We start from the raw sequence: 43,917 nt of genomic DNA, 5'->3' as shown, positions 1-43,917 counted from the left end.
CGTCGGCTCCGGCTGGAACATGTACGCCACCGTATTCAGTGATACCGCTCGATCTGTTGAGGTGAGTGCCGTGGGGCCCACACCAGCCGCTCCGTACGAGGACCCGGAGCCGACCGACGATTCGCCCCAGGGGCCCGAGCTCTCCTCCACAGACGATCCGCGGACCATATCGGTGATGGATGATTACTCGAGCTACAATTTTCACTGGTATGTGCCCTCATTCGAGCTGGTGGCCCCACAAGCGGCCGCACCGGAGGCGAACAGCCCCTTCCGCTACTCCTACGTCGTGTCAGGACACGATGACGACGGAGAGCCGGTCATCACCGCGACGATCACGATTACGGCTCGGCCCGTGATGACGGAAGCCATCCGCGACCAGATCATCAACTACGACTCGGAGGTGCCCCTCGATCCGGACAAGTGTCTGCCGGTAGGGCTCGAGCAAGTCCGCGCGCAGCTGGTCATCCCGTACCGCGAGGCTGAGACCGGTGCCGCCGCGTCAGGCACCGTTGCCGCCGCCCCGGCGACACCTGAAGGCGGCATCTACACGTTTGTCTTCACCGTCAGCGGAAACCTCGCCAGAGCTGCCTACGGCAGCCTCTCCCGCCCGGGATACCAGCAGGTGCCGCCGCGGCTTCTGGTGAACTTCTCCTTCCTTGCGCACGAGTACGGAGACCACGACTCCCTGGCGCAGCAATTCGCCACGGGAGTGCTCGAACCCTCCGTACAGCTCCTGTCGGATCCGCTCCTGGCCATCCCCGCCCGCAGCGACGGCAGCATGGCATATTCCCCTGTATCGGTCACCCAGAGCCAGAGCCTGGAAGTCGTCATCCCCTGCGCGGACTTCGGCAAGCTCTACGTCGACGCCACCGACCCCGCCCATGAGAACCCGATCGGCTGCCAGGACACGATGGCCCTCGGAAAGATCCCCGACAAGCTCTACACGCCTCTTGAGGCCCTGGCCACCGACGACTATCAGGTGTTCGCAGCGCAGGGCAGGCCGAACGTCTATCTGGTGCTGCCGCGTCGCTACCGCGTCGGACGAGCAGCTCCCGGCCACCCGGGGGTACCCGACTGGAGCCCACTCATCATGTGGATCCAGATGTTCGATGCCACGCAGGACATCGCCCAGCCGTGCCGCCTTCAGGCCAACCTCCAGCCAGACATCGGAAATGCCGAATTGACCGCCGTGAAGACCGCGCTGGCCGACCGCACAGCCCACCCCACCCTGTTGCTGCCCACGAGCTTCGGTTCCGGGGTCACGGGGTTCACTGTCACCGGATGGAACAACCCCACCTCCGGACAGATCAACGCCACGCGCGTCGGCGACACCATTCAGGTCGGCACCGCTATGAGCTACGCCGACGCGGTGGTCTTCAACGAGCTGCTGGGCGCCGCTGCCCCAGAGGGGCGTCTGGTAGGCAACGCCACGTTCACTCTCAGCGACAACAGTGCTCTCGGTCCCATCGAGTTGTACCTCGATGTCACTCGCCTGGCCGGCCCATGGCCCGACGGCCCCGTTCTCGCCCGATCCTCAGGGGCAGCGGTCACGGTGGAGAATCATGCCGAGAGCGAAGTCACCGTCACACGGATCTTCGGCAACCTGCCAGACGGCTCCAGCCGCTTGGTCGCCGACGGCCTGGACGTCACTCTTCCCGCCGGCGGATCGGCCGACATCTCGGCCGACGCCCCTTCCGGCACCCAGCTGACAGCCAGCTACTCGCTGGCCGACGCCACCCCGGCTGCCGTGGCCCAAGCACACATCTACGTCGAGGATCTGCACACATCCATCATCGTCAACAACGATGCCCACCTGGACAAGGCCGGCATCACCGGCGTCGACATCCACGCCCGATTGGACGGAGAGGAGCAGCCGCACACCTTCACCATCACGGCGGAGACGCAGGTGGTCCACTGCGATCTGGTGCAACCGCTGGGCAGTACCTCCAAAGCCGATGTCAGCCTGCTCCATCTCCAGGCCACCGTTCACAAGGCGGGTCAGCCGGACACGGAGACTGGCGATTACCTTGCGGACCTCCACAAAGGCGTCCTCTACCAGCTCTCGGACGTGCTGGCCACTGCGTGACACGCGTTCCACGTCATCGACGCCGCAGAGAATGCCCGCGAGCGGTTCGGCCTCCGTGGGCTCGCCCTGGGACAGCTCGCCTTCGGCGAGTGCGAGGGCGCCCCAGCACCTTGCTCTGCCCAAGAGCGTGCCCCCACCGGAAGCCGTCGATGCCCTCGTCGCCTTCGCCACCCAGGACGAGGCGATCGACCTCGCCGACGCGGCGTGGGGCTGGTATCTGTTCGACCAGGCGGAAGCCGCCTTCCGACGCGCACTGGACCACCCCGAGCCCGATCGCCGCGACTACGCCCTGAGCATGCTGTCCTACGTGCTCGCGGCCCGGCACGGGCACGCGTCGGCTCTGCGATTCACTTCCGAGGAAGCACAAGAGCGTTCCCTGCGCCTTGGTCCGGAACACCCGGACACCCTGAAAGCCACGATGCTGATCGCCTGGCACACCCATCACAGCGGTGATACGCGGGCTGCCATCGTCCTGTCGGAGCGGACACTGGCGACAGCCAGACGGGTCTGTGGGGATCCCTCCTTTCCCGTGCTGAAGATCCGTCGGGACCTCGCCTGCTTCCGGGAGGCGCTGGACCCGGCCTCTGCTGCGGAGGACTTCCGGCGACTCGCGCTCGCCTACTCGGAATTCGCGGGCGCGGCCTACCGCTGGACGCTCAACTGCCGGGCCGGCCACGCTGAGGCTCTCGAAAAGTCGGGGAACGGCGAGATGGCCCGCGCATTGCTGCATGAGCTGCTGAACGACCCGGACATCCTGGCGGAAAGCCAACTGCGCCGAGGCATTCAGGCCAGACAGGCGGACACCGCAGCCCGAGCCGGTGATTTCACGACAGCCATCGCTCTTTGGCGGGACCTGCTCTCGGAGGCCGAGCAGGACCACGGTCTGACCTGTGGTCAGCACCTCTACCTGCGCTCAGAACTGGCCAGCTGCACCGGTCGCGCGGGCGACCCGGAAGAGGCGGTACGCCTTCTGCGAGAGGTCGTCGACGAGCGGACCCGCATCAACACCGAGTGGGACTCCGACGCCATCAGATTCCGCCGTCGTCTGGCCACCTGGACCGGAATGGCCGGCCGCCCCGCCGATGCCCTCTGCCAACTCCGAGAGCTCGTCGGGATCAGCACCCGCGTGCGGGGCGCAACCGATTCCGTCACACTGAACTGCCGCAGCCGCGCCGCACATTGGGCTGCGGTCGGGGGCGACATACCTGACGCTGTCGAGCAGTTGGAATCGGTCCTGACCGACTTCGAACAGTCGCTGGGGCCGGAGCACGAATTCACTGCTGAGTGCCGCGAACGCCTGGCCCACTGGCGAACTCTGCTGCACTGAAAGGTTATTGGCATGAGCCCAATGGTTCATGCGTCGCCCTGCTGAAAGCCGTTCCACCGTCCCGGCTGCTCCGCCGTTCCGCCGTCGGCCCGGCACGGGACTCCTGCTGCGGCAAAGGCCTCGACGATGCCGTGTCACGGGCGGCGCGGACGTGGTGGGCAGCGCCCGCCATGGCCGGTGATGCCCATAGCTGCCCGCCGCATCGTGGATCTCGTGCTCATCGAGGACGACGTCTACCTGGACAACCTCCCGGAGGAGGCCGAGGTCTCCACCGGAGTTCCGGTGGTCGAGGTGGCGAGGATGCTGGACGAGCCCGTCGGCGACAAGGAGTTCAGGGGCGGTGACGTCATACCGGTGGAGCAGGCCAAAGTGGAGCAGGCCAAAGAGGGGCCCCCACCGGATGCTCAGCGGTCGCGCCCTCGACGGCGCCGTCGGCCTCGCCGGGACCGTCGTCGACCCGTCCGATCCGCTGCAGTTCCGGAGGGAGGCTCCGGCCCCGCCCGGTACTCCTACGTCGAGGCGGGCGCGTGGGCGGAGCGGAGCACGAGCAGGGTGATCTCGCTGGGGGCGAAGACGCGGAACGGCGGCCCCCAGAAGCCGGTGCCGCGGCTGGTGTAGAGAAGCGTGCGGGCGCCGTGGTGGCTGAGGCCGGCGAGGGCGGGCTGGTCGAGGCGGACCAGGTGGTGGAAGGGCCAGATCTGGCCCCCGTGGGTGTGGCCGGAGAGCTGGAGGTCGATGCCGGCGGCTGCTGCCCGGTCGATGAACTGGGGCTGGTGTGCGAGGAGCAGGACGGGCAGGTCGGGGTCGGCGCCGTTCAGGGCTCCGGGGAGGTGGGCGCGGTGGCCCGCCAGGCCGGAGGACTCGGCGGTGACGTCGTCCACGCCGGCCACCACGAGAGTGTCGCCACCGCGTTCGAGCAGCAGATGACGGTTGCGCAGCGGCTCCCAGCCGAGTTCGTCCATCAGGTCGACCCAGCCCTGGGCCTCGCTGTAGTACTCGTGGTTGCCGGTGACGTAGACCCGGGCCCGGGTGGCCCGCACGGTGCCGAGCGGGACGGCCTGGGCGCGGCGGCGTTCGGCGGTGCCGTCCGCGATGTCGCCGGTGTGGCAGACCAGGTCGGCTTCCAGGGTGTTCACCGTCTCGCACACCCGCGCCGACCAGCGGGCGCGGTCGAGCGGGCCGTAGTGGGTGTCGGTGATGAGGGCGACGCGGAGGCCGTCCAACCCGGCGCCCAGCCGCGGGAGCGGCACGTCGAGCCGGCGCACGCGTGGCACGCGGCGGGCCTCGGCGTACCCCCAGACGAGCAGGACGGCGGTCACGCCGAGGACGGCCCACGTGACGATCCTGGCCCGCCCCTGACCGTCCTCGACGCCGGCCACGGTCAGGGCGAGCCGCAGCAGGACGCCGAGCAGAACGGACCAGGTGAACAGAACCCAACTGATGCCCAGCAGGGTGTCACCGACGATCGCGGCCCGGTCCTGTTGCCGTCGGCCGTGGCCGCGCACCATGGCGAGCGGCATACCGATGAGACCGAGGGCGAAGAGGACGGTGCCGACCAGCGTGACGGGCAGCGACCAGTGCTGGCCGGTGTACAGGAGCGCCCAGCAGGGCACGGTCCACAGCAGGACGGGGGCGATCAGGGGGAGGTAGCGCATCAGACGGTGCAGTCGGCTCTGCCGCGCCGCTTGCGCTTCATCGTCGGCGGGTCGGGTGTCGTTGGTGTCGGTCACGTTTCCCCTCCCTGACCAGGCTGTCGTCCCGCGCACTCTATCCGGTTGCCCTTGAGGCGGCCGGACCGGCGTTCACGCAGGGACGCCGTCCCGTTGGGGCGAAAAGTCTCTCCGCGGGATCGCAGGACTCCACCGTAACCACCTGCCACGGCACGCACCCGCCACGGCCTGGGCCGCCATCGGGGCGCCGTCCGAGTGGCGGCAGTCTGTGTTCCGCTTCTTGACGCGTCCCTAACAACTTGAGTATGGTCCCCGAAATTCGAGCTACTGAAACGATTCAAAAACCTGGAGACCTGGAGATGCCGTGCTCCGCAAACGCTCGTTCCTGTCCGGTCTCCTCAGAGGCTTCGTCATATGCGCGGTGGTCGCAGGAGTGACGGTCCTGCCGGACTCGGCGTCCCCCGCGACCGCCGCGGCGCCGGACGCGCCGTTCGCCGTACGGGCTCTGACCACCAACGGCCGGGTGAACCCGCTGGGCATCAGCGGAGAGGACCCGGTCTTCGGCTGGCAGTCGGCCTCGGCCCGCCGGGCGACGTCGCAGAAGGCCTACGAGATCCAGGTCGGGCGCACGCCGAGGTCTGCCGACGTGTGGTCCTCTGGCCGGGTGGCCTCCGACCGCCAGCTCGACGTCAGGTACGGCGGTCCCGGCCTCGAGGCGGCCACGCGCTATTACTGGCGCGTTCGGGCCTGGGACGACAGGGGAGCCGCGACCCGGTGGAGCGCGGACGCGTACTTCGAGACCGGTCTGCTGCACGCCGGCGACTGGGACGGCGCCCAGTGGGTCACGCGCGCGGCGGCTCCGAGCGAGCTGGACAAGTGGACCGACTACACGGCCACGGTCCGGTTCAAGCTCGACAGCGCGGCGTTCGGCATGTTCCTGCGCGCCCCGGACGGGAACAACGGCTACATGTGGCAGTTCAACGTCACGGGTCCGACCCCGACGCTGAGACTGCACAAGCAGGTCAACGGCAGCTACTCGGTTGTTCGGGAGGTGGATCTCGCGCCGTACGGATTCACCGACGCGGGCCTGCTCACCGGCCGGCACACCGTCCGCTACGACGTGGCGGGCGGCACCATCAGCACGATCCTCGACGGCGAACCGGTCAACACCTTCACCGACTCCACGTTCACGAAGGGCTACATCGGCTTCCGCACGCACGCGTGCTGCGGTGAACGCGGCACGGTCTACGACGCCGTCGTGACCGGTGCCGACGGCCGGCCGCTGCTGAACACCGACTTCGCCTCCGGACGCAACCCGTTCACCGGCGGGGACATCGTCGACTCCGCCCTGGTGGTGTCCGGCACCACGGACGCCCTGTACGCCCCCGCGGCCCGTCCGCTGCCCTTGTTGCGCAAGGACTTCGCCACCGTGGCCGGCAAGAAGGTCGCCTCCGCACGGGTCTACGCCTCGGCGCTGGGGATCTATCAGCTGGAGCTCAACGGCGAGCGGGTCGGCGACCAGGTACTCGCCCCGGGCTGGACGGACTACCGCAAGCGCATCCAGTCCCAGACCTATGACGTGACCGAGTTGCTCGACGACGGCGACAACGCGATCGGCGCTTCCCTGGCGGACGGCTGGTGGGCCGGCAAGGTCGGGATCGGCTGGAGCCGTCAGTACGGCGACACCCCCGCTCTGGTGGCCAAGATACGCATCGCCTACACCGACGGCTCCGTCCAGTGGGTCGCGACGGACGGTTCCTGGAAGGCTTCCGAGGGGCCCTACGCAAAGGCCGACCTGCAGGACGGCGAGACCTACGACGCCCGGCTGGAGCCGTCGGGCTGGAGCCGGCCGGGATTCGACGACGCGAAGTGGGCACCCGCCACGAGCCTGGAGTCGCGCACCGCCCTGCTGGTCCCGCAGAGCGACGAGCCGGTGCGCCGGACCCAGGTGCTCAAGGCCCGGAAGACGACCGAGCCCACCCCCGGTGCCTACGTCTACGACCTCGGCCAGAACATGGTCGGCGTGTCGCGGCTGACCCTCACCGGCTCCGCCGGCCGGACCGTCAGGATCCGCTACGCGGAGGTGCTCAACAAGGACGGCACCCTCTACACCGACAACTTCCGCACGGCCAAGGTCACCGACCGCTACACGTTCGCCGCGTCCGGAACGGTGACGTACGAGCCCACGTTCACCCAGCACGGGTTCCGCTACATCGAGATCACCGGGGTGACCGCGCCTCCCGCGCTCTCCGACGTCAAGGGCGTCGTATGGGGATCCGACCTCGCCGCCACCGGCACTCTGAAGACCTCGGACGGCATGCTCGACCAACTGGTGAGCAACATCTCCTGGAGCCAGCGAGGCAACTTCCTCTCCGTTCCCACCGACACGCCCGCCCGCGACGAGCGCCTGGGCTGGACGGGAGACATCAGCCTGTTCGCGCCGACGGCCAACTATCTGGTCGACACCCGTGCCTTCCTGTCCCACTGGATGGCTGACGTACGCAACTCCCAGTACCCCGACGGTGACCTGCCCGCGGTCGTACCGTCCCCACAGGGGCAGTTCGGCGACAGCGGCGTCGGCTGGGACGACGTGATGATCACCGTGCCTTACCACGTGTGGCACTCCTACGGCGACACCCGCATCCTGCGCGAGAACTACCCCGCCATGCGGAAGTTCTTCCAGTTCGTGCGCGACAGCGCCGGACCGGACCTGCTGGAGCCCGGCCGCACCACCTTCTTCACCAATGACTGGCTGAACCTCGACGACCCGACCGAACAGGGCATCCTGGGCACCGCCTACTACGCCGAGGACGCCCGCATGATGGCCGAGGTCGCCAAGGCCCTCGGGGACGAGGCGGCCGCCGCCGACTACCGCAAGCTCTCCGCCGACGTCCGCGCCGCCTTCACCGAGGCCTACGTCGCAGCCGACGGCGTCGTGAAGGGCGACTCGCAGACGGGGTACGCGATGGCCCTCGCCATGGACCTCGTCGCGGACCCCGCGCTGGTGGCGAAGGTCGGCGAGAAGTTCACGGCCAAACTGGCGCTCACCGACCACCACCTGCGCACCGGATTCATCGGCACTCCGCTGCTGCTGCCCGCGTTGAGCAGGATCGGGCGGGACGACCTGGCGTACAAGATGCTGCTGCACAAGGACTACCCGTCGTGGGGCTACGAGGTCGTCAGCGGCGCCACCACCATGTGGGAGCGCTGGAACTCGATCATGCCGGACGGCAGCTTCGGCCCGGTCGAGATGAACTCCTTCAACCACTACGCCTACGGCGCCGTCGGCGACTGGATGTTCCGGAACATCGGCGGCCTCTCCGCGATCGAGCCCGGCTACAAGCGCTCCCGGATCGCGCCGGCGCCCGGCGGAAGCCTGACGGAGGGCTCCGGAAGCCTCAGGACCGTCTACGGCCTTCTGTCGTCGCATTGGAACACCGAGGACGGCGCCTTCGCTCTGAAGGTGACGGTTCCGGTCAACACGGTCGCGGAGGTCCACGTGCCGTCCGGGAACCGTTGGGCGGTCACCGAAGGCGGCCGGCCGGCCCTCGGCGCCAGGGGAGTCCGGTTCCTCCGGATGGAGGGCGGGGCCGCCGTCTTCGAGGTCGGATCGGGGTCCTACAGCTTCCGCGTCGACAGCGTTCCCGGCGGCCTGGGCCGGACAAGGGCACGGTGAAAACCCGGGCGAGGCCACGCTCGTGAGCCCGCCCACGAGGGTGCGTACCGTCCGTGCGTCGTGGACCCGGAATTTTAAGGGGGTGGGTGACGCGAAGTAGGGGGTGTGTGCGGTGGCGGGGCGAAGGCGTTGCCCCGTCCAATGGATGGGGACGGACCGCTCTCTTCTGAAGCCCCTCCGGGGCAGGGTGGGCGAGAGGCCGCAGGGCTCGCGGTTCCAGCGGTCTCGCGGGCAGGCGCCGCCGCGTCCGGCACGGGGATCCGGGGGACCGGTGGGAGTCGCGGCCCGGTGGGGCGCGGAGTTCGGCCGTGCCGCTTGCCCGGTCGGCGCGGGAGCCTCCGTGACCGCCCGTGAACCGAAACCGAAGGGACACACCCGAGCATGGCGACGAACTCCGACAAGTGGATCAGGCGTTACCACCCCGCCCCGGACGCCCCGACCCGCCTGGTCTGCTTTCCGCACGCCGGTGGCTCCGCGACGTTCTACCACCCTGTCTCACGTGCGCTGTCGCCCGAGATCGACGTGGTGGCGGTGCAGTATCCGGGACGCCAGGAGCGCCGTACGGAACCTCTCGTGAGCAGCATCGAGGAACTGGCGGACCTCGTCGTGGTGGAGCTCGAGCCCTGGGCCGACCGGCCGTTGACGTTCTTCGGGCACAGCATGGGTGCGTCGTTGGCCTATGAGGTGGCGCTGCGGCTGGAAACCAGGGGAACGACGTTGCTCGGTCTCTTCGCCTCCGGACGCCGGGCGCCCTCCCGGTGGCGGGACGAGCGTGTGCACCAGGCCGGCGAGGAGGAGTTCCTCGCGGAACTGCGCACCCTCAACGGCACGGATCCGGCCGTCCTGGAGGACGAGGAGATCCTGCGGATGATTCTCCCCGCGGTGCGCAGCGACTACCGCGCCGCGGAGACCTACCGCCCGGAGCCGGGGCGGGTGGGCTGCCCCGTGGTCGTCATGTTCGGGAACGACGATCCGAAGGTGACCGAGGAGGAGGCCCGCGCCTGGGCCGAGCACACGACGGAGGAAGCCGCTTTTCACCTTTACGACGGCGGGCACTTCTACCTCAATTCCCACGCGCAGCAGGTTATTCAGGAGATCCGGCGGTTCGTCGCGGAACGCGGACCCGTGACAGCGAAGTGAAGTGCCGCAACTCGTCAGGCGTGCAGGTGACTTGTCGGTCGAACATCCCCGGAACCCCCGGAACGGGAGGAGCGGCGAGGACCAGCGTTCGCGTTTCGGCGAGGAGTTATGGCATGTGATTTCAGGATCGGTACTTCACGGCGAAGCCGTACCGGGCAGTAGTGAACGGAACCCCCGAGAGGGAACCGGTCCCCTGTCATTCGAGGCTTTCCGTGGGTGGGGCGGTCACCGCTGGTGATCGCCCTGTGCCATGCCACCCCGCGCCACCCGTGCCACCCGGGCGCCGGTCGCGGCGCACTTCCTCGGCCGCGCGCCGGCTCTCGGCGAGCCGAGGGCCGGACCGGCGGGAAGCCGGCGGACTCCGCATGCGTCCAGCGGACGTGACCACGGCCCGGCCCGGCCACCACGGCTCACCTCGCCGTCCACGGCCCGCCCCGCCCACCCTCACCGGGGCAGTTCTCCGCACCTCGATCGGCCCTCGCCTTGCCTACCGGCCCGTGGCGCGACAGCTCGGACGGCCGGACCCCACGGCTTCCGGCGACCCCGCCACCGCCGCTCCCGGGTTTGACGCGGAGTGACCGTCGAACGCGAAACCCGGGCGACATTGAACCTTGTTCATTTGTTTATCCCGGTCGCGACCCGACGTTGTGCACAGGGGTCGCCGAGGGAGGTCTTCGGTGCCATCTGCTGTGGCGGCGAGGGCATGTGCGCTTGCCCCAAAGTTTTTCCGCACGGTTCCCTTCGGAACAGACGCCGCCCGTCTGCCGCTGTCCGAAAAGACTCCTGTCTGAAATGCGACACCCCGGAAAGGGTTGTCGGCCGGGTTAGCGTGGCAACTGAAACTGTGTGAACGGCTTTCAGGGAAGATGCATGAGCTCCTTATGTGATGTCCGCTCCGACGGGGCGGAATGGCGGCAGTCCACAAGTGACGCAGCGGACGGCGCGACCCGGGAGCTGCCGCGGGACGGCTCTTCGGTTCCGGTCCCCACGTGGCACGGGGAACCGTGCTGATGGAACGTGAGGAGCAACTCGCGCGCGTCCGAGCCTGGTTGGCCCTCCCGCGGCTGGCCGTCGGGCAGGTGGTCCTGCTGGAGGGGACCGTGGGAGCGGGCAAGACGGAGTTCCTGCGCGAGGTGGCACAGTGCGCCCAGGCCACCGAGGCCATCGTCCTGAACGCCGTCTGTTCCGCCGAGGAGCGGGATCTGCCGTTCGGGGCGCTCAGCCAGCTCTTCGACAGTCCGGCGCTTCCCATGGAACTTCGCAGACGCATCTCCCCGGTGCTGCGCGGGCTCATGGGGTCGACCCGGGCCGAGAGCATGCACGAGGCCGTGGAGCGCAACAGGGCCGAGATCCTGTACGACCTCTTCCTGCCCCTCACCGAACTGGCCGCCACGACACCCGTCGTGGTATGCGTGGACGACATCGACCACATGGACGTGCCGTCACAGCAGTCCCTGCTGTATCTGGTCCGCCGACTGAGCTCGGCGCCGCTGCTGATGGTGCTCACCGAACTGGCCGAGTCGAGCGGGACCCACTCGCCGTTCCATGCCGAACTTCTGCGCCATGGCTCCGTCGGGACCGTACGGCTGGCCCCGCTCTCCCCCGAGGCCGTGCGCACCCTGATCGGCCGGCGGCTGGGGGCGGAAGCGGCCCGGGAGCTGAGCGACGACTTCATCGCCTACAGCGGTGGCAACCCGCGGCTGCTCGACGCCCTGATCCACGACGAGCGGCTCGGCGGGGAGGCCCGGCAACAGGGATACGGACGCGCGCTGCTGAACTGCCTGCACCGCAGTCAACCCGACACGCTGCGGGTGGCACGCGCCATGGCGGTCTACGGCGACGAGGCCTCCTCCGACGAACTCGGAGCACTGGTCGACGCGGACCCGGGCACCGTCGAGCGGGCGCTGCGCACCATGACCGAGGCCGGGCTCCTGAGGGACGGCCGGTTCCGGCACGTGCTGGCCGCGCGCACCGTGCTGGACGACCTGCCCGCCGCGGACCGTGCACAACTGCACCACCGGGCGGCGCGACTGCTCTACAACCAGGGCGCCGCGGTGGCCGACACCGCCCATCACCTGGCCGAAGCCGGTCAGGTCCCGGAGCCCTGGGCGCTGCGCGTGCTGCTCGAGGCGTCTTCGGAGGCGCTGCTGCACGGTGCGGTGCAACGTGCTCTGCGGTACCTGAACTCGGCCCAGGGGGCGTGCACGAACGAGCGGGACCGGTGGGCGGTCCGGGCCCGGCTCGCTCAGGCCGAATGGCAGCTCAACCCCTCGGCATCGCTGCGGCACCTGATCGCGCTCACCGAGGCTGTCCGCAGCGACCAGCTGGATCCCCAGGAGACGATGCTGCTCGTGCGACAACTGCTGTGGCTGCACCGCACACAGGAGGCCGCCGACATCCTTTCGCTGCTCCGCAAACGGGCGGCCCGTCTGCCGTCCGCGGGGATCGCGCCCCCGCCCGGCACGCCGATGCAGCCCGCCGAGCTGCACGACCTGGAGGTATGGCTGGCCTGTACGTATCCGCCGCTCGCGGGACGGGTGCAGAGCGGGCCCGTGACCACCGGTCCCGAGGGCGCGCCCGCGACCCGGGGCCGGGCCTTCTGGCTGCAGTCGATCGGCGCGCTCTCCGGCGGCCTCGTCCGCAGGCGCAGCGGGGAGATGCAGGAGTGGGCCTCGCACGTCCTCGGTCAGCTCGACCTCAACCACACCGCTCCCTGGGCCGAGGAGGCGACTCTGCTCGCGTTGCTGTCGCTGGTCTACAGCGGCCGGCTGAGCGATGCGGCCAATCGGTGCCAGAGCCTGGACGAGCGCCGCAACGGGCGCCCCTCCCCGATGTGGCAGGGCATCCTGGACGCCGCCGACGCGGAGATCCGGCTGCGGCAGGGCGATCTCAGGGAAGCGGTGAAACGCGGCGGGTCGGCCCTGGAGCATGTGTCCGTCCAGGGCTGGGGCACCGCCGCCGGCCTGCCGCTGGGCACCCTGATCCTGGCCCACACCCGCATGGGGGAGCTCGACGAGGCCACGGCGCTCGTCACCCGTGGCGTACCCGACGAGATGTTCCAGAGCCGGTACGGACTGCACTACCTGTACGCACGTGGGCACTACTACCTGGCCATGAACCGGACGCGGGCGGCCCTCGGGGACTTCCTCTCCTGCGGTGAACTCATGGGGAAATGGGGCATGGACCTGCCCGGCATCGTGCCCTGGCGGACCAGCGCGGCCGAGGCGTGGTTGCTGCAGGGCAACCGCGACCAGGCCAAGCGCCTGGTGAAGGACCAGCTGGCCCTTCCCGGTCCGGAGGACACGGTGAGCCGGGCGCTCGCCCTGCGGCTGATGGCGGTGTTCAGCTCGCCGGGGCAGCGTCCGCGTCTGCTGAGCGAGGCCGCCGACACCCTGGAGGCGGACGGCCGTGCCTACGAACTGGCCAGGACGCTGTCCGACCTGGGCCGGGCCTACAACGCGCTGGGCAAACACCGCCGGGCGCGGGTGATCATCCGCCGTGCCTGGAGAGTGGCGCATCTGTGTCATGCGGAACCCCTGTGCAAGGAACTGCTGCCCGACACGAGCGGTGAGGCGGGTCCGGCGGAGGACAAGGAGACGACGACGGCCGTCGCGTCGCTGACCAACTCCGAGCGCCGGATCGCCTCGATGGCGGTCATGGGGTACACCAACCGGGAGATCGCGGAGAAGCTGTTCGTCACGCCCAGCACGGTCGAGCAGCATCTGACCCGGGTCTACCGCAAGCTGGCCGTCAAGAACCGCCAGGGTCTGCCGGGCTATCTCCGCAGCGATTCCGGCTGACCCGCCCGGCCCGGCCGCGCCGCGCCACGCATCGGCCGAGGACTCAGGGCCCCGCACTACCCGGTCCTCCTCGACTCGGCCCGTTCCACGATGCGGTGCGCGGCGCGCAGTCCTTGCGCGGTGGCCCGCACGGCGTTGAGCGCCCGGGCGTCGGCGGCGCCGCCGGCGGTCTCGAACGGCACGTCGGCCCGGCGCAGCACGGCGGCCACCTCCCGCCGGCTTTCCTGGCCGGTGGCGAGGACGACGTGGTCGGCGGCGACCAACCGCCGTTCTCCTCCTGCCTCGACGACGACCACACCCTCCGGGGTGATCTCCTCGTACGTGACGTCGGTGAGCAGGCGTACTCCGCGAGCGCGCAGTTCTTCCATGACCACCCACCGGGTGGACGGGCCGATCCCGGCGCCGATCCTGCCGGCGCGCCGCATCACGGTGAGCTGACGGGCGCCACCGGCCGGGGCGGCCGTGGTCCGTGGCGCCGGGACGGCTTCGGGCGGTGCGGTCAGGGCGCGGGAGGCGAGGAACTCCTCCGGGGTCGGGACGGGGGAGGAGCCACTGGTGAGGAGGTGCGCCAGGTCGACCGCGATTCCGCCGCCGCCGATGACGGCGACACGCGGACCGAGGGCGCCGGGGTCGGCGAACGCCCGGACGTAGTCGAGGACATGCGGCAGATCGACGCCGGGAAGGTCCGGCCGGTGGGGGCGGACCCCGGTGGCGAGGACCACTCCGTCCATGGCGCGCAGGACGGGCACGTCCCGGGCACCGATGCGGCGCCCCATGTGCACGGGCACGTTCAGACGGCCGAGTTCCTGCTCCCGCTGTCGTACGGTCGCGGCGAAGTCCGCCTTGCCCGGCACCCGGGCGGCCAGCCGGAACTGGCCGCCGGGCTCGTCGGCCGCCTCGTAGACCTCGACCCTGTGCCCCAGTCTCGCCAGGGTGCGGGCCGCCTCCAGTCCCGCGAGACCCGCGCCGATCACGGCGTACCTGCCCCGGCGCGCGCGAGACGGCCGGGCCGGGAACTCACGCTCGTGGCCCGCCCGCGGATTGACCAGACAGGACACCCGCTCGGTGCCGAAGGACCGGTCGATGCACGCCTCGTTGCAGGCGATGCAGAGGTCCACCGACGCGCTCGCCCCGGTACGGGACTTGTCGACGATGGCCGGGTCCGCGAGGAACGGGCGGGCCATGGCCACCAGATCGACGTCACCCCCGGCCAGGACCTGCTCGGCCTGCGCGAGCCGGTTGAAGCGGTTGGAGGCGATGACGGGCAGCGTGCCGTGACCCGCCGCGCGCAGCGCCCGCTTGACCCGCTGGGCGTACACGGCCCAGGTGCCCGCCGGCACCTGGGCCTGCACGGTCGGCACCGGGGACTCGTGCCAGCCGACGCCCACCGCGAGCGCGTCGGCGCCGGCTCGGGCGAGCTCCACAGCGAGCGCGGCCGTCTCCTCCCGCGGGGTGCCGTCGTCCACGAGGTCGGCGCCCGACATCCGGAAGAGCACCGGGAAGTCCGGTCCCACCGCGGCTCGTACGGCCCGCAGCACCTCGACGGGGAACCGCCCGCGCCGGCCGGCGTCACCGCCCCAGGCGTCGTCGCGCCGGTTGGTGAGGGGCGCGGTGAACTGATTGATCAGATAGCCCTCGGAACCCATCACCTCGACGGCGTCGAAGCCCAGCTCGTACGCCCTTCGCGCCCCCCGGGCGAAGGCGGCGAGGGTCTCGGCGATCTGCTCTTGCGTCATCGCCCGCGGAACGGTGCGGGAGAACCGGCTGTACACGGCGGACGGCGCGAGGGGCGCGGCGCCGTCCGCCCCGGGGGAGCCGGGCAGCGCGTACCGCCCGGCGTGGAAGAGCTGAAGGGCGATCAGCCCCCCGGCGTCGTGCACCGCGCGGACGGCCAGGCGCAGCGCCGACCGGTGCTTGTCGTCGTCGAGCACGCCGTATCCGGGGCCGCCGGAACCCGCCGGGTTCACCGCGGAGCCGCCGGTGACGATCAGGCCTGCGCCGCCCCGCACCCGTTCCGTGTAGAACGCGGCCAGGGCGGCGCCACCGTCGTCCAGGGTCTCCAGGTTCAGGTGCATGGCACCCATGACGATGCGGTGCGGCACTGTCAGGCCACCGATCACGCAGGGCCTGAAGACCTGGTCCAACACCTGCCGTCCCTCTTCCCGGTCGTCGCGTTCAGGCATCGCGCGTGGGCCGGGGCGGCAGCGCGAGCGCCTCGCCCGCGTCCGCGAAGAACGGCGGCGCGACGACGCTGAGCCCGCCGTCGACCACGAGGGTCTGCCCGGTGATGTAGCCCGCCCCCTCGCCGAGCAGGAAGGCGATGGTGTCGGCCATCTCCTGCACGGTGCCGGGACGGCGCGCGGGAATGCGGTCGAGGACGCCCTGCATGGGCGGCATGCCTTCCACGTTGTAGAAGAACTCCAGCGAATCGGAGTCGATCAGGCCGCCGTTGACCCCGTTGACGTTGATGCCGTAGGGCGCGAACTCCACCGCCATGTACCGCACCCACGACTCTATGGCGGCCTTCATGCCGCCGAGCATCGCGTAGGTGGGGTAGGCGCGGACGGAACCGTAGGAGGACAGCGCGACGATCCGCCCGCCGTTGTCCATGAGCTTCACGGCCTGCTGCGCCCCCAGGACGAACGGCCGCAGGTTCATCGCGTACGAGCGGTCCAGGTGGTGCGGGCCGAGGTCGAGGATGCTCTTGAACGCGCTGGCCGCGGCGTTGTTGACGAAGTGGTCGAGCCGTCCGCAGCGCTGCGCCACCTCGTCGAACAGCGTCGTGACGCCCTCGGTGGTCTCGACGTCCGCCTGGACCGCGAAGCCCCTGCCGCCGGCCTCCTCGACCTCGGCCACGGTCTTCTGGGCCAGGTCGGCGTTCTTCTTGTAGTTCACGACCACGGTGCCACCGCGTTCGGCGAGGGTGAGGGCCAGGGCGCGGCCGATGCCGCGCGAGGCGCCGGTGATCAGCGAGACCTGCTCGCGCTCGGGCGTCGGCTGACGGTGCGGGCTGTTCATCGGTTCGTTCCCTCTCCGTCCCGGGACGTCGTGCGCTGGAGCAACTCACGGAAGACGACGGCCTTCTGCACCTCGTTGGTGCCTTCCTCGAAGCGCTGGGCGCGTGCGTCGCGGTAGACGCGCTCGATCTTCTGCGACTTCCAGTAACCGAGACCGCCGTGCACCTGGAGCGCCTTGTCGGTGACGTTCGTCAGCATCGTCACGGCGTGCATCTTCGCCATCGACGACTGCATGGAGGCGTCGTCCGCTCCGTCCTCGAAGCGGCGCGCCGCGTGCAGGACCAGCTGCCGTGCCGCCTCGATGTCCGCCGCGTTCTCGGCGAGCATGAACTGGATGACCTGGCGCTGGGTCAGCGTCTTGCCGAAGGTCACACGGTTGCGGGCGTATTCGACGGCCAGCTGCTGGGCACGCTGCGCGAGCCCCACGCAGCTCATCGCCACGGAGATCCGGGACGGGGTGAGGAAGCCGCCGAGGAACACCTCCAGGCCCTGGCCCTCCGCACCGAGCCGGTGGTCGACCGGCACGGGGGTGCGGTCGAAGACCAGCGAGGCATGGTCGGTACCCCGGACGCCCATGGTGTCGGAGGTGTCCTCGACCGTGACGCCCGGGGCGTCACGCGGCACCAGCAGCGCCATCGTGCCCTCGTGCCCGGTGCTGCCCTCGACCCGGGCGGCCAGCAGGTAGTAGTCGCAGCGCACCCCGAAGGTGATCAGGTGCTTGCGTCCTGAGAGGTAGTACGTGTCGCCCTCGCGCACCGCCGACGTGGTGATGTCCGCGCCGGTGCCGTTGCCCGGTTCGGTGAGGGTGAAGGCGATCTTGATCTCACCGGTGACGGAGGGAACGACGAAGCGCTTGCGCTGCTCGTCGTCGGCGTGGCCGTCCATCGCTCGCCAGATGCCGTTGACCACGTGCACGATCATGCGCACGGATCCGTGCGAGCGGGAGAAGATCTCCATCAGCTCCATCCAGCGCACGAAGTCGAGGCCCTGGCCGCCGTACTCCTCGGGAGCGGCTATCCGCAGGAACCCCAGGCCGTTCAGCTCGGCCCACAGCTCCTCGGGCACCTGCCCGGTCTCCTCGATGCGTTCGGCCCAGCGCTCGCCGGGTCCCTCCACCCACTGTTCGACCTGGGTGCGCAGCTCGTGGAACTGCTGCTCGTCCGTCATGTGCCACCTCTGTTCTTGTTGCGTCGTTGCGGTGTGCTGTCCGTCGTGCGTCAGCCGGCGTCCTCGTCGTGGGGCCGCAAACCATGGGCCAGCGCCCGCAGTTCCCACTTCGTCACCTTGCCGATGGGGTTGCGCGGCAGGGCGTCGATCCGCTCCAGACGCTCCGGCCAGTACTGCTTGGCCACCTCGTGGCCGTCGAGGTGGCGCCGCATCTCCTCGAAGGTCAGCTCCGTACCGGCCGCCGGGACCACGAAGGCGCAGGCGCGCTCGCCGAGACGCTCGTCCGGCATGGCCACCACCGCGACGTCCTCCACCGCGGGGTGCCCGAACAGCAGTTGCTCGATCTCCGCGACCGGTATCTTCTCGCCGCCGCGGTTGATCACGTCCTTGACCCGCCCGGTGATCCGCAGGAAGCCGTCGGTGTCGATCGTCGCCAGATCGCCCGTGCGGTACCAGCCGTCCTCGGTGAACGCCTGGGAGGTCAGGTCGGGGCGGTCGAGGTAACCGTCGAAGACCGTGGGGGAACGCAGCTCGAAGTTGCCCTCCTTGCCCGCGGGCAGCACCAGCCCTTCGTCGTCGGTGACGCGCAGCTCGATGCCGTCCAGCGCGCGGCCGTCGGAGCCCCAGCGCTGCCGGGGCTCGTCGCCGGGTGACGACAACGCGCCCAGGCAGGTCTCCGTGGTGCCGAAGGCCCCGCACACGTAGGTGCGCAGCACCCGCCCGGCCCGCTCCGCCAGCGCCCGCGGCACCATGGCTCCCGTCGCCACGAAGATCCGCAGGTGCTGCGGCGTCTCGCCGCTCTCCTCCACGGCCTTCACCAGGTCGGACAGGAACGGCGTCGCGGCCTGCACGAACGTCGCCCGGTGCTCGTTGAGCGACTGCAGTGCCCGCTTGGCGTCCCACTCGGGCTGCAGGATCTGCGGCACGCCCAGTACCAGGGCGAGCACCATGCCGTACAGGAAGCCCGTCTGGTGGGCGAGCGGCGACGGCACCCAGATCGCGTCCTGCTTGCCGAGCCCGAGGTGCCCGATCTCCATCGCGGCGGCCCTGACCAGGTTCCGCGTGGGCTGGGTGACGCCCTTCGGTTCGCTGGTGGTGCCCGAGGTGAAGAGCAGCTGCGCCGTCATCTCCGGTGTCGGCGCGAGGGCGTCGAGCACCGCGCGGTCGACCGTCGTCTCCGACAGCGCCTGCCCCCAGTCGTGCACGGCCGTCCCACCCGTGGGGGCCTCGGGAAGCCGGGCGGAGCCGCCTGCGGCGGCCAGGACCACCACGTGCTCCAGATTCAGGTCCGGGCCGTCCTCCGCGACCAGGTCGAGCACCTCCTCGGCGGGCAGGCGCGAGCGGTGCCGGTCCGCCACGACCAGGACCCGCGCCTTGGAGCGCCGCAGGACGAAACCGAGCTCGCGCTTGCGGAAGAACGGGATGACCGGGCAGCACACCGCCCCGATGCGCAGGGCCGCCAGCGACAGCACCACGAACTCGACACGGTTCGGCAGCTGGTACGCCACGTTCTCGCCCGGCCGTACCCCGAGCCGCAGCAACAGGGCCGCCGCACGGTCCACCCGCTCGGCCAGCTCGCTCCAGGTGATCATCTCGTCGCGGTCGGAGCGCACGTCCACCACGGCGGTGTCGTGCGGCCGGGCCTCGGCCCTTCGGCGCAGCCACCGAGGCAGAGTGACGCGCGAGGCGGCCTCGGGGCCGACGGCCTCGGTCGCCTCGGGGACACCGGCGGTCGCACCGCCGCCGGAGGGGCCCGCCGAGCCGTCCTCCACCGACATGGGCACGGTGAGCGTGTTCATCGCGTCAAGGAACGTGGGGTACGAGATGCGGTACGCGTTCGGATAGGTCAGCGTGGCGTGCCCCCGCGCCCGCGACGACGCCACCGCCAGCGACATCAGGATGCGGTGGTCGTTGAACGAGGACAGCTTGGCCCCTCTCAGGCCGTCCACGCCCCGTACCCGCAGCGCGTCGTCCGACAGTGCCAGGCGGCCGCCCATGGAGTTGAGCTGGAGCATGGCGGCGGCCCGGTCGGACTCCTTGAGCCGGGTGTGCGCGATGTTGCGGAACACCGACTCGCCGCGCGCGAACGTGGCGAGAGTCGCCAGGATCGGCAGCATGTCGGGGATGTCGCGGCAGTCGACGTCGACCGCGGTGAGCCGCGGCGTGTCCTGCCGGATGCGCAGACCGCCGGCCCTCTCGTCGGTCTCCATCGGCACGCCCATGGAGCGTGCGACGTCGAGGAAGTGGAACTCGGGGTGATCGGCCGGGCCGCCGTCCAGCGTGGTGATCCCGCGCAGCAGCACATCGCTCGGGTGCAGTGCCGCGGTCGCGATGCCGAACGCGGCGGAGCCGATGTCCGGCGGCAGCGTCAGCTCGACGCTGCGGGCCTGCTGGCCGGGCTCGATGTCGAAGCGCCGCCAGTCCTCGGAGACGGTCACGGTGAGACCGAACTGCCGCATCATCGCCACGGTCAGTTCCAGGTAGGGGCGTTCGTTGAGTTCGCCCTCCACCTCGATGGTGGTGTGCCGCGTCGCGAACGGGGCCAGCAGGATCAGGCCCGAGACCCACTGGGACAGGGTTCCCGCGATGGTGACGTGGCCGCCCGTGGGCCTGCGTCCCTGTACGTGGACGGGCGGGCAGTCGTCGGCCGACTCCAGTTGGACGCCCAGCTGTTCGAGGGCGCGCAGCAGCGGGCCGACCGGGCGTCGCCTGAAGTACTTCTGCCCGGTCACCGACACGGCGCGGTCCGACAGCGAGGCCAGACCGATCATGAAGTACAGCGTCGTGCCGGAGCTGCCGGCGGACACTGCCTCCCGGCGCGGCCTGTACCGCCCGCCGAGTCCATGCACCACGAAGGTGTCACCGTCCCGGGCGATCCGCACACCGAGGTCGCGCAGCAGTCGCACGGTGTACTCGACGTGCCGCGCGTCGGACAGTCCGTGGACGCGGCTCACGCCTTCGGCGAGCGAGGCGAGGATCAGCGCACGGTGCGCGTGGTATTTCGAGTTCGGGACGAGGATCTCACCGGTGACACGGTGCTGAATTCCTTTGACGAGAAGGTGCATGGGTCCTACTGCTCCCTGACTGTGGGATGGCGGCCGAGACAGGAAAAGAAAACGGTCCGAATCCTCACGGCACACCGACGCCGAGGCGCCGGGCACACGCACACAGAAAAATCGGACGCCGAGACGTCGTAGGGTCAGAAGTTCGGGACGGGGAATACGCGGTGGCCCATTTTTTGGCAGGATGTTCCGGGAATCCCCGCCCTACGTCTGGTTGAGCCGCAACGCGGACAGGTTCCGGGTCCCGGACTCCTGATGGTCCGGAGCGGAAGGCAGCGACCGGCCGCCCGGGACTGCCCGAGCTTCCGGGACCACCCGTGCCGCGTCCGCGGGCGCGGCGGCCCGCACGTCCATGTCGGACCAGGCGGACACCAGCGAAACGGCCTGTTCCGGATTGAGCCGCGGGTCGCACAGGCTGGTACGCCGGACGGCCTCTCCCTCGTACACGGAGAGGTCCGCGGCGCATTCGAGGACGTCGTCCGGGGTGGTCTCCAGGTGCAGTCCGCCCGCCGTGCCGCCGACGCCGGTCACGGCCCGGAGGAATCCCCGGACCTCCCGTGCCATGGTCTCCAGCAGGCGGGTCTTGTGCCCGTCCGGGCCGACGACGGTGTTCCCGTGCATGGGGTCGCTGAGCCAGATCACCGGATGGCCGCTCATCCGGACCGCCTCCACGAGCGCGGGCAGCCGCTCGGTGACCTTCCCGGCGCCCATGCGCGCGATGAGGGTGAGCCGGCCCGGTTCGCGCAGCGGATCGAGCCGTTCGCACAGAACGGTGATCTCCTCCACGGTGGTGGTCGGACCGACCTTCACGGCGACCGGGTTGACGACGCCGGCGACGAGGTCCAGGTGGGCGCCGTCCGCCTGCCGGGTCCGCTCACCGATCCACGGCCAGTGGGTGGAGCCGAGCCAGCGGCGCCCGTCACCCAGCTCACGGACCAGGGGCACTTCGTAGTCGAGGACCAGCGCCTCGTGGCTCGTCCACATCCGGGTTTCGATCAGGGGCTGGTGGCCCAGGCCCGCGCGGCCGCGCCAGCCCAGGTGCTCCATGACATCGCTGGCCGTCATGTACGAGGTCAGCAGACGCAGCGGATCGTGCCGCCGGCTTTCCTCGTCGCGCTCCGGACCGTTGACCATGTGGCCCCGGTAGACCGGCAGTTCCAGGTCCCCGATCCGTTCGAACGGCCTGGACCGCGGCTTGGCGAACTGGCCCGCGATACGCCCGACCCGCACGACCGGCTTGTGGGTGGTCATCTTCAGTGTCGCGGCGAGCAGGTCGAGCACCGCGGATTTGCGCGACACGTACGCGGCGTCGCACTCGGCCGGGTTCTCTGCGCAGTCGCCGGCCTGCACCACCAGGGCTTCGCCTCGGGCCACCTGGGCCAGCAGTGTCCGCAGCCCGTGCACGTCCTCCGCCTTGACCAGCGGCGGACGCGCGGCCAGTACCTTCCGGATGCGCCGGACCTGTGACGGGTCGTCCCACTCGGGTTGTTGCAGGGCCGGCTTATGCATGTCGGTCACGGCTTTTCCCACGTCGGGTCTCCGGTGAAATATCGGTCGAGATATGACTGCGATCATTGGAGGATGATTTTCGAAGACCCTTCGACAGCCGCAGGCGGGCAGCGTGGAAGGTCGGGAACGGGCCGTGGATCCCACAGCCCGGCGCATGCCACTGGATTTTCCTCCATCGGAATCTGGGAACGGTGATCCCGGCGTCCGCAACCGCCGCGTCAGGACGGTCCGATCGGCATATCGGACCCGTGGATTCCCCGCTCCGGGCTTTCCGCCCGTCGGCCCCGATGACGCGGAGCATGTCGCCCGGGATCAGGGCGTGCGGGATCTGCCGACGCACACCTCGAGCAGTTCCGAGGGGGAGCGCAGCACGACGTCGGGGCTCTCCGCGAGGAGGGTCTCCTCGTCGGTCTCGCCCCACAGCGCGGCCACGGCCGCCACGCCGGCGCCCCGCGCGCTGGTGAGGTCGGTGACCGCGTCGCCGACCATGATCGTCCGCCAGGGGTCGCAGCCGAGCACGTCCAGTGCCTTGAGCACGATGTCGGGCGCCGGCTTGGGGCGTTCGACCTCGTCGGAGCCGATCACGACGGTGAACAGCTCCAGCAGGCCGAGCTGTTTGAGGAGCGAACGGGCCCGCGGTCCGCTCTTGCCGGTGGCGACGGCGAGCCCGATGTCGCGGGCCCGCAGCTCCCTGAGCATCTCCGGCACGCCGTCGAAGACCGGGACGAGGTGAGCGAGCCGGTAGCTCTCACGGACGAACGGGGCCTCCATCTCCAGCGGCAGCCCCATGATCCGCATGATGTCGGGGAAGTAGCGGCCCAGATGGCGCTCGTACTCCTCGAACGGGGGCTCGCCGTCCCCCACCACCTCGGCGTAGGCGGTGGTGAACGCCTGGCGCATCACGGCGAAGCTGTTGACGAGCACCCCGTCGAGATCGAAGACGACCGCGGCAGTCGGCTGTGCCTCGTGGGCACAGGCGTCCCGGGCGGCCGGGCCTTGGCTGGTTCCCAGACTGTCCATGGTGCTGTGGTGCTCTCCTTCGTGGGGCGGCGGCTTCGGGTGTGGGCCCGCTGCCGACGCGGTACGGGTCCCGGCCGAACCGGTGGTCGTGCCGGTCACGGCCGGTACGACCGGGGTTTCTCCTGCGCGGCGCGGGCCGAGGAGTAGATCCGCTCGATGGCGCCGATGGTGCGGCGCGCCTCCTCGACGGCCCGGCCTGGGCCGGCCGGGTCCCGCAGCTGGGCGAGCAGCTCGTCGAGCTGCCGGTCGTACTCCGTGCCGATGGGCTCGTCGGGCACCGGGATCCGGCGGGTGCGGCCGTCCTCGGTGCGGGTCAGTTCCGGGTGTTCCAGCCGGTTGGGACTGAAGCCGAACGTGCACCGCAGGGTCGCGCTGCCCGCGCTGCCGTCGATCCTGACGCGGGTGATGTCGCGCTCCTCGTGCGAGGCCCAACTCGCGTGCAGCGACAGCGAGACACCGTCGTCGGTGACGAGGAACGCGCGGGCGGTGTCCTCGACGTCGATGACGCCGGCGTCGGCCGGCTCGCCGTCCTGGCCGTCCTGGCCGTCCTCTGCCTTCTCGGCGCGCCAGGAGACCCGTGCGGAGTCCCGCGCGATGAAGTCGCCCGAGACCGAGCCGGTGACCTGCGTGAAGTTCGCGGAGCCCAGCACGGGCGTGGCGATGTCGAACAGATGCCAGCCGAGGTCCACCAGAGCCCCGCCGCCCGACAGCCGGCGCCGGGTGAACCAGCCGCCCGCGTCCGGCACGCCCCGGGCCCGCACCCAGGACAGCTCGATGTGACGGATCGTGCCCAGGTCGCCCGCGCTCGCGAGCAGGGACCGGACGTCGGCGCGGTGGCGGGCGGCGCTGCCCGCCAGGAGCCGTGCACCGCCGACGCGTTCGGCTTCGGCCAGCTGCTCCGCCTCCGCCGACGTCAGGCACACCGGCTTCTCGAGGAAGACCGGGATGCCCTTGTGGAGCAGGCCGGCGGCGATCTCGCAGTGCAGGTGGTTGGGGACGGCCACGACGGCCAGGTCCACCTGTGCGAGGTCCGCGTCGTGCACGGCCGCCAGGACGGGGATGTCCGGGAACTCCGCGGCGACGGACGCGCGCGAGGCCGGGTCGGGGTCGACCGCCGCGTTCACGGCGAAGCCGGGATGGCGGCGCAGCCGCGGCAGCCAGATGGAGCGAGCCGCCCAGCCGAGCCCCACCACAGCGGTGCGCACCGGCCGGCCCTCGTGGTTCGCCGCGGTCATGAGCCGAGGACGTCGGCTATGACGGCGGCGACCTCGTGCATGTGCTGCTCGGTGCCGAGGAGCGTCCGGTGGTGCAGCCACAGGCAGTCGGACGTCAGCGCCTCGGAGTTGGGGCAGCGCCGGGCCAGTTCGTCCACCGACAGGTCCGGCGCGCCCCGCTCCCAGAAGGCGTCCGTGCGGTAGACCGAGCGGAACGCCACGAACGCGGGGAGACCTCGCTCGATGAGCGTGTCGACCACCTGCGCGCGCCGCTCCTCCGTGATGCCGGGGACCCGGAACATGGCCATGTAGTGCGGGTTGCGGTCGGCGCGGGGGTCCAGCCGCTGCGGCAGCACGCCAGGGATCTCGGCGAGCAGCGAGGACAGCAGCGGCCATCGCTCCTCGCGCGTCCGGATCTGCCCGTCCAGGCGCGCGAGTTGGGCGCGCAGCACAGCGGCGGAGAACTCGTTGAGCCGGAAGTTGGAGCCCGAGGTGCGGTGGAAGTAGCCGCGGTCGCCGTGGGGGCGTCCGCAACTGTGCCGGACGAAGGCGTGTTCCGCCATCTCGGCGGTCGGGAACAGGACCGCACCGCCCTCGCCCGCCGTCATCAGCTTGCCGTTCTGGAAGGAGAACGCGGCGACCGAGCCCAGCTCGCCGACCCGCCGGCCGTTCCAGGTGGCGCCCTGAGCGTGCGCCGCGTCCTGGATCAGCGGCACACCGGATTCGGCGGCGACCTTGTCGAGGGCGTCCATGTCGGCGAACTGGCCGGCCATGTGCACGGGCATGATGGCGCGGGTCTTCGCGGTGACGGCTTTGGCGGCTTCGGCCGGATCGATGCAGTACGTCTCCGGGTCCACGTCCACCGGCACCACGACCGCGCCGAGGCGCTGAGCGGCCTGGGACGAGGAGATGAAGGTGAAGGCCGGCACGATCACCTCGGTGCCGGGGCCGACGCCCATGACCTCCAGAGCCAGTTCGAGGGCGTGCGTGCCGTTGGTGACGGCCAGGGCGTGCTCGCTCCCGTGGTAGTCGGCGAACTCCCGCTCGAAGGCGTCGACCTCGCCGCCGCCCATGCGCCACCACTGACCCTGCTCCAGCGCACGTATGAGGCCGGTCCGCTCCGCGTCGTCGTACTGCGGCCACGCCGGAAGGTCTGAGCCCAGTCGCACACCACTGCTCATGCTGTTCCTTGCTCCTTCGGTCTACGCGCATGCGAATACAGCCGCAGCGAACGCCACGGAGGTCACGACACGGAACCACCCCTCATGAGGCGGGTGTTCACACGGACGCGGGCGCCGGAACACGACCTCGGCGCGGTCCGAGCGCCCGGCCGGGAAGATCGGCAGCAGCCGCCGGGCGGGGTCGGTCGTCGCAATTAGCACGCTAACCCAGTGGTTGGCGAGACGTCATTCCCCTGGGGACCCCCCTATGTTCCCCCTTGTGATTGCGGGCATACCGAGGAGCGGTGTTTGGCCGTCAATGGCCGTGCTATAAAAAGCACTTCCCGGTGGTTCCGTACAGACAAAGGGTGCGCATTGAGCAGGCTTCTGTTGGTGAACGGGCCGAATCTCGGCATACTCGGGAGCCGTCAGCCCGAGATCTACGGAACGGACACGCTCGCCGATATCGAAGGATGGGTCGCCGAAGAAGTGGCGGACCGCGGCTGGAAAGTGGAAGCGTTCCAGCACGACGGTGAGGCGGAGATGATCCGCACCATTCAGGGCAATTACGACTCGGTCGGCGCGATCGTCAATCCCGCCGCCCTGATGATGGCCGGCTGGGGACTGAGGGACGCGCTGGCCGACTATCCGCGCCCGTGGATCGAGGTCCACCTCTCCAATGTCTGGGCCCGCGAGCAGTTCCGGCACCAGTCGGTGACCGGACCGCTCGCCACCGGAGTGATCTTCGGACTGGGCGCCACGGGCTATCGGCTCGCGGCCCGCGCACTGCTGGAGAAGGTCACCGACCGCTGACGCGGCGCCGCCGGCCGCGAGAGACCCCCTGGTTCCCGTGGAGCCGCACCCGCGCGACTTCGCCACGGACACGACTGAAAGCCGAGGACACGACACCATGCCCCAGGTACAGACGGCGGAATCAGTGCTGGCCGCCCACCGCGACCGGCTGCGCCCCGTCGACCGGATGATTCCGGAGGCCGACGCTCTGCCGGAGCCCGGCGAGGGCGAAGAGCTGCTGGAGGTCGCCGGGGCGCAGGGCCTGCTGACGCACACCCGTGTCGACGCCGACGCGCTGGAGGCGGTGCTCGGCCCGCTCGACCGCTGGGAGCTGACCCCCCGGGTCTCCGGGCCCGACGAGATGGCCGCGCTGCTCACGCACTGGCAGCAGTACATGCGCAGCCACCCGGAACGCCCCGGTGAGGACTCCATGGCCGCCGTCGAGTGGCCCAGCCGCGACGTGGGCATGACCCGCGTCCTGCGCGCCTTCGGCTTCGTTCCCGAGTTCGTGATGATCGGCCGGGTCAAGGGCACCGATCTGGTGCCCGAGTCGCGCCGGGTCCACGTGCGGCGGGCCACCCCCGAGGACAGCGAGGCGGTGTTCGAACTGCAGATGGTGGAGACCCGGTTCGACGCCGCCGTCAGCGGCGCGGTCGAGCGCGCCACGACCGAGGCGCTGCTGCGCGAGGAGATCACCGCCTCGTTCAAGCGCGACGAACCGCTGATCTGGGTCGCCGAGTACGAGGGCGGGATCGTGGGCATGCACCGGGGCGAGGATCCCTCCGAGCCGCAGCAGGCGTGGCTCGCGACGAAGATCACCGCCACCCCCGTCGCCCATCTGGTCTGCCAGGCCGTCAAGGAGGGCTACCGCGGCCTGGGCATCGGCACCTCCCTCGCCAACCACGTCCACGCCGATCTGGACGCCATGGGCATCGGCGCGTCGGTCGGCTACCACGCGATGTTCAACCCGATCTCCACGCCGTTCTGGCACCGCCACGGCTGGCGGCCGTACTGGAACCGCTGGATGCGCACCCCGGCCGTCTGAGCGCCGCCGTGCCGAGAATCCGTACGAGCCCTGTGGAGGGGAACATGCTGGTGAAGGCGCTGGAGGAGCGGGCCGACTCGGTCGCGGACCTCACGGCCCTCGAATGCGAGGGTGTGGAGCTCACCTACCGGGAGGCGCACGAGCAGGCCAACCGGCTCGCTCGCCACCTGGTCGCCCAGGGCGTGGGGCCCGACCGCGTCGTCGCGGTGATGCTGCCACGCTCCACGGACCTGCTGGTGGCACTGCTGGCGGTGCTGAAGGCGGGCGGGGCCTACCTGGCCCTCGACCCGGAACACCCCGCCGAACGCGTGGCCTTCCAGGTCCGCGACGCCGCTCCGGTGGCCCTGCTGACGTCGACCCGCATCCAGGCCGACCGCACCGACCTGGGCGTGCCCCGCGTCGTGCTGGACGACCCGGCGACGGCCGCGACGCTCGCCGAACTGCCCACCGGGCATCTCACGGACGCCGAGCGGGCCGCCCCGCCGCAGCCCGAGGACCTCGCGTACGTCATCTACACCTCGGGTTCCACCGGCACCCCCAAGGGCGTCGAGATCCCCGTGCGCGCCCTGCACAACCTGCTGGAGGCGATGCGGGAGCGGCTGGCCATGGAGCCCGGGGACCGCATGCTGTCGGTCACCACCGCCACCTTCGACATGTCGGTGCCCGAGCTGTTCCTGCCGTACTACACCGGCGCCCGCGCGGTCATCGCGCCACGTGCCACCGGGCAGGACCCGCAGGCGCTGGGCGACCTGATCGTCCGCGGGGGGATCGGCACCGCCCAGGCCACCCCGACCCACTGGCACATGCTGGCCACCGTCAGCCCCGAGGCGCTGCGCGGGCTGCGCATCCTCATCGGCGGCGAGGCGCTGTCGGAGAAGCTGGCGGCGGCGCTGCTCGACCTCGGCGCCGAGGTCGTCCAGTGGTACGGGCCCACGGAGACCACCGTGTGGTCCACGGTCCACCCGGTCACCGGGCCCGAGGACGCCGCCGTCATCGGCAAGCCCCTGCGCAACACCCGGCTGTACGTCCTCGACGAGGAACTGGCGCCCGTCGAAGCCGGTGCCGAGGGCGAGCTGTTCATCGCCGGCGCGGGAGTGGCCCGCGGCTACCTCAACCGGCCGGAGCTGACCGCCGAGCGTTTCCTGCCCGACCGTTTCGGTGACGGCAGTGGCCTGATGTACCGCACGGGCGATGTGGTGCGGCTGCGCCCGGACGGCGACCTGGAGTACGTCGGCCGCGCCGACCACCAGGTCAAGCTGCACGGCTTCCGGATGGAACTCGGCGAGATCGAGGCCGTCCTCGAGCGGTCCGAGGACGTGGACCAGGCGGCCGCGACGGTCCGCGAGGACCGGCCGGGCGACCGGCGCCTCGTGGCCTACGTGACCGCCGCCCCCGGCCGTGTGCCCGACGCCAAGGAGCTGCGGAACTTCGTGGCGGACACGCTGCCCCTGTACATGGTGCCGTCCGCCGTGGTGGCCCTGGAGGAGTTCCCGCTCACCCCCAACGGCAAGCTCGACCGCAAGGCGCTGCCGGCCCCGGTCCTCGCGCAGTCGGCGATGGTGGAGACGCACCTCACGCAGTCGGAACTGCTCCTCAGCCGGCTCTTCGCCGAGGTGCTCGGTGTGGAGCAGGTCGGACCGCGCGACAGCTTCTTCGACCTCGGCGGCTCCTCGGTGCTCGCGGCCCGGCTGCTGGCCCGGGTGCGCTCCGAGATGCAGTCGGAGCTGTCGATCCGGATGCTGGTGGAGTCCCCGACGCCGGCCGAGCTCTCCCGGCGGCTGACGGGTGAGGAGCCGCAGGACTCCTTCGACGTGCTGCTGCCGCTGATGACCAGGGGCTCGGCACGGCCGCTGTTCTGCATGCGCCACCTCGGCGGCACCGCCTGGTGCTACGGAGTGCTCGCCCAGCACTTCAGCCTGGACTACCCCCTCTACGGCCTCCAGTCGCACACCTTCCAGGAGTTCGACACCCCCGTCGACAGCGTCGCGGCCATGGCGGCCGACTACGCGGACCGCATCAGCGGCGTGCAGCCCAAGGGCCCGTACCGCATCCTCGGCTGGTCCTTCGGGGGCATCCTCGCCCATGCCGTCGCCGCCGAGTTCCAGAAGCGCGGTGAGGAGATCGAGTTCCTCGGCGTGTTCAACACCAACCCGCACATCACGGACAAGGAGGACCGTGACGAGCAGGGCCTGATCGAACTGATCCTGCTGATCAACGGCAAGGACCTCACCGCGTACGAGCGACCGCTCAGGTACGCGGACATCGCCGAGTTCGCCGACATGGCGACGAACTATGCCTGGCGCGGCAGGAAGAGCGCGGCCGAGACCTTCGTCGAGACCATGCTGACCGACCTCGGCGCCTGGAAGGCCCACACGCCCGAGAAGTACAGCGGCGCCATGCACCTGTTCGCGGCCGATCCCAGCCCGGTGGCCGAAGCGGCCTCCAGCGAGGCCTGGGCCCCGTACGTCGCGGGCGAGATCGTGCGACACGAACTGGGCTGCGGCCACGAGGAGATGCTCAGCAGCCCCCGCGTGCTCCGCCAGGTCGCGCAGATCGTCACCGACCACCTCAGGGACTGACCCGGCCGGGAGGCAGCCATCCCCTACCACCTGGGCATCGACGTGGGCGGCACGAAGGTCGCCCTGCGGGCGGAGCACACGGACGGCACCGTGCGCGAGGCCCGCTTCCGGTGGCCCCGGGCCGCCGGCGGGCCCGTCCGTCCGGCGGCGGACCTGGACCTGCTCGCCCGGCAGGTCCGGGAGCTGTGCGCCGTCGCACCGGACGAGTTGGCGGGCGTCGGCGTGGCGATGCCCGCCACCCTGGACGCGGCGGGCGTCGTCACCGCCTGGCCCAACCGCCCGGGCTGGACCGGCCTCGACCTCGGCGGCGCGCTGCGCGAGGTCTTCGGCGCCGCGGAGGTGCGCTGCGCCGACGACGGCGACCTCGCCGCGCTCGCCGAGGCACACGCGGCCGGCCGTTCCGACCTGCTGTATCTCGGAGTCGGCACCGGCGTCGGCGGCGGCATCGTCCTCGGCGGCAGACTGCTGCCCGGCCCCTCGCGGGGCTCCTGCGAGATCGGCCACCTGATCGTGGACCGGTCCGGGGAACGGTGCGACTGCGGGCGCCGCGGCTGTGTCCAGTCCGTGGCCTCGGGCCCCGCCGTACTGCGCCGGGCCGCCCGCGCACGCGGCGCGGAGGTGACCTTCCCCGAGCTGGCGCGGGCCCTCGCCGACGGCACGCCCTGGGCGGCCGACGCCGTACGCGCGGGCTGTGCGGCGCTGGCCGCGGCCGCCGTCGGGGTGAGCGAACTGCTGCACCCCGCCGTCGTCGTGGTCGGCGGCGGATTCGCCGACGCGCTGCCCGGCTTCACCGAAACCGTCGGGGAGCAGACGGCGCGCCTGGCCCGCCCCGGTTTCCCGCCGCCGCCCGTGGAGCCCGCCCGCCTCGGCGGACTCTCCTCACTGCACGGAGCGGTCCTGCTGGCCAAGGGCCGCCCACCTCAGGGCTGAGAGCGGGCGGATCACGAGGCCGACGGCCCTCACGGCCGGCGGTGGTCCGCCCGCCGCCGGGACGGCACGGTCCGCGCCGGCCCGGACGAACTCCCCGTCCGGACCGGCGCGAACGGCCCCCGCACGCACACCTTTCTCAGGCCCGCGCCCGCGGCATCTCCGCCAGCACCCGCGCCACGACGTCCTGCGGCAGGTCGGGCACCAGCTCGGCGCCGTCCTTGCCGTCCAGCACGAACGTCAGCCCCGACATCGCCTTCTTGTCCAGCCGTACGAGCTCGATCAGCCGGGCCGGAGCGACGTCCGCGGGCAGCTCGTGGGGCAGCCCGTAGTGACGCACCACTTCCAGGTGCTCCGCCGCTCGCCGCTCGTCGATCCGGTCCATGGCCCGCGCGAGCCGCCCCGCGAACACGGTGCCGATCGCCACCGCCTCACCGTGCCGCAGCCGGAAGTCCGTGGCCAGCTCCAACGCGTGGCCCAGGGTGTGGCCGTAGTTGAGCAGATGGCGCAGGCCGGTGTCGCGCTCGTCGGCGGACACGATCTGCGCCTTGCGCGCCACACTCGCCGCGATCTGCTCGGGCAGCGGCAGCTCCCGCAGGTCGCCGGCGCCGATGAAGTGGCAGCGGGCGATCTCCCCGTAGCCGTTGAGCATCTCCCGCCCGGGCAGGGTCTCCAGATAGTCGGTGTCGCACAGCACCGCGCTGGGCTGCCAGTAGGCGCCGATGAGGTTCTTGCCCTCGGGGGTGTTCACCGCGGTCTTGCCGCCGACGCTGGCGTCCACCTGCGCGAGCAGCGTGGTCGGCAGATGCACCACGCGCACCCCGCGGTGGAAGAGCGCGGCGGCGAGACCCACGACGTCCGTCGTGGTGCCGCCGCCGACGGAGACGACGACGTCGTCACGGGTCAGGCCGAAACGCACGAACTCCCGGCACAGCGACTCAACCGTGGCGAGCGTCTTGTCCTTCTCGCCGTCGCGGGCCCGCAGGACCAGCGAAGGCACGCCCGGGTCGGGCACCCAGGCGTCCGGCCGGGCCGAGACCACCGCCGCGCGCCGCGCTCCCATCCGCTCGACGACCCCGGACAACGAGTGCCGCACTCCGGGTCCGATGTCGACGGGATAGGAGCGGTCGCCGAGTTCCACCCGGATCCGGGTGCGATGGGATGCCGAATTCGTCATGTCCGTGTGTGTCCCTTTCCCTAACGTGCCGCCGTCGCGGGAAGGTTGCCGGGAAATGAAATCCCGCTCCCAGGGAACCGGCGGATATGCGATGGCCGCTCATCACGTCCGCATTTCGGGCCGACAGCCGATAGCGCGATGACTGTCGGCACGGCGTCGGAGCCTAATGCCGTCGTTGCGCCGCTCCAAACCCCTGCTGATTCTTTCTGGTCACTCTTCGACTTAGGGACGTCTAGGGGGGTGATGAGGGGGTGCGGGCGAGCCTCGGATGACAACACTGGGCCGGGTAGGGCGAACCATCTGCCCTTGCGGACTGCCCGTCTGCTCTCGCCCCGGAGGGATGACGACACATGTTGCGCACGGAGCTGATCCGGCCGCTGCCCGAGCTGCTGGTCGACCAGGCCCGGCAATTCGGCGCCAAGATCGCCTACCGGGACGCCCGACGGAGCGTCAGCTACACCGACCTGGAGGCGCGGACCCGGCGACTGGCCGGACATCTGGCGGAGTTGCGGCTGCAACCGGGCGACCGTGCCGCCATCTGCCTGGGCAACCGCGTCGAGATCGTCGAGAGTTACTACGCCATCACCCGGGCCAGCGCCATCGGCGTCCCCGTCAACCCGCAGAGCAGCGACGCGGAACTCGCCCACGTCCTCGACGACAGCGGCGCCCGGATCGTCATCACCGACCACCCGCACGTGGAACAGCTGCGGCGCCTGCTTCCGGACCGTCCGCACCTGACGGTCGTCCTGGTCGGCGACGGCCCGGCGCCGTCGGGCTTCCTGCCCTACGAAGCGTTCGCGGTCCGGGAGCCCGCCACACCGGCTCGTGACGACCTCGGGCTCGACGATCTGGCCTGGATGCTCTACACCTCGGGCACCACCGGCAGGCCCAAGGGCGTCCTCTCCACCCAGCGCAACTGCCTGTGGTCGGTGGCCGCCTGCTATGTGCCGGTGCCCGGACTCGGCCCCGAGGACCGCGTCGTCTGGCCGCTGCCCCTCTTCCACAGCCTCTCGCACATCGCCTGTGTGCTCTCCGTGGTGGCCGTGGGCGCCAGCGCCCGCATCGTCGACGGTCTGTCGGCGGAGGACGTGCTGACAGCGCTCGACGAGGAGCGCGCCACCTTCCTGGCCGGCGTGCCCACCCTGCTGCACTATCTGCTCGACGCGGCCCGCGACCGCGGCTTCACCGCTCCACGGCTGCGCGTGGCCCTGGTGGGCGGCGCGGTCACCACGGCATCGCTGCGCCGGTCGTTCGAGCGCGTCTTCGGCGTCCCCCTCATCGACGCCTACGGCTCCACCGAGACCTGCGGCTCCATCACCGTCAACTGGCCCTCGGGCGCCCGCGCGGAGGGCTCCTGCGGCCTGCCCGTGGTGGGTCTGGGAGTACGCCTGGTGGACACGCGGACCGGCGAGGACGTCGCCGACGGCCAGGAGGGCGAGGTGTGGGTGCGCGGGCCGAGTGTCATGGCCGGCTACCACAACCAGCCCGAAGCCACCGCGGCCGCCTTCCACGACGGCTGGTACCGCACCGGAGACCTGGCCCGCCGTGACGAGGCCGGCTACTTCACCATCACCGGCCGCCGGAAGGAACTGATCATCCGCGCCGGGGAGAACATCCACCCGGGAGAGGTGGAGGAGGTCCTGCGCACCGTCCCCGGCGTCGCCGACGTCGCGGTGGTCGGCAAGCCGCACGACGTGCTGGGCGAGGTGCCGGTCGCGTTCATCGTCCCCGGCTCTCAGGGACCGGACACGGAACGGCTGTTCGCCGAGTGCCGCGAACGCCTCTCCTACTTCAAGGTGCCCGAGGAGCTGTACGAGATCGAGACGATCCCGCGCACCGCCTCGGGCAAGATCGTGCGGCATCGGCTGCTGGAGACCCCCGCCCGGTTGCGCGCCACCAGCAGCGGCCTGTACGACTCGCTGTTCCGCGTCGACTGGATACCCAGCTCCCCGCTTTCCCTGGGCGCAGCCCCGGGCGAGCCGGGCGACTGGGCGCTGGCGGGCCCCGACCCGCTCGGCCTGGCCGCCGCCCTGCGGGACGCCGGCGTACCGTGCGAGGTCCACGCCGACCCGGCCGCCGCCCGCACGGCCGCCCGGGGCGGCGCCGGCGTCCTTCTCGCGGACCGGACCGCCCACGACGCCGGGGCGGGCATCGAGGAGTTCGTCGCGTCCCTGCAGGACTGGACGGCCGACGACCGGGGCGAGAACCTCACGCTCGTGGTCCTCACCCGGCGCGCCGTGGCCGTCGGCGACGGCGAGGACGTACGGGACCCCGCGCACACCCCGCTGTGGGGCCTTGTCCGCGCGCTGCAGACCGAGCACCCGGGCAGGTTCGTGCTCGCCGACCTCGACAGCGACGGCCTCGACGAGGACGGCGCGCGATCCCTGGCCGCCGCCGTGAACGCCGGCGAACCGCAGTTCGCCATCCGCTCCGGGGTCGCCCTGCTGCCGCGCTTCGCCCGCGTCTCCATGGACCGCGAGGAGCCGCCGCCCCCGCTGCTCGACCCCGAGGGGACGGTCCTGGTCACCGGTGCCGCCACCGCCCAGGGAGCCGCGCTCGCCCGCCACCTCGTGACCGCGCACGACGCCCGCCACCTGCTGCTGGGTTTCACCCCCGGACACGGCGACGAGAGCGTGCAGACGCTCTGCGCCGAACTCGCCGCTGCCGGCGCCCGCGCCACCGCTGTCGCGTGCGACGCGGGCGACCGCGCCGCGCTCGCCGAGCTGCTCGCGGACCCCGGCCGGCCGCCGCTGACGGCCGTGGTGCACGCGGAGGAGATCACCGGAACCGGCGCCGTGTCCGCCGCGGCGCACGCCCTGCACGACCTGACCGCCGGGCGCGACCTGACCGCCTTCGTCCTGTGCTCCTCCCCCCTGGGAGTTCTGGGCGCCCCCGGCGCCGGTGACATCGCCGCCGAGAGCGCCGCGCTGGAGGCGCTGGCCCAGCACCGGCGCGCCCACGGCCTGCCCGCGTTGTCCCTGGCCTGGGGGCCCTGGAGGGACGGCGCGGTCGAGGGCGCCGTACCCTTCGCGGCGGGCGAACTCACCGAACAGCAAGCCCTGGTGATGTTCGACGCCGCGCACGCCGCCGGCGAGGCCGCGTTCATCGCGATGCGCCTCGACAACGCCGCCCTGCTCACCGGCCCGGTCCCCGCACCGCTGCGCGGACTGATCGACACCACGGCTCACACGGCGCGCGCCGAGACCTCGGAGCTGCGCGGCCGGCTGGACGGCCTGCCCGCCGAGGAGCGGCAGGACGTCCTGCTGCGGCTGGTGCGCACCGAGGCCGCCGCGGTCCTGGGACGCGCCGGCGCCGAGGACGTCCCGGCCGACCGGGCCTTCAAGGAGCTGGGGTTCACCTCCGTCATGGTCGTGGCCCTGCGCGACCGGCTCAGCGCCGCCACCGGACTGCGGCTCCCCGCCACCAGTGCCTTCGACCACCCCACCCCCGAAGCCCTGGCGCACCGGCTGCTGGACGAGGTCGACGGCGGGTCCGCCGAGGCCCCGGCCCTGCCCGCCCCCGCCGCGCTCTCCGACGAGCCGATCGCCATCGTCTCGATGGGCTGCCGGCTGCCGGGCGGCGTCACCTCACCCGAGGACCTGTGGCGTCTGGTCGCCGACGGCGCCGACGGCCGCTCCCCGTTCCCCTCCGACCGGGGCTGGAACCTGGACGAGCTGTACGACCCCGACCCCGACGCCGCCGGAAAGTCGTACGTCACGGAGGGCGGCTTCCTCGACGACGTGGCCGGCTTCGACGCCGAGTTCTTCGGGATCTCCCCGCGCGAGGCGGTGGCGATGGACCCCCAGCAGCGGCTCCTCCTGGAGACCTCCTGGGAGGTCTTCGAACGCGCGGGCCTGGACGTGACGGCCCTGCGCGGCGCGGACGTCGGCGTCTTCGCCGGGGTCATGTACCACGACTACACCACCCGCGCGGTGCGGCCCGCGAAGGAGATCGAGGGCTACCTCGGCGTCGGCGGCGCGGGCAGCGTCGTCTCCGGCCGCGTGTCGTACACCTTCGGCTTCGAGGGCCCCGCCGTGACCGTGGACACGGCGTGCTCGTCCTCGCTGGTCGCCCTGCATCTCGCCGCCCAGGCGCTGCGTGCGGGGGAGTGCTCCCTGGCGCTGGCGGGCGGTGTCGCGGTGATGGCGACCCCGGGCAGCTTCGTGGAGTTCTCACGGCAGCGTGGACTGGCTCCCGACGGACGCTGCAAGGCCTTCGCCGCCGCGGCGGACGGCACCAGCTGGTCCGAGGGCGTGGCTCTGCTGCTGCTGGAGCGGCTGTCGGACGCCCGCCGCAACGGCCACGAGGTCCTCGCCGTCGTCCGCGGCTCCGCCGTCAACCAGGACGGCGCCTCCAACGGCCTCACCGCGCCCAACGGCCCCTCCCAGCAGCGCGTCATCCGCCAGGCCCTCGCCAACGCCGACCTCACCCCCGCCGACGTCGACGCCGTGGAGGCGCACGGCACCGGCACCTCCCTCGGCGACCCGATCGAGGCACAGGCCCTGCTCGCCACCTACGGCCAGGAACGGCCTGGCGACGGCCACCCGCTGTGGCTCGGCTCCCTCAAGTCCAACATCGGCCACGCACAGGCCGCCGCCGGTGCCGCAGGCGTGATCAAGATGGTGCAGGCGATGCGGCACGGCGTGCTGCCCCGCACGCTCCACGTCGACGCCCCGACGCCCGAGGTGGACTGGACCCGCGGCGCCGTCGAACTGCTCACCGAGCCCAGGCCCTGGCCCGAGACCGGCCGCCCGCGCCGCGCGGGCGTGTCCTCCTTCGGCATCAGCGGCACCAACGCCCACGTCGTCCTCGAACAGCCCGCCGAGGACCCCGCCGCCGCTCCCGCCGACGGACCGGACACGGCGGACACGGCGGAGCGCGCGCTGCCCGACGGGCTCGTCCCGCTCGTCCTGTCCGCCAAGTCCCCCCAGGCCCTGCGCGCACAGGCCGCACGCGTCGCCGCCCTTCTCGACGCACGGCCGGCGCCCGCCCTGGCCGACGTCGCCCTCACACTCAGCGGCCGCTCCGCCTTCGAGCACCGCGCGACCGTGGTCGCAGGCTCCGCGGAGGAGGCCCGCGACGCCCTGGCGGCCCTCGCCGCCGGCGACGGCACGACCGGCGCCGCCACCGACGGCAAGCTCGCCGTCGTCTTCTCCGGCCAGGGCGCGCAACGCCCCGGAACGGGCCGCGAACTGTACGCGTCGTTCCCGGTGTACGCCCGCGCCTTCGACGAGGTCTGCACCGCCCTGGACCGCCGGCTCGACCGCCCGCTGCGGGACGTCGTCCTCGCCGAGCCCGGCACTCCCGACGCCGACCTGCTCGACCGGACCGCCTACACCCAGGCAGCCCTGTTCGCCGTGGGAGTGGCCCTCTACCGGCTGGTCGAGTCCTGGGGCCTGCGCCCCGACCTGGTCGCCGGGCACTCCATCGGCGAACTCGCCGCCGCCCACGTGGCCGGTGTGTGGTCCCTGGAGGACGCCGCCGCCCTGGTCGCCGCTCGCGGCGCGATGATGCAGCGGCTGCCCGAGGGCGGCGCCATGATCGCCGTACAGGCCACCGAGGACGAGGCCGTCGCCGAGCTCACCGACGGAGTCGCCGTCGCCGCGCTCAACGGCCCCGAGGCCGTCGTCCTCTCCGGCGACGCGCCCGCCGTCGAAGCCGTGGCCGCCGTGCTCGCGGCCCGCGGCCGCAAGACGAAACGGCTGCGCGTCTCGCACGCCTTCCACTCGCCGCGCATGGAACCCATGCTCGACGCCTTTCACGAGGCCGCCGCCGCACTGAGCTTCCACACCCCCGCCCTGCCCGTCGTCTCCAACCTGACCGGCACCCTCGCCGACCCCGCACAGCTGTGCACCCCCGAGTACTGGGTACGCCACGTCCGCGGCACGGTCCGCTTCGCCGACGGCCTGCGCACCCTGCGCGAACAGGGCGTCACCACCGTGCTCGAACTCGGGCCCGGCGGAGTGCTCACCGCCATGGCGCAGGACTGCCTTACCGAGACCGTCGACTGCGTGGCCGCACTGCGCGACGGACGGCCGGAACCCGCGACGCTGCTCGCGGCCGTCGCCCGCGCCCACACCAGGGGCGCCCGCGTCGACTGGCCCTCCCTGTTCGCCGGCAGCGGCGCCCGCGCCGCCGTCGTACCGACGTACGCCTTCCAGCACCGGCGCTACTGGCTCGACGCCGACCCCGGCGCCGGCGACCTCGGAGCCGCGGGCATCACCACGACCGGCCACCCGCTGCTGACCGCGGCGGTGGAACTGCCCGAGGCCGACGCCGTCACCTTCACCGGACGCCTGTCCTCGGCCGACCGGCCCTGGCTCGCCGACCACGCGGTCGACGGCACGGCCTTGCTGCCCGGCACGGCGCTGGTCGAGATGGCCGTCCGGGCCGGCGACGAGCTCGGGCACGGCGCCGTCCGCGAACTCGTCCTGGCCGCGCCCCTGCTGCTGCCCGCCGAGGGTGCGGTGCGCATCCGCGTGCACGTCGGCGCCCCGGACGAGACCGGCGACCGCCCCGTCGCCGTCCACTCCCGCCCCGACGGTGACGAAGGCGCCTGGACCCGCCACGCGAGCGGCGCCCTGACACGCACGCACCCCGACGACGCTCCGGGCCCCGACACCGCCCCGTGGCCTCCGGCGAACGCCACGGCCGTGCCCGTCACGGACTTCTACCGGCGGCGCGCCGAGGCCGGCTACGAGTACGGCCCCGCCTTCCAGGGACTGCGCGCGGTGTGGACCGACGGAGAGGAGGTCTACGCCGACGTCGCCCTCGACGACGAGCACCACGACGACGCCGACCTGTTCGGCCTGCACCCGGCCCTCTTCGACGCCGCCCTGCACCCCAGCGCCTTCGGCGGCGTCGCCGAGCCCGGCGACGGACGGCGGCTGCTGCCCTTCGCGTGGAACGGCGTACGCCTGCACGCCTCGGGCGCCAAGGCCCTGCGGGTCCGGCTGTCCCCCGCCGGAGAGAACGGGGTGTCCCTGCGCGTCACCGACGCCACCGGATCCCCCGTCGTCGACGTCGACTCCCTCGTCCTGCGCCCCGTGGCAGCCGCACACCTGCGCCCGGCCCCCGAAGCCGGACACGAATCGCTGTTCCGCACGACGTGGACGTCGCTGCCGGTCACGCCCCGCGCGGACGGTCCCCTCGGCGTCCGCGCCCTCGACGCCACCGGCGACGGCGCCTCGGCCGAGGACGTCCACGCGCTCGCCCACCGCGTGCTGCAAGAGCTCCAGGCCTTTCTGGCCGCGCCCGGCGACGACACGTCACGGCTGCTGGTGGTCACCCGGGGCGCCGTCGCCGTCCAGGACGGCGAGAGCGTCACCGACCCGGCAGCCGCCGCGGTCTGGGGCCTGGTGCGCTCCGCCCAGGCCGAGCACCCCGACCGCTTCGTCCTGGCCGACCTCGACGGACACGACGCCTCCCGCGACGCGCTCGCCGGACTCCCGGCGGCGGCCGCGGCCCTGCAGGAGTCCCAGTTCGCGATACGTGACGGCGAGGTGACCGTGCCCCGCCTCGTCCGCGCCGCCCCGGTCGGCCTGACGGTCCCCGCCGGCGCCCGCACCTGGCGCCTGGACACCACCGGGCCCGGCACCCTGGACAACCTGGCCCTCGTGCCGAACGCCGCATCCGGCCCGCCCGCCCCCGGCCAGGTCCGCGTGGCCGTCCGCGCCGCCGGCATGAACTTCCGCGACGTCATGATCGCTCTGGACATGTACCCCGGGCAGGCCGCGATCGGCGGCGAGGGCGCGGGCATCGTCCTGGAGACCGGCGCCGGCGTGACCGGCCTGTCGCCCGGCGACCGGGTCATGGGCCTGTTCCCCGGCGGAGCGTTCGGCCCCGAAGCCGTGACCGACCACCGCAGGCTCGTCCGCGTCCCCGCGGGATGGACCTTGGCACAGGCCGCCGCCACGCCCATCGCGTTCCTCACCGCCCTCTACGGCCTGCGCGACCTGGCCGGCGTCCGGCCCGGCGAGAGCGTCCTGGTCCACGCCGCGGCCGGCGGCGTGGGCATGGCCGCCGTCCAGGTCGCCCGTCACCTGGGCGCCGAGGTCTACGGCACCGCCAGCCCCGGCAAGTGGGACGCCCTGCGCGCCCGCGGACTCGACGACGCGCACCTCGCCAACTCCCGCACCACCGACTTCGAGCAGCACTTCCTCGACGCCACCGACGGCCGCGGCGTCGACGTCGTCCTCGACGCGCTGGCCGGTGAGTTCGTCGACGCCTCCCTGCGCCTGCTGCCGAGGGGCGGCCGCTTCCTGGAGATGGGCAAGACCGACATCCGTGACGCCACCGAGGTCGCCGAACGCCACCCCGGGGTCGAGTACCGCGCCTACGACCTCGCGGAGGCGGACGACGACCGGGTCCGGGACCTGCTGGACGAACTCGTCGGCCTCTTCGAGCGCGGCGCCCTCACCCCCCTGCCGCTGACGGCATGGGACGTACGGCACGCCCCGGACGCCTTCCGGCACCTCAGCCGGGCCCGCCACACCGGCAAGGCCGTCCTGACCCTGCCCCGCCGGCCCGACCCCGACGGCACCGTCCTCGTCACCGGCGGCACCGGCTCCCTCGGCGCGCTCGTCGCCCTCCACCTCGTCACCGAACACGGCGCCCGCAACCTGCTGCTCACCAGCAGGCGCGGCCCGGACGCGCCCGGCGCGCGGGAACTCGCCGCCGAACTCACCGCCCTGGGGGCGACCGTTCGTGTCGAGGCCTGCGACGCCGCCGACCGCGACGCCCTGGCCCTGCTGCTGGACTCCGTCCCGGCGACCGCGCCCCTGACGGCCGTCGTGCACACCGCGGGCGTCGTCGACGACGGCGTGCTCGCCGCCCTCACCCCGCAGCGGATGGCCGCCGTCCTGCGGCCGAAGGCCGACGCCGCCCTCAACCTGCACGAGCTGACCCGGGACCTCGACCTCGCCGCCTGGGTGCTGTTCTCCTCGGCCGCCGGCGTCCTCGGCAACCCCGGACAGGCCAACTACGCGGCAGCCAACTCCTTCCTCGACGGACTCGCCCGCCTCCGCCGTGCCGAGGGACTGCCCGCCGTGTCGCTCGCCTGGGGCCTGTGGTCGCACGCGAGCGGCATGACCAGCGGCCTCGCCGAGGCCGACCTGCGGCGCACCGAACGCGACGGCGTGCTCGGACTGACGGCCGCGGAGGGCCTGGCCCTCCTCGACGCCGCCCTGACCGCGGCGGAACCGGCCCTCGTGCCGATCCGGCTCGACCTGAGCGTGCTGCACGACCGGGCCGCTTCCGGCGGGCTGCCCCCGATGCTGCGCGCACTCGTGCGCGCGCCCCGCCGCGCCGCCGCCACCGGTACGGCCCACGGACGCACGCTCGCCGAACGGCTCGCGGGACTCCCCGCACAGGAGAAGGCCGCTCTCGTCCTGGACCTCGTCCTCAAGGAAGCCGCGACCGTCCTCGGTCACTCCGACGCCTCACTGGTCGTACCCGACCGCGCCTTCAAGGAGGCCGGGTTCGACTCGCTGACAGCGGTGGAACTGCGCAACCGGCTCGGCAGGGCGGCAGGCGTCAGGCTGCCCACGACGGCCGTCTTCGACTACCCGGCGCCCACCGCCCTCGCCGACTACCTGCTCAAGGCCCTCGACCAGGAATCCGATCCGGTCGCGGCCGGACTCGAAGCCCTGGAAGCGGCGCTCGACGCCCTGCTGGCGCAGGAGCTGGACCACTCCGGCATCCACTCCCGCCTGCGGTTCCTCGGATCGAGGCTCGAAGAAGCCGCCCTGAAGGGCGGCCCCGACGAGAGCGGAGACCGGACCCGGCGCCTCGAATCCGCCACCGCCGACGACGTCTACGCCTTCATCGACAACGAGCTCGGGCTCGGCTGACCCGCCAGGCACGCGGAAGAGGAGATCAGGTTCCATGACCACCGACGAGAAGGCCCTCACCTACCTCAAGCGGGTCTCGGCCGAGCTGCAGCAGACGCGGGAGAAGCTGCGCGAGGAACACAACCGGCGCACCGAACCCATCGCCATCGTGGCCATGGGCTGCAGGCTGCCGGGAGGAGTGACCTCCCCCGACGGGCTGTGGCGGCTGGTGTCCGAGGGCGCCGACGTCGTCGGCGCCTTCCCCGCCGACCGCGGCTGGGACCTCGACGCCCTCTACGACCCCGACCCGGACGTGTCCGGCACGTCCTACGTCCGTGAGGGCGGCTTCCTCGACGACGTGGCCGGTTTCGACGCCCCCTTCTTCGGGATCTCCCCGCGCGAGGCGCTGGCCATGGACCCGCAGCAGCGGCTGCTCCTGGAGACCTCCTGGGAGACCCTGGAACGCGCCGGGATCGATCCCTCCACGCTCAAGGGCCAGAGCGTCGGCGTCTTCACCGGCGCCGCCGGACAGGAATACGCCCCCCGCATGGGCACCGGATCCGAGGAGATCGAGGGTTACGTCCTCACCGGCGGCGCGGGCAGCGTCGTTTCCGGACGGGTGGCGTACACCCTCGGCTTCGAGGGCCCCGCGGTGACGGTCGACACCGCGTGCTCGTCGTCCCTGGTGGCGATCCACCTCGCCGCTCAGGCGCTGCGTTCCGGCGAGTGCTCGCTCGCGCTGGCGGGCGGCGTGGCCGTGATGTCCACCCCGGGCGCCTTCGTGGAGTTCTCCCGCCAGCGCGGACTGGCCCCGGACGGCCGCTGCAAGGCGTTCGCCGCCGCGGCGGACGGCACCGCGTGGGCCGAGGGGGTGGGCGTCCTGCTGCTGGAGCGGCTGTCGGACGCCCGCCGCAACGGCCACGACGTGCTCGCGGTCGTCCGCGGCAGCGCGGTCAACCAGGACGGCGCGTCCAACGGTCTGACCGCGCCCAACGGCCCCTCCCAGCAGCGTGTCATCCGGCAGGCGCTGGAGAACGCCCGGCTGTCCGCGGCGGACGTCGATGTGGTGGAGGCGCACGGCACCGGCACCTCCCTCGGCGACCCGATCGAGGCACAGGCACTGCTCACCACCTACGGCCGCTCCCGCCCCGAGGGCTCGCCCCTGTGGCTGGGCTCGCTGAAGTCCAACATCGGCCACACGCAGGCCGCCGCGGGTGTGGCGGGTGTGATCAAGATGGTGCAGGCGATGCGGCACGGTGTGCTGCCGAAGACGCTGCACGTGGACGCTCCGACGCCTGAGGTGGACTGGTCGGCGGGCGCGGTCGAGCTGCTGACGGAGGCGCGGGAGTGGCCCGAGCGGGACGAGCCGCGCCGAGCCGGCGTGTCGTCCTTCGGCATCAGCGGCACCAACGCCCACGTCATCCTGGAACAGGCCCGGCCCGAAGAACCCGCCGACACCCCCGCTTTGGCAGGTAGGGCCCCCGCCGGCGTCGTCCCGCTGGCCCTGTCCGGCACGACCCCCGACGCCCTGCGCGCCCAGGCGGTCTCCCTCGCCGACCACCTCCGCGCCCACCCCGGCATCCCGCTGCACGACACGGCCCTGTCCCTCCTGACCACGCGAACCCGCTTTCCCCATCGCGGCGTTGTGGTCGCGGGAACCCATGAGGAGGCCGTGACACGTCTGGCGGCCCTCGCCGTCGCCCCCGACGCCGCGCCGGT

The 43,917-nt window shown here is 71.8% G+C and carries 21 protein-coding genes; 11 read left to right on the top strand and 10 right to left on the bottom strand.

Annotated features, from left to right (window positions below; genetic code table 11):
* Together Sri02f_RS08600 and Sri02f_RS08595 are read left to right on the top strand one after the other, a co-directional pair.
* Positions 1-2,086: hypothetical protein (locus Sri02f_RS08600; RefSeq protein ID WP_218029859.1), on the top strand; the 2,086-nt coding region annotated here is incomplete at its 5' end.
* 127 nt (positions 2,087-2,213) lie between these two features.
* A complete protein-coding gene (locus Sri02f_RS08595) occupies positions 2,214-3,413 on the top strand; it encodes a tetratricopeptide repeat-containing protein (protein WP_159106680.1) in 1,200 nt (399 codons plus the stop codon).
* 509 nt (positions 3,414-3,922) lie between these two features.
* Here Sri02f_RS08595 and Sri02f_RS08590 read toward each other — a convergent pair.
* Positions 3,923-5,143 carry a metallophosphoesterase gene (locus Sri02f_RS08590; RefSeq protein ID WP_109000506.1) on the bottom strand — a complete coding sequence of 407 codons (1,221 nt, stop codon included), beginning with the start codon at positions 5,141-5,143 and terminating at the stop codon, positions 3,923-3,925.
* Between the two features lie 304 nt (positions 5,144-5,447).
* On the opposite strand from Sri02f_RS08590, the gene Sri02f_RS08585 reads away from it, so the two are divergent.
* The 3 genes from Sri02f_RS08585 to Sri02f_RS08575 all read left to right on the top strand — a co-directional run bounded on the left by Sri02f_RS08585 (position 5,448) and on the right by Sri02f_RS08575 (position 13,699).
* Positions 5,448-8,759: a family 78 glycoside hydrolase catalytic domain gene (locus Sri02f_RS08585; protein WP_218029858.1), complete on the top strand. Its 3,312-nt coding sequence runs from the start codon at positions 5,448-5,450 to the stop codon at positions 8,757-8,759.
* A gap of 381 nt (positions 8,760-9,140) precedes the next feature.
* On the top strand, positions 9,141-9,899 hold the full coding sequence (locus tag Sri02f_RS08580) for a thioesterase II family protein (RefSeq protein WP_109000505.1): 759 nt from the start codon (positions 9,141-9,143) through the stop codon (positions 9,897-9,899).
* 989 nt (positions 9,900-10,888) lie between these two features.
* The gene (locus tag Sri02f_RS08575; protein ID WP_218029856.1) at positions 10,889-13,699 is read left to right on the top strand and encodes a helix-turn-helix transcriptional regulator; all 2,811 of its coding nucleotides are present in this window, start codon (positions 10,889-10,891) and stop codon (positions 13,697-13,699) included.
* Between the two features lie 56 nt (positions 13,700-13,755).
* Here Sri02f_RS08575 and Sri02f_RS08570 read toward each other — a convergent pair whose 3' ends face one another.
* The 8 genes from Sri02f_RS08570 to Sri02f_RS08535 all read right to left on the bottom strand — a co-directional run bounded on the left by Sri02f_RS08570 (position 13,756) and on the right by Sri02f_RS08535 (position 25,869).
* Positions 13,756-15,882, bottom strand: a complete 2,127-nt coding sequence (locus tag Sri02f_RS08570; protein ID WP_281261885.1) for an oxidoreductase — start codon at positions 15,880-15,882, stop codon at positions 13,756-13,758.
* Complete coding sequence (gene chcA / locus Sri02f_RS08565; protein ID WP_109000503.1) at positions 15,875-16,717, bottom strand: 1-cyclohexenylcarbonyl-CoA reductase; 843 nt, start codon at positions 16,715-16,717, stop codon at positions 15,875-15,877. Before chcA ends, Sri02f_RS08570 begins: the two co-directional genes overlap by 8 nt.
* A complete protein-coding gene (locus Sri02f_RS08560; protein WP_109000502.1) occupies positions 16,714-17,883 on the bottom strand; it encodes an acyl-CoA dehydrogenase family protein in 1,170 nt (389 codons plus the stop codon). Before Sri02f_RS08560 ends, chcA begins: the two co-directional genes overlap by 4 nt.
* A 50-nt stretch (positions 17,884-17,933) precedes the next feature.
* Entirely contained in the window at positions 17,934-20,948 is a 3,015-nt protein-coding gene (gene aroA, locus Sri02f_RS08555; RefSeq protein WP_109000501.1) for a 3-phosphoshikimate 1-carboxyvinyltransferase, read from the bottom strand.
* Between the two features lie 201 nt (positions 20,949-21,149).
* Positions 21,150-22,454 carry a 3-deoxy-7-phosphoheptulonate synthase gene (locus tag Sri02f_RS08550; protein ID WP_218029865.1) on the bottom strand — a complete coding sequence of 435 codons (1,305 nt, stop codon included), beginning with the start codon at positions 22,452-22,454 and terminating at the stop codon, positions 21,150-21,152.
* 312 nt (positions 22,455-22,766) lie between these two features.
* Positions 22,767-23,474, bottom strand: coding sequence for an HAD-IA family hydrolase (locus Sri02f_RS08545; RefSeq protein ID WP_109000499.1), 708 nt, complete (start codon positions 23,472-23,474; stop codon positions 22,767-22,769).
* A gap of 95 nt (positions 23,475-23,569) precedes the next feature.
* A complete protein-coding gene (locus tag Sri02f_RS08540; RefSeq protein WP_109000498.1) occupies positions 23,570-24,709 on the bottom strand; it encodes a Gfo/Idh/MocA family protein in 1,140 nt (379 codons plus the stop codon).
* Positions 24,706-25,869, bottom strand: coding sequence for a DegT/DnrJ/EryC1/StrS family aminotransferase (locus tag Sri02f_RS08535; protein ID WP_109000497.1), 1,164 nt, complete (start codon positions 25,867-25,869; stop codon positions 24,706-24,708). Before Sri02f_RS08535 ends, Sri02f_RS08540 begins: the two co-directional genes overlap by 4 nt.
* A gap of 354 nt (positions 25,870-26,223) precedes the next feature.
* Here Sri02f_RS08535 and Sri02f_RS08530 point away from each other — a divergent pair, with 354 nt between their 5' ends.
* From Sri02f_RS08530 to Sri02f_RS08515, 4 genes are all read left to right on the top strand, one after another.
* Positions 26,224-26,661, top strand: a complete 438-nt coding sequence (locus Sri02f_RS08530; protein ID WP_109000496.1) for a type II 3-dehydroquinate dehydratase — start codon at positions 26,224-26,226, stop codon at positions 26,659-26,661.
* Positions 26,662-26,758: 97 nt separating this feature from the next.
* The gene (locus Sri02f_RS08525; protein WP_159106679.1) at positions 26,759-27,685 is read left to right on the top strand and encodes a GNAT family N-acetyltransferase; all 927 of its coding nucleotides are present in this window, start codon (positions 26,759-26,761) and stop codon (positions 27,683-27,685) included.
* 44 nt (positions 27,686-27,729) lie between these two features.
* On the top strand, positions 27,730-30,264 hold the full coding sequence (locus Sri02f_RS08520; RefSeq protein ID WP_109000494.1) for an amino acid adenylation domain-containing protein: 2,535 nt from the start codon (positions 27,730-27,732) through the stop codon (positions 30,262-30,264).
* Positions 30,265-30,306: 42 nt separating this feature from the next.
* Positions 30,307-31,194 carry an ROK family protein gene (locus Sri02f_RS08515; protein WP_245970539.1) on the top strand — a complete coding sequence of 296 codons (888 nt, stop codon included), beginning with the start codon at positions 30,307-30,309 and terminating at the stop codon, positions 31,192-31,194.
* A gap of 136 nt (positions 31,195-31,330) precedes the next feature.
* Here the strand turns inward: Sri02f_RS08515 and Sri02f_RS08510 are convergent, their stop codons facing one another.
* Positions 31,331-32,368 carry a 3-dehydroquinate synthase family protein gene (locus Sri02f_RS08510; RefSeq protein ID WP_109000492.1) on the bottom strand — a complete coding sequence of 346 codons (1,038 nt, stop codon included), beginning with the start codon at positions 32,366-32,368 and terminating at the stop codon, positions 31,331-31,333.
* A gap of 350 nt (positions 32,369-32,718) precedes the next feature.
* On the opposite strand from Sri02f_RS08510, the gene Sri02f_RS42620 reads away from it, so the two are divergent.
* Both Sri02f_RS42620 and Sri02f_RS08500 read left to right on the top strand, forming a co-directional pair.
* Positions 32,719-42,219 (top strand): type I polyketide synthase, encoded by a 9,501-nt coding sequence (locus Sri02f_RS42620; protein WP_109000491.1) that lies wholly within the window; start codon positions 32,719-32,721, stop codon positions 42,217-42,219.
* Between the two features lie 34 nt (positions 42,220-42,253).
* Positions 42,254-43,917 (top strand): type I polyketide synthase (locus Sri02f_RS08500; protein WP_174855611.1); only part of this gene is annotated, 1,664 nt, incomplete at its 3' end.

Source organism: Streptomyces rishiriensis, from assembly GCF_003112535.1.
Lineage (GTDB): Bacteria > Actinomycetota > Actinomycetes > Streptomycetales > Streptomycetaceae > Streptomyces > Streptomyces rishiriensis.
Note: the sequence above shows the minus strand (reverse complement) of the source record. Positions and strands in the feature narration are given on the sequence as shown.

What these genes read in the sequence shown, in the direction of transcription:
- Sri02f_RS08535 (WP_109000497.1), bottom strand. Translation starts at nt 25,869, where the DNA reads ATGAGCAGTGGTGTGCGACTGGGCTCAGACCTTCCGGCGTGGCCGCAG.
- Sri02f_RS08580 (WP_109000505.1), top strand. Translation starts at nt 9,141, where the DNA reads ATGGCGACGAACTCCGACAAGTGGATCAGGCGTTACCACCCCGCCCCG.
- Sri02f_RS08525 (WP_159106679.1), top strand. Translation starts at nt 26,759, where the DNA reads ATGCCCCAGGTACAGACGGCGGAATCAGTGCTGGCCGCCCACCGCGAC.
- Sri02f_RS08560 (WP_109000502.1), bottom strand. Translation starts at nt 17,883, where the DNA reads ATGACGGACGAGCAGCAGTTCCACGAGCTGCGCACCCAGGTCGAACAG.
- aroA (WP_109000501.1), bottom strand. Translation starts at nt 20,948, where the DNA reads ATGCACCTTCTCGTCAAAGGAATTCAGCACCGTGTCACCGGTGAGATC.
- Sri02f_RS42620 (WP_109000491.1), top strand. Translation starts at nt 32,719, where the DNA reads ATGTTGCGCACGGAGCTGATCCGGCCGCTGCCCGAGCTGCTGGTCGAC.
- Sri02f_RS08550 (WP_218029865.1), bottom strand. Translation starts at nt 22,454, where the DNA reads ATGCATAAGCCGGCCCTGCAACAACCCGAGTGGGACGACCCGTCACAG.
- chcA (WP_109000503.1), bottom strand. Translation starts at nt 16,717, where the DNA reads ATGAACAGCCCGCACCGTCAGCCGACGCCCGAGCGCGAGCAGGTCTCG.
- Sri02f_RS08520 (WP_109000494.1), top strand. Translation starts at nt 27,730, where the DNA reads ATGCTGGTGAAGGCGCTGGAGGAGCGGGCCGACTCGGTCGCGGACCTC.
- Sri02f_RS08545 (WP_109000499.1), bottom strand. Translation starts at nt 23,474, where the DNA reads ATGGACAGTCTGGGAACCAGCCAAGGCCCGGCCGCCCGGGACGCCTGT.
- Sri02f_RS08570 (WP_281261885.1), bottom strand. Translation starts at nt 15,882, where the DNA reads ATGCCTGAACGCGACGACCGGGAAGAGGGACGGCAGGTGTTGGACCAG.
- Sri02f_RS08540 (WP_109000498.1), bottom strand. Translation starts at nt 24,709, where the DNA reads ATGACCGCGGCGAACCACGAGGGCCGGCCGGTGCGCACCGCTGTGGTG.
- Sri02f_RS08510 (WP_109000492.1), bottom strand. Translation starts at nt 32,368, where the DNA reads ATGACGAATTCGGCATCCCATCGCACCCGGATCCGGGTGGAACTCGGC.